Origin of the sequence: Acidovorax sp. CCYZU-2555, from assembly GCF_018413525.1 — a bacterium.
Lineage (GTDB): Bacteria > Pseudomonadota > Gammaproteobacteria > Burkholderiales > Burkholderiaceae_C > Comamonas.
In genome coordinates this window covers 1-57,671 of the sequence record NZ_JAHCDD010000025.1, presented here as the reverse complement: position 1 = coordinate 57,671, position 57,671 = coordinate 1, and the positions used below count along the sequence as shown (strand labels likewise).

General features: G+C 65.2%; 49 protein-coding genes and 1 pseudogene (1 of these 50 running past the window's edge). 25 read left to right on the top strand and 25 right to left on the bottom strand.

Going from position 1 to position 57,671, the window contains the following annotated elements; translation table 11 throughout:
- Nucleotides 1-390, top strand: the 3' portion of a protein-coding gene (locus tag KHY18_RS11005) for an RDD family protein (protein WP_213299329.1). Its footprint begins 78 nt before the window's first position; 390 of the gene's 468 nt are visible here — the last part of the coding sequence; its start codon lies beyond the left edge, outside the window; it ends in the stop codon at nt 388-390.
- A gap of 337 nt (nt 391-727) precedes the next feature.
- Here KHY18_RS11005 and KHY18_RS11000 read toward each other — a convergent pair whose 3' ends face one another.
- Complete coding sequence (locus tag KHY18_RS11000) at nt 728-1,441, bottom strand: pyridoxamine 5'-phosphate oxidase family protein (RefSeq protein ID WP_213299326.1); 714 nt, start codon at nt 1,439-1,441, stop codon at nt 728-730.
- Between the two features lie 61 nt (nt 1,442-1,502).
- On the opposite strand from KHY18_RS11000, the gene pdxR reads away from it, so the two are divergent.
- Nucleotides 1,503-3,014: a MocR-like pyridoxine biosynthesis transcription factor PdxR gene (gene pdxR, locus KHY18_RS10995; protein ID WP_213299323.1), complete on the top strand. Its 1,512-nt coding sequence runs from the start codon at nt 1,503-1,505 to the stop codon at nt 3,012-3,014.
- Between the two features lie 10 nt (nt 3,015-3,024).
- On the opposite strand, the gene KHY18_RS10990 is transcribed toward pdxR, so the two are convergent.
- Nucleotides 3,025-3,462 carry a cupin domain-containing protein gene (locus KHY18_RS10990; protein ID WP_213299320.1) on the bottom strand — a complete coding sequence of 146 codons (438 nt, stop codon included), beginning with the start codon at nt 3,460-3,462 and terminating at the stop codon, nt 3,025-3,027.
- A 216-nt stretch (nt 3,463-3,678) separates the two neighbouring features.
- A complete protein-coding gene (locus KHY18_RS10985) occupies nt 3,679-4,662 on the bottom strand; it encodes a Bug family tripartite tricarboxylate transporter substrate binding protein (protein ID WP_213299317.1) in 984 nt (327 codons plus the stop codon).
- 255 nt (nt 4,663-4,917) lie between these two features.
- Between KHY18_RS10985 and KHY18_RS10980 the strand changes: the two genes are divergently transcribed.
- A complete protein-coding gene (locus KHY18_RS10980) occupies nt 4,918-5,556 on the top strand; it encodes a Rossmann-fold NAD(P)-binding domain-containing protein (protein ID WP_213299314.1) in 639 nt (212 codons plus the stop codon).
- 1,258 nt (nt 5,557-6,814) lie between these two features.
- Here the strand turns inward: KHY18_RS10980 and KHY18_RS10975 are convergent.
- Nucleotides 6,815-7,303 carry a hypothetical protein gene (locus KHY18_RS10975; RefSeq protein WP_349630276.1) on the bottom strand — a complete coding sequence of 163 codons (489 nt, stop codon included), beginning with the start codon at nt 7,301-7,303 and terminating at the stop codon, nt 6,815-6,817.
- A 135-nt stretch (nt 7,304-7,438) separates the two neighbouring features.
- On the opposite strand from KHY18_RS10975, the gene KHY18_RS10970 reads away from it, so the two are divergent.
- Entirely contained in the window at nt 7,439-7,657 is a 219-nt protein-coding gene (locus KHY18_RS10970; protein WP_213299311.1) for a hypothetical protein, read from the top strand.
- A 420-nt stretch (nt 7,658-8,077) separates the two neighbouring features.
- Here KHY18_RS10970 and KHY18_RS10965 read toward each other — a convergent pair whose 3' ends face one another.
- The 3 genes from KHY18_RS10965 to KHY18_RS10955 form a co-directional block, all read right to left on the bottom strand.
- Nucleotides 8,078-8,896: a hypothetical protein gene (locus KHY18_RS10965; protein WP_213299308.1), complete on the bottom strand. Its 819-nt coding sequence runs from the start codon at nt 8,894-8,896 to the stop codon at nt 8,078-8,080.
- 211 nt (nt 8,897-9,107) lie between these two features.
- Complete coding sequence (locus KHY18_RS27075; protein ID WP_349630275.1) at nt 9,108-9,362, bottom strand: DUF1799 domain-containing protein; 255 nt, start codon at nt 9,360-9,362, stop codon at nt 9,108-9,110.
- Nucleotides 9,344-9,574, bottom strand: a complete 231-nt coding sequence (locus tag KHY18_RS10955; protein WP_213299304.1) for a phage tail assembly chaperone — start codon at nt 9,572-9,574, stop codon at nt 9,344-9,346. The genes KHY18_RS27075 and KHY18_RS10955 overlap by 19 nt, the downstream gene beginning before the upstream one ends.
- 254 nt (nt 9,575-9,828) lie before the next feature.
- Here KHY18_RS10955 and KHY18_RS10950 point away from each other — a divergent pair, with 254 nt between their 5' ends.
- From KHY18_RS10950 to KHY18_RS10935, 4 genes are all read left to right on the top strand, one after another.
- Nucleotides 9,829-10,107 (top strand): hypothetical protein, encoded by a 279-nt coding sequence (locus KHY18_RS10950; protein WP_213299301.1) that lies wholly within the window; start codon nt 9,829-9,831, stop codon nt 10,105-10,107.
- 343 nt (nt 10,108-10,450) lie between these two features.
- Nucleotides 10,451-11,263, top strand: a complete 813-nt coding sequence (locus KHY18_RS10945; protein ID WP_213299298.1) for a KilA-N domain-containing protein — start codon at nt 10,451-10,453, stop codon at nt 11,261-11,263.
- Between the two features lie 8 nt (nt 11,264-11,271).
- Nucleotides 11,272-11,601 carry a DCL family protein gene (locus KHY18_RS10940; protein ID WP_213299295.1) on the top strand — a complete coding sequence of 110 codons (330 nt, stop codon included), beginning with the start codon at nt 11,272-11,274 and terminating at the stop codon, nt 11,599-11,601.
- A 74-nt stretch (nt 11,602-11,675) separates the two neighbouring features.
- The gene (locus KHY18_RS10935; protein ID WP_213299292.1) at nt 11,676-11,876 is read left to right on the top strand and encodes a hypothetical protein; all 201 of its coding nucleotides are present in this window, start codon (nt 11,676-11,678) and stop codon (nt 11,874-11,876) included.
- 126 nt (nt 11,877-12,002) lie between these two features.
- Here KHY18_RS10935 and KHY18_RS10930 read toward each other — a convergent pair whose 3' ends face one another.
- Nucleotides 12,003-12,278, bottom strand: coding sequence for a hypothetical protein (locus KHY18_RS10930; protein ID WP_213299289.1), 276 nt, complete (start codon nt 12,276-12,278; stop codon nt 12,003-12,005).
- A gap of 282 nt (nt 12,279-12,560) precedes the next feature.
- Between KHY18_RS10930 and KHY18_RS10925 the strand changes: the two genes are divergently transcribed.
- Together KHY18_RS10925 and KHY18_RS10920 are read left to right on the top strand one after the other, a co-directional pair.
- On the top strand, nt 12,561-12,884 hold the full coding sequence (locus KHY18_RS10925) for a hypothetical protein (protein ID WP_213299286.1): 324 nt from the start codon (nt 12,561-12,563) through the stop codon (nt 12,882-12,884).
- A gap of 235 nt (nt 12,885-13,119) precedes the next feature.
- A complete protein-coding gene (locus tag KHY18_RS10920) occupies nt 13,120-13,905 on the top strand; it encodes an enoyl-CoA hydratase/isomerase family protein (protein ID WP_213299283.1) in 786 nt (261 codons plus the stop codon).
- A 33-nt stretch (nt 13,906-13,938) separates the two neighbouring features.
- Here KHY18_RS10920 and KHY18_RS10915 read toward each other — a convergent pair whose 3' ends face one another.
- The 7 genes from KHY18_RS10915 to KHY18_RS10885 form a co-directional block, all read right to left on the bottom strand.
- Nucleotides 13,939-14,757 carry an amidohydrolase family protein gene (locus KHY18_RS10915; RefSeq protein WP_213299280.1) on the bottom strand — a complete coding sequence of 273 codons (819 nt, stop codon included), beginning with the start codon at nt 14,755-14,757 and terminating at the stop codon, nt 13,939-13,941.
- Entirely contained in the window at nt 14,754-15,329 is a 576-nt protein-coding gene (locus tag KHY18_RS10910) for a carboxymuconolactone decarboxylase family protein (protein ID WP_213299276.1), read from the bottom strand. Before KHY18_RS10910 ends, KHY18_RS10915 begins: the two co-directional genes overlap by 4 nt.
- 77 nt (nt 15,330-15,406) lie before the next feature.
- Nucleotides 15,407-16,375 (bottom strand): LysR family transcriptional regulator, encoded by a 969-nt coding sequence (locus tag KHY18_RS10905; protein ID WP_213299273.1) that lies wholly within the window; start codon nt 16,373-16,375, stop codon nt 15,407-15,409.
- Between the two features lie 98 nt (nt 16,376-16,473).
- Nucleotides 16,474-17,283 carry an alpha/beta fold hydrolase gene (locus KHY18_RS10900; protein ID WP_213299270.1) on the bottom strand — a complete coding sequence of 270 codons (810 nt, stop codon included), beginning with the start codon at nt 17,281-17,283 and terminating at the stop codon, nt 16,474-16,476.
- 10 nt (nt 17,284-17,293) lie between these two features.
- A complete protein-coding gene (locus KHY18_RS10895) occupies nt 17,294-18,328 on the bottom strand; it encodes a Bug family tripartite tricarboxylate transporter substrate binding protein (RefSeq protein WP_213299267.1) in 1,035 nt (344 codons plus the stop codon).
- 56 nt (nt 18,329-18,384) lie between these two features.
- Entirely contained in the window at nt 18,385-19,452 is a 1,068-nt protein-coding gene (locus tag KHY18_RS10890) for a mandelate racemase/muconate lactonizing enzyme family protein (protein WP_213299264.1), read from the bottom strand.
- A 19-nt stretch (nt 19,453-19,471) separates the two neighbouring features.
- Nucleotides 19,472-20,440 carry a Bug family tripartite tricarboxylate transporter substrate binding protein gene (locus KHY18_RS10885; protein ID WP_213299261.1) on the bottom strand — a complete coding sequence of 323 codons (969 nt, stop codon included), beginning with the start codon at nt 20,438-20,440 and terminating at the stop codon, nt 19,472-19,474.
- A gap of 175 nt (nt 20,441-20,615) precedes the next feature.
- Here KHY18_RS10885 and KHY18_RS10880 point away from each other — a divergent pair, with 175 nt between their 5' ends.
- The 4 genes and pseudogenes from KHY18_RS10880 to KHY18_RS27435 all read left to right on the top strand — a co-directional run.
- Entirely contained in the window at nt 20,616-21,854 is a 1,239-nt protein-coding gene (locus tag KHY18_RS10880) for a CaiB/BaiF CoA transferase family protein (RefSeq protein WP_213299258.1), read from the top strand.
- Between the two features lie 49 nt (nt 21,855-21,903).
- Entirely contained in the window at nt 21,904-22,509 is a 606-nt protein-coding gene (locus tag KHY18_RS10875; protein ID WP_213299255.1) for a glutathione S-transferase family protein, read from the top strand.
- A gap of 703 nt (nt 22,510-23,212) precedes the next feature.
- Nucleotides 23,213-29,734 carry a putative Ig domain-containing protein gene (locus KHY18_RS10870; RefSeq protein ID WP_213299252.1) on the top strand — a complete coding sequence of 2,174 codons (6,522 nt, stop codon included), beginning with the start codon at nt 23,213-23,215 and terminating at the stop codon, nt 29,732-29,734.
- Between the two features lie 355 nt (nt 29,735-30,089).
- Nucleotides 30,090-30,509, top strand: a pseudogene (locus tag KHY18_RS27435) (DUF4347 domain-containing protein); the annotation flags it as partial.
- 774 nt (nt 30,510-31,283) lie between these two features.
- Here KHY18_RS27435 and KHY18_RS27060 read toward each other — a convergent pair.
- Nucleotides 31,284-32,204, bottom strand: a complete 921-nt coding sequence (locus KHY18_RS27060) for a hypothetical protein (RefSeq protein WP_249729045.1) — start codon at nt 32,202-32,204, stop codon at nt 31,284-31,286.
- On the opposite strand from KHY18_RS27060, the gene KHY18_RS10865 reads away from it, so the two are divergent.
- Nucleotides 32,184-37,004, top strand: coding sequence for a putative Ig domain-containing protein (locus tag KHY18_RS10865; RefSeq protein WP_349630274.1), 4,821 nt, complete (start codon nt 32,184-32,186; stop codon nt 37,002-37,004). The genes KHY18_RS27060 and KHY18_RS10865 overlap by 21 nt on opposite strands.
- Before the next feature lie 95 nt (nt 37,005-37,099).
- Here KHY18_RS10865 and KHY18_RS10860 read toward each other — a convergent pair whose 3' ends face one another.
- The 8 genes from KHY18_RS10860 to KHY18_RS10825 are packed head-to-tail and all read right to left on the bottom strand — an operon-like array spanning nt 37,100 to nt 44,460.
- On the bottom strand, nt 37,100-37,885 hold the full coding sequence (locus KHY18_RS10860) for an SDR family NAD(P)-dependent oxidoreductase (RefSeq protein ID WP_249729044.1): 786 nt from the start codon (nt 37,883-37,885) through the stop codon (nt 37,100-37,102).
- Nucleotides 37,878-38,870, bottom strand: a complete 993-nt coding sequence (locus KHY18_RS10855) for a Bug family tripartite tricarboxylate transporter substrate binding protein (RefSeq protein WP_249729043.1) — start codon at nt 38,868-38,870, stop codon at nt 37,878-37,880. The genes KHY18_RS10860 and KHY18_RS10855 overlap by 8 nt, the downstream gene beginning before the upstream one ends.
- A gap of 44 nt (nt 38,871-38,914) precedes the next feature.
- On the bottom strand, nt 38,915-39,856 hold the full coding sequence (locus tag KHY18_RS10850) for an NAD-dependent epimerase/dehydratase family protein (RefSeq protein WP_213299246.1): 942 nt from the start codon (nt 39,854-39,856) through the stop codon (nt 38,915-38,917).
- Nucleotides 39,853-40,848: a fumarylacetoacetate hydrolase family protein gene (locus KHY18_RS10845; RefSeq protein ID WP_213299243.1), complete on the bottom strand. Its 996-nt coding sequence runs from the start codon at nt 40,846-40,848 to the stop codon at nt 39,853-39,855. Before KHY18_RS10845 ends, KHY18_RS10850 begins: the two co-directional genes overlap by 4 nt.
- Complete coding sequence (locus KHY18_RS10840; protein ID WP_213299240.1) at nt 40,845-41,426, bottom strand: cupin domain-containing protein; 582 nt, start codon at nt 41,424-41,426, stop codon at nt 40,845-40,847. The genes KHY18_RS10845 and KHY18_RS10840 overlap by 4 nt, the downstream gene beginning before the upstream one ends.
- The gene (locus tag KHY18_RS10835) at nt 41,423-42,229 is read right to left on the bottom strand and encodes a cyclase family protein (protein ID WP_213299237.1); all 807 of its coding nucleotides are present in this window, start codon (nt 42,227-42,229) and stop codon (nt 41,423-41,425) included. Before KHY18_RS10835 ends, KHY18_RS10840 begins: the two co-directional genes overlap by 4 nt.
- Nucleotides 42,230-42,239: 10 nt before the next feature.
- Entirely contained in the window at nt 42,240-43,247 is a 1,008-nt protein-coding gene (locus KHY18_RS10830; RefSeq protein ID WP_213299235.1) for a tripartite tricarboxylate transporter substrate binding protein, read from the bottom strand.
- A 31-nt stretch (nt 43,248-43,278) separates the two neighbouring features.
- Entirely contained in the window at nt 43,279-44,460 is a 1,182-nt protein-coding gene (locus KHY18_RS10825) for a porin (protein WP_213299233.1), read from the bottom strand.
- Between the two features lie 195 nt (nt 44,461-44,655).
- On the opposite strand from KHY18_RS10825, the gene KHY18_RS10820 reads away from it, so the two are divergent.
- Nucleotides 44,656-45,564, top strand: a complete 909-nt coding sequence (locus tag KHY18_RS10820) for a LysR family transcriptional regulator (protein ID WP_213299231.1) — start codon at nt 44,656-44,658, stop codon at nt 45,562-45,564.
- A 7-nt stretch (nt 45,565-45,571) separates the two neighbouring features.
- Here the strand turns inward: KHY18_RS10820 and KHY18_RS10815 are convergent, their stop codons facing one another.
- Nucleotides 45,572-46,507: a LysR family transcriptional regulator gene (locus tag KHY18_RS10815; protein ID WP_213299229.1), complete on the bottom strand. Its 936-nt coding sequence runs from the start codon at nt 46,505-46,507 to the stop codon at nt 45,572-45,574.
- Nucleotides 46,508-46,730: 223 nt separating this feature from the next.
- Between KHY18_RS10815 and KHY18_RS10810 the strand changes: the two genes are divergently transcribed.
- The 9 genes from KHY18_RS10810 to KHY18_RS10770 form a co-directional block, all read left to right on the top strand.
- Nucleotides 46,731-48,404 (top strand): DUF1302 domain-containing protein, encoded by a 1,674-nt coding sequence (locus KHY18_RS10810; RefSeq protein WP_213299227.1) that lies wholly within the window; start codon nt 46,731-46,733, stop codon nt 48,402-48,404.
- A 19-nt stretch (nt 48,405-48,423) separates the two neighbouring features.
- Nucleotides 48,424-49,761, top strand: a complete 1,338-nt coding sequence (locus KHY18_RS10805; protein ID WP_213299224.1) for a DUF1329 domain-containing protein — start codon at nt 48,424-48,426, stop codon at nt 49,759-49,761.
- Between the two features lie 4 nt (nt 49,762-49,765).
- The gene (locus tag KHY18_RS10800; RefSeq protein ID WP_213299221.1) at nt 49,766-50,821 is read left to right on the top strand and encodes a YCF48-related protein; all 1,056 of its coding nucleotides are present in this window, start codon (nt 49,766-49,768) and stop codon (nt 50,819-50,821) included.
- Nucleotides 50,818-53,235, top strand: a complete 2,418-nt coding sequence (locus tag KHY18_RS10795) for an efflux RND transporter permease subunit (protein ID WP_213299218.1) — start codon at nt 50,818-50,820, stop codon at nt 53,233-53,235. The genes KHY18_RS10800 and KHY18_RS10795 overlap by 4 nt, the downstream gene beginning before the upstream one ends.
- A 2-nt stretch (nt 53,236-53,237) precedes the next feature.
- Complete coding sequence (locus KHY18_RS10790; RefSeq protein WP_213299215.1) at nt 53,238-54,398, top strand: alpha/beta hydrolase family protein; 1,161 nt, start codon at nt 53,238-53,240, stop codon at nt 54,396-54,398.
- An 18-nt stretch (nt 54,399-54,416) separates the two neighbouring features.
- Complete coding sequence (locus KHY18_RS10785; RefSeq protein ID WP_213299212.1) at nt 54,417-55,352, top strand: VOC family protein; 936 nt, start codon at nt 54,417-54,419, stop codon at nt 55,350-55,352.
- Nucleotide 55,353: 1 nt separating this feature from the next.
- Complete coding sequence (locus KHY18_RS10780; protein WP_213299209.1) at nt 55,354-55,689, top strand: Rieske (2Fe-2S) protein; 336 nt, start codon at nt 55,354-55,356, stop codon at nt 55,687-55,689.
- 22 nt (nt 55,690-55,711) lie between these two features.
- Nucleotides 55,712-56,839, top strand: a complete 1,128-nt coding sequence (locus KHY18_RS10775) for an FAD-dependent oxidoreductase (RefSeq protein ID WP_213299206.1) — start codon at nt 55,712-55,714, stop codon at nt 56,837-56,839.
- A gap of 7 nt (nt 56,840-56,846) precedes the next feature.
- Nucleotides 56,847-57,671 (top strand): MFS transporter (locus tag KHY18_RS10770; RefSeq protein ID WP_249729042.1); only part of this gene is annotated, 825 nt, incomplete at its 3' end.

The window sequence follows — 57,671 nt, the reverse complement described above, 5'->3', positions numbered from 1 at the left end:
ATCGTCATCTGGCCGCTGTTGACCGCGTTCTACGGCGATGCTTATTGGGACGGAGAAGGTATAGTCAAAGGCCCAATGGATGTGTTGCTTTCTTGGGTCTTCCCAATGGTTGCGGTCATTGTTTTTTGGGTAGCTAAACAAGCCACGCCGGGGAAAATGGCCGTATCGGCCCGAATTGTTGACGCCAAGACGGGGGCGGCTCCATCCACTGGACAGTTCATCGGCCGCTATCTGGGTTATTTCCTCGCAGGATTGCCTTTGGGTCTGGGAATTTTCTGGGTCGCTTTTGATGGCCGCAAGCAAGGCTGGCATGACAAGCTCGCTGGCACTGTGGTGGTTCGTCAAAGAAACAGGAAACCGCGGCCAGTCACATTCAATGAGAGTCGCTAACGCCACTGCCTCGCAATCGCCCTCAGAGCAGTGGTGCCGGCGGCCCATGGAACGCCGGTCGGTAACCAATGAACTGTGGCGACGGCTACAGCCACCGGCCTTTGTGCCTTCTCCAAGGGCGGTGCGCGCAAGCTCCTAGTGAGCAATGAAGCCACCCCCCAACGCCATCCTGTTCGTGCTGCTGACCGGCGTTCCATCGGAATACCTTCTCCAACCCTTTGGGCACGGCAGCGATCAATACCCACCGGTGACAGTTTGGCCTAGAGAACTCGCAAGACAGCATGTGTCGGGCCAGCCTTAGGTTGACTCGCCAGCCACAAGCTGAAATCTCGCCAGGCTAGCTATACGCCAACCGATGCGCCGCAGCCAGCGCCACATCCAGCCGTTCCCCCGCCTGATACGGCGCAAGCGTTGCCGGCCGCACCACCTCCGGCGAAAGCCGCGCGCAAGGCTCGGGCTGGCCCAGCACGGTCATGACCGGGATGCGTTCGGCGTAGATGGGCAGATCCTGGTCCTCGGGGTCGTCGGCCAGGCCCTTGCTGCGGGTCTTTGCGGACGCGCGCTCTATGTCCATCACCATCACCGCCGTGGCCTTGAACTCCTGGCGTGAGGTGGGCCGCAGGGTGGCGGTGCGCTGCGGGTAGAAGCGGTCGACCATCATCGTCAAGGCGCGCTCCTTTTCTTCGAGGTCGGTGACCTGATGGGCATGGCCGAAAGCCATGACCGCGCGGTAGTCCACCGAGTGATTGAAGCCGCAGCGTGCCAGCACCAGGCTGTCGAGGTGTGACACCGTCACGCACACCGGCACTCCGCCCGCCTGGTGCCTCAGCATGCGGCTGGCGCTCGATCCGTGCCAATACAGGCGCGTGCCTTCACGCCAGAACAGTGTGGGGGTGCAGTAGGGCTGGCCGTCGAGCACATAGGAGGTATGCGCCAATGCGGCGGCGTCCAGGATCGCATGGACGGTTGCATGGTCGTAGGCGCCGCGCTCGTGCAGGCGCTTGACGCGGTTGACCGGGTCGATGGGATAGGTGGCGGTTTCGTGGGACATCGTTGTATCGAATGGAAGGAGGGCAAGTGCGCTATCCTCGCCTCGACCAATGGTTGATTCAATGACCAATTCCAACGCATTTTCTTCAACCAATTGGGCCGATGTGCCGGCCACGTTCCTGCATCTGGAGCGCCAGTTATCGGCCTACCGCGGAAGCCAGACCGCGCGCGTGTATGCGGCCTTGCGCGATGCCATTCTCGAAGGCGCGCTGGTCTCGGGCACGCAGCTGCCGCCCACCCGCACCTTGGCAGAGTGGTTGCGCGTGGCCCGCCATGCGGTCGTCGGCGCCTATGAGTCATTGCAAGGGGACGGCCTGGTGGTGGCGCGCGTGGGCGCGGGCAGCTTTGTCGCCCCCGGACTGCGCCAAAGTCAGGCCGCGACGCCTTCTGCGCCGCAGGTGCTGCCCGGCTCCCTGGCGAATCCCCTCAGGGCCTTTGCCTTGGGAATGCCCATGGTGGACAAGGCATTTCAGCAGCGCCTGGCCGCGGCGGTGCGCCGGCATATGCTGGGCGATGACCTTGCGGTGCTGGGCTATGGCGATCCACGCGGCAGTGCGAGCCTGCGCGCCATGATTGCGCATGAGCTCAAGCAGTCGCGCGGCGTGCATTGCGCGCCCGAGCAAATCGTCATCACCACCGGCACGCAGCAAGCCCTGCGGCTGTGCGCGCAGGCCCTCATGCAACCGGGGCAGTTGGCGTGGGTGGAAGATCCCGGCTATGGCGCTGCGCAGCGCACCCTGAGTGCGGCCGGACTGAGAACGCAGCCCGCCGCAGTCGATGCCCAGGGCATTGCCGCACTCGCGAGCCCCCAAGGGCTGGGCGCAGCCCAAGCGATTTATGTCACGCCTTCGCACCAGTTCCCCACGGGCAGCGTCATGTCGCTGCCCAGGCGTCTGGCGCTGCTCGAGTGGGCGCATCGCCACGGCGCCTGGATTCTGGAGGATGACTACGACAGCGAGTTTCGCTACCGGGGCCCGCCCTTGACCGCGCTGGCCGGGCTGGACCGTAGCCAGCGCGTGATCTATATCGGCGGCTTTTCGAAAAGCGCCTACCCGGCCTTGCGGCTGGCCTATGCGGTGTTCCCGCTGCCCGCACTGGAGGCGGTGCTGGCCGCGCGCAGCACTTTCGACCGGTTCGTTCCGACGATGCTGGAGCTTGCGATGGCCGACCTGATGGCGGACGGCAGCCTGGCCCAGCATTTGCGCCGCGTGCGCGGGGAATGCCGGCGCGGCCGAGACCTGCTGGTGCGCGTGTTGACGCAGTCCAGCCAAGGATTGCTCACGGCCACGGCGCCCGACCAAGGCACGCACCTGCTGGCGTGGCTGCCCCAGGGCACGACCGCCGACGCAGCGCGCCGCATCCGCGACGCTTCGGGCCTGGCGCTGGTGCTGCTGTCAGAAACCAGGCAGGTGCACAGCGCCGATGACCGCGAGGCGTTCGTGCTGGGTTTTGCCGGCTTTGCGCTCAAGGACATCGAGGAGGCCGCCGGTCTGCTGGGCAGGACCACGGCCGACCAGCTGGGCCAGAGCCTCAGCGACACGCCGCCCAGACCGGAGCGCAAGCGCAAGACATGATTGCCGGGCCCTAGGCTCCCGGCGGCCAGGCGGCCGGCGTGGGCACGGCGCACGGGGCGTCGGTTTCCACGGTGCCGAACAAGGCAGGGCTGACGATCTCCAGATATTCCATGTCTGGCGAATAGTCGAACAGGTAGTGGCGTATGCCGGGACGCTGGTGCACGCAGTCGCCGGCTTCCACCAGCGTCTCCTGGTCTTCGTACATGAACTTCGCCCAGCCCTTGGTCATGAGCACGATCTGGAAATCGGCAATGTGGCGGTGCCAGCCCGTGCCCTCTTCCGGCGGCTTGTTGGCCTTGACCAGATGCGCGATCACGCGGCCGTGGGTGGCGTCGGCGACACCCAGGTCCCGGTAGAGGAAAAAATCCCGCAATCCATCGGAACGCCACGGCGTCTGGCCCTCCTTGACGTGGGAAAAAAGCGTCGCTTCTTCGCTGGGAGCAGTCATGTCGGTGGCCTTTGAGAGTCAAAGTGGGTTGAAATCTCGAACAGCCCAAGGCCTGGTCACGCGCGGAAGATACGGGCGCGTTGCACGCCCTGCTGGCTTTGTCTGGTGTTCCACCGCGTCCAACCTGCCTTGACCTGATTCCAATATGTCGCTGAAGCGACGCTGGGTCAAGAAACGGCAATGGTTGAACATTTCATTAGGGTTTTCCAGAAGGAGTCAATTGGCTTGCACGTTGGCCGACTTCACCACCGCCTGCCATTTCTTGCGGTCCTGGTCTATGACCTTGGCGAACTCCTGCGGACTGCTGTGCAAAGGCTGTATGCCGTAGGGCTTGAGCGAAGCCTCCATGGCCGGCTCGCGCATCACCTTGACCAGCTGGCGGTTGAGGTAGGCGACGATGTCCGGGGAGGTGCCGGCCGGCGCCAGCACGCCCAGCCACAGCGAGACGTCGTAGTCAGAGAAGCCCGGGGTTTCCGCCATGGCCGGCACTTCGGGCATGGCCGACAAACGCATGCGCGAAGTCACGGCCAGGGCCCGCAGCTTGCCGCTGCGCGTGTACTCGACGAAGTTCGAGGCCGTATCGAATGTCATGTCGATGCGCCCGGCGATCAGGTCGGGCAGGCCGGCCGCGCTGCCTTTGTAGGGCACATGCTGCATGTCGACGCCGGCAATGGATTGGAACAGTTCGCCCGAAAGGTGGCTGCTGGTGCCGTTGCCGGCCGAGCTGAAGCTCAGCCCGCCGGGTTTCTTGCGCGCCAGCGCCACCAGCTCGGCCACCGATTTCGCCGGCAGCTGCGGGTTCACGACCAGCAGATTGGAAGTGACGTGGGTCAGGCCCACGGGCGCAAAACTCGCTGCGGGGTCGTATTTGAGGTTGCTGTAGAGGCTGGGATTGATGGTCAGCACGCCCATGGTGGAGTACAGCAGCGTGTAGCCGTCTTTCGGCGCATTGGCGACGGCCTCGGCGCCTATGCTGCCGCCCGCGCCCGCACGGTTGTCGACGACCACGGGCTGGCCCAGGGAATCGGCCAGTTTCTGCGCCATGCTGCGCGCCATCAGGTCGGTGGCGCCGCCCGCGAGGAACGGCACGACGAGGCGCACGGGCTTGTGGGGGTAGCCGCCCGGGCCGTCGCCCGCGTGCGCTGCCGTCAGGGCCGCCGAAGCCAGCACGAGTGCGGCGATGAATTGCATGCGTTGCATGGAATATGTCTCCATTGTTGTAATGCGCCGGCGATAGCGCTGAGGCAAGGCCCGAAGTGTAGGCAGCGTATGCCGCCCGTCCAAGGCGATGGGCGGCAAAGCTGGCATGTGTCGCCGGGCATAGCTGCGCGGCCATAGCAGCTTTGCCGGCATGCGCCTCGCCTTGGCGGCCAGGCCCCGTTAGAGTGGCTGGCTGCTGCCGCGCCGCCTCGCGGCTTCCCATCGCCCCTGTCTCTACGGACGCCTGAAAGAACCATGCTCAAAATTCTGCTGCTTGACGACTACCAGGGCCGCGCGCGCGAGTGGGCCGTTTGGTCGGTGCTGCCCGACACCCAGGTGGACGTGCTGGAACACGCCCTGCCCGACTTGGCGGCGCGCGCCGCGCGTTTTGCCGGCTACCAGGTGATCGTGGCGATGCGCGAGCGCACGCTGTTTTCCCAGGAGCTGATCGCGGCCCTGCCCGATCTCCAGCTGCTGGTGACCACCGGCATGCGCAATGCGGCCATCGACATGGCGGCCTGCGCGCAGCGCGGCATCACGGTGTGCGGCGCGCCCGGCAGCCAAACAAGCGCTGGTGCCACGGCCGAGCTGGCCTGGGCGCTGATGCTGGCCTTGGCAAAGCGCCTGCCGCGCAGCCGCCAGGCCTTGCTCGAAGGCCATTGGCAGCCCGAAGTCACGCAATCGCTGGCGGGCCGCACGCTGGGCCTGGCCGGGCTGGGCTGGGCTGGGCTGGACAAGCTGGGCCAGGCAATGGGCATGCAGCCCAATCCGCAGGGGAATTCGGGGGGTCGGTGGGGGTGGGCTCCCTTTGAGGCGCCCCCGCTGACTCCCCTGCGCTCCCCTGTTTTATCCCCAATTTATCCCCGTCCCTGCTGCCCTATCAGCGCGTCATAATTTCCCTCGCAGCCTGCCCCGGCGATGCGGGCAACGTCGACAAAGTAAGCGCGCTCGCCGTTCTCCAGGGCGGTGGCCAGCCTCGCCTCATAGCTCTCGCGTCTGTCGATCTCGGCAAGAGATACGCCCCGCACGCTGTCGTGTGTATCTACTATAGCCAGGGTCCAGTGGAGGTCGCGCCATCGCCCGCCCTGTTCTAGCCTAAGCTGCTCATGGGCCCCGCATGGAGGGATTCGAACGCCCGATGAGGGTAGTTCAGGCGTGTTCCAGCGTAGTCTTCGCTCTGATCGACTACGTTCCACTACGCTGAAATTCGCTCGTTTAGGTTCGCTTTTAGGTTCAGGGACGGCCACTTTTCGGCGAACCGTGGCTGATCGCTTCACCCTCGCACCAACGTCACCCACCGACCAGGCGAACCCGACCACATAGATCCAGACCCAGGGGCTCTGCTGAGGAGGGGTTTAAGGCCAGGGGACAAGCGAGACTTAATCCGAGGGCCATTGCGCAGCTTCGACTGAGCGGCGAGACTTAGCAAGGTATCAACCGACCTTTTCAATCTCTTCCGGGCTTGCTGCTCTCTCTTTTGTTGAAGATGACGCAGCTTTTTTACACGCTCTTTTTCGGCTGCCTTTGCCGCCTTACGCGCAGTCTTCGATGACTTGCGATGTTTTGGGGCCGGCTCTAGAAACGACGAACTCTTGCTGCGAAGTTCTTTTGCACCGCAAACGGCATTAGGCTCACATTTCCCCGGGAGCTTCCTTGGTGTCTCGCAGACTGACGGGTTGATGCCCTCCCTGTTGGTGAAATATGAGCGACCACCCTGATCCCCATCTTTTCCAGTCGTCTGGGTTGAAGGCGGAAGAAGCGCAGGTCTCGACAAATCAGCGATGAAATCCCCATCAAGGGGGCTCGGTGAAGTCCTCTTTCGGGGATTGGTCCGCACTTTTGTAGGCTTGTTTTGGTTGGCGCCTTCGCCATGCACATAAAAAGTATGGGTTTTCAAGAATGAACTGAGCACGATATCTCCGCATTCACCGCATTTACTCGTCTCCACACTCATTCGAAGCACTCCTAAAAGTTCGCGAGCCACCCGCGCTCGTTACCACGCAAAACGCAAGTCTGATGCTGACTGAGTTTTGCGTCAATTCGCAAGCGGTAATAAGCGCCACCCCGGTTCGGGAGAAGGGCAGTTGGTGCTCCACTTTGCTGCCGCGGAATGACAAGGCCTTCATCCGGATCGGCCTGCGCTATGGCCCCATCAGCGCGTCGTAGTCTCGCTCACACCCTGCCCCGGCAAAGCGGGCGGCGTCGGCGAAATAACCGGGCGCTTGCAGTTTTCCAGCGCGGGGACCAACTTCACCTCGTAGCCCCCGCGCTGGTCGATCTCGGCCAGGGCCGCGCGCAGCAGGTCAAACGGGTCCGCGTTTTCGGCAAGGGCCTCAGTCGGCATGCTCGGCCGATCTGGGGTTGCCTCACGGCATGCCACGGGCATCTTGACGGCCTGGATCTCCACGCGCGGCGAGGTTGCGCAGCCGGCCAAAGCCAGCGCGGCCAGCAGCAGCGAACCTTGCAAAATCCGCGATTTGTCAATCGACCGATCTTGCATTTTTCGGGATATGTCAACCAAGGCGGCGCGCGTCATGACTTGGCCCGCCCCTTCAACCAGCACGAGAAAAAGCGATTCTTCGATCAGCTTCGCGAACTGCCTGCCGAGGGCACCAAACATCTCGTAATGAAGCTGGTCCACCTCGGACTTGAAAAAGGCCCCCAAATCATCGACACGATTGGTAGATTCCTATCCAGTATCTCTGTGCCCGAGTGAGCTCGATGTAGCTGGCACCGCCCAGAGACCCAAACCACCATCCTAGACCAGAGGACGCCCATGCCCATCCAAATCTCCCACATCTACGTACACGACAAGGAAGGCAAGTTCCACAAAATCGAGTGCAGAACGACCAGACCTGAGTCACCGCGGCCTGGCCTTGCAATCATCAATGGGGAAGATAGATTCTTCCTCAACGACATTGAGTTGAAAGACCTTGGCGAAGGGCGCTACATGACGCCTGATGGACAGGTCCTTGTTGATCCCGGTGACGCCTGACCTAACGAAAAAGCCCTCTTTCGAGGGCTTTGCATGTGTCCAGAGCTCTAAATCATCGAAGCATCTCTCGCTCAAGGGCTTGTTGAAAGCAAACCAAGTCGCTCGATCTGCTGTTTCTTTCGTATGCCGATTGGTAGTGGTCAGCAGACCGCGGGCAATCGAACTGCTTCGGATTTAGCATTTCCCGCTCAAGCGCCTTTTGGAAGCAAACCAGGTCGCTGGCACGACTGCTTCTCTCATAGCGCGTCTGGTAAGTTTCAGACCGCTCTTGACATGACCCGTACGGCGTTTTTTGCGCAAAAACCATCGGCGCGGAGGAAAGCGTCGCCACGGCAAGACATACTGCACTCACAAAAAGTTTCCCCATATCCCCTCCTGTAGTTGGCAGGATGGTAGCAAACCACGCGAGGCGGACAGCCTCTAAGCCTCAGCCACAGATTCTTGTTCGTCTTCTTCAGGCATGAATCGATCATGCAGTTCGATGACTTTGTAGACCACGACCTTGCCGTTGATCGTTTCTGCAACCACATCAACAATAAACGCCTCATTGAAAGGATTCTTATCCGAGAGGACCATGCGGGACTTCAAAGATTCCGTTGCGCAAATCGTCTTCACTGCTTTTGAGGATATCGACTCGATCTTTGCCCGATCTCCGGACCTACTGTCTTTGTCTGCTCGCGCTTGAAACCAGTGCAGAACCACTTTTTCGTGCTTTCCGCTCGTCTTGGCCTTACGCTCACCGGCAATCCTACGTGCCTGATTCTGAATAACGTTGGCTTCCTTGCTGGGAACCTGGAGATAGACATTTCCGGTGACGTTCAGAGTTCCAATATTGAGTTGCGATCCGCCATCCTTGGCGATCGGCTCCACAATTTGCGACACGTTGCTCAGCGTTGAAGGCAGTAGCTCCTCAACCCCAGCGCTATTGACATCATCGCCGGAGAGTCGGCTAACAACATGCTTCAAGAAGCCGGTGAAATCCACCACCGTGTTGACGTAGCTTATGCCATCCAGCAGCAGAGGCGACATTGCGCAGAGCGTTGCGATAACGCTTCCAGATTTGACCTCATTGACATACAACCGCACCTCCGATGCAGTGGCATCAGGATGCTCCCGGCTGATGAAATCCTGGTACTCATTACCAAGTGCGCGCAGACTCTCCGTCAAGTCATTCAGCTCGACCGGGCGAACATTCTTGATCTCAAATTTGAGTTGCGGGTCCACGACTTCTGTTCTCATTGGCTCCTCCGATGGAGCCGATATTACAAGATGCTACAAATGAGGATTTGTTAGCAATACTGTTTAAATATACAGCAAATCGTAGGCCCGTTTGTTTTGAGGTGCTTTCTTACCCTTCGCTCACTTATCGGACTTCGGCGCAAACTCCCGCATCACATCCGTCGCCTCCATGACTGTCAGGTCGTCATACAGGGCGGTCCAAGCATCGACATCAAGCGTCATACCGGTCCATCAGCGGATAGATGCACTCCCACTGCAGGCCCAGAGGCGTGCCGCCCATGGCGGGGGGCTTCCACTTAGTGCCCACACGCCGAAACAGTTCAAGGGCTGGCTCGTTATTGGTCCAAACTTCGAAAATGTCCGAGGTGTAGTCCTCCAGTTCGAACCCTTCCGACCTGGCCTCAGCTTCGGTGATGGCAGGTTCGAACAGCGCGCGGGCGATGGCCTTTAGTTTCCCAGGCGGCACTGGAACAGCGCAATGTCGATCTTGGTGAGGATTGCCTGGATCGGGCCCGGCACCAAGTCTTCGAGCTCCACGATGTTGTCGGCGGTGAGCGGGTCCTCCAGATCCCAGCCGGCAGCAGCCTTGACGATCAGGTCGGCGAGTTCCTTCACGCCCGAACCCACCTGCACAGCGAAGCTGAATTCGGCATCCACGGCCTTACCTTCGGCGCGCACTGCAGCCGAGTATTCATCACGATGGGCGGCCCATGAGGACTACGACCCCTTCCGCCCCATGCCGGACCACTCAGTTCCACAAACGAACATTCGAGCGGGAAACCGTTGACTTCGCATCGTCTAGTGGCAAAGCAGGGCTAAATCTCGCGTGCCGCTAATGCTGGCCTGGAAGGCGGGCTCAATGTGCGCGGACTCGATGGTGTTCTGGGCATCCAAGGCATCAAAACATAACGACAAGATGAGAGGAGAGAGGGATGAAGAAGGCAATGCTTATCGCGGCCGTGCGCGCGGCAATCACAGGATGCGCGACCAGTTCCACGGGCGTGGCACCGATGGGTGATGGCTGGTACATTCTGCACGGATCTGACTTGACTGGCTGGGGCACGCCAAACGAAGTCAAGGCAGCGCTTCTGAAGGAAGCCGGGCAGTACTGCTCCAAACAAGGCAATGAACTGACCCAGGTACATCACAGCGGCACGGAAGCCGGATGGATCAGCTCATCAACGGCTGACGTCCGCTTTCGCTGCAAGTAGCGGCGCAAGTCCCACTGGGCGCGGATTCGATTGTGTTTTGAGGTGCCGTTTTTCGTGACGAGCACTTGTCCGACAAAAGATACAACCTATTACCACTAGCACTCTTGATAAGCGAGTGCTATCGGCAGGCAGCCTCTGTTACACTTCGATCTGCCCAAAAGAAAACCGGCACCCTATCTCTAGGGCGCCGGTGACTTTAAGCAATTTGTCGCAGTCGCGTGTGTCCGTGGAAAGATCCGCTTCTGCTTTCTTGTGCAGCCCTCGATTCTACACTCATGTATACGCTGTTATACATAAAAAGTGTAAATCCAGGCTGCATGGCTACCTGCGCCCAAAGGACGCCATGCCAAACCATCAATACTCCCTAGCCCTTATCACCCATCAGGTGCAAAACTCGACAGTCGAGCAACGTGCCGAAGATGGCTACATCAATGCCACGGCCATGTGCAAAGCTGCTGGCAAGTTGTTTGGACACTACCAAGAGAACGCTTCCACGAAGGCCTACCTAGAAGCGCTTGAAGCGGATATCGGAATTCCGATATCCAAGCTAATTCAAGTACTTAGAGGTGCCAACGTCGCTCAAGGAACATGGATTCATCCCCAGGTGGCCATCCACTTGGCGCAATGGCTTTCGCCCCAGTTTGCGGTTCAAGTGTCAAAATGGGTCTTTGACTGGATGTCGGGCAAAGGGAGTCCCGCAAAACTCCCCTACCACCTTGAGCGCCATCTGTTGAACCAGAACAGGATCCCTCTGGGCTACTTTTCTGTGCTGCAAGAAATGACGAACTTTCTTGTTGGACCGATGGAGGCCAACGGCTACCGCCTGCCGGAAAAATGCATGCCAGACATCTCTCATGCAAAGCTGCTGTGCAAGCATCTTCGGGATGACCATGGCGTCGATACCACGGCGCTCGCGAAATACTCCCATGAATTTCCTGACGGCCGTGTCGTACAGGCCAACCTGTACCCCGTAGAGTATCTCGGTGCATTTCGGCAGTTGATGGCGGAGGTCTGGATGCCCCAGCATGCCGCCGCCTACTTTAAGACTCGCGACCCTGCTGCACTTCCGGCTCTAGACAAGATACTTCTTCTGAGCCAAGCGCAACCTCCGAAAAAGGTTTCGGCAAACAAGTCCAATTTCCAGCGGAAAGCTTGAGGATTACCATGGCCAAGTCAGTAACCCTGGAGAAGTGCGAACGTCACTGGAACACCCAGTCTCTCGCCAGAGACCATTTCGTGCAAATGCTCCATCGCTACGCGCGCGGGCAGACGGTCGCTCATGGCAGCGATCACAACGAGTTACTTGCACTTCTTGAAATCTACGATACGGATAGGACAAAGCGTGGATGCGGTGTTGCATCATTTTTTCTGGACGCGGATCGCGATCACCCCGGCAACACCAACTGCTTTTACATCCTGCGAACTGACGGCAGTAGCGAAGACTTCAGTGTTCACAAAGCGGTGAAGCACGTGTCCCAGTTGCAGAATCCTTGACTCGCCAGAGCCCTTTACTGCGTTCACACCAAGCCACCCTCGGGTGGCTTTCTCTTTTGTGCCACCATATCGCCATGACCTACGCCCCCGCCCTCCAGTTCACCAGCGTCCGCACCCGCGTCGTGGATGGAAAGACGCTCATCGGCCTGAAACACACGGCCAAGGATTCGGATGGCGCGCGGGCTTCGACAGGCTGGGTTGAGATGCCGCCTGAGGATGTGGAGGGCCTGGCCAAAACGCTTCAGGACACGATGGCCGAGGTTGGGCACAAGTAGCGCGTGCCGATCCCAACGCAACCACCTTAGGGTGGTTTTCTTGCGCCCGCAAATACAGCGGCGCTACACGACACTCTCAAAAATATTTAGCAAAGCTATTTACCGAATGATTTAGCACCGCTGCAGTTAATCCATCGCAGCAACAAACGCGTTACGCAGAAGTTGTTCGGTGGGTGGCACGGCATCGAACGGCTTCCCTGGCTCCTTAAAAAGATGCTGGATGAACAGGCGCACTAGTAGAAAGCGCCCCGCCTCTGTGATCTGCCGGCGGAAGCAAACGACAGGGAGCGCACGAACCAATACCTGCGCCCAGAGCCACTGCTGGGCTAGATCAAAAAAGCACTCGCGATCCGGCGCGGTTATCCGGAGCAACGCCAGCAGCAACGCGTTGCGAAGGAGCACCCATGCGAAACACATAGGCCGGCAGACCCGGCCGCCACCTCGCCGCACAGTCTTGCGGAATGTTGCCGACAGGCGAGTTACCCGCGCAAAGGAAGCGCATCAAGCGCACGGGGTACTTAGGGCGTGGCGAGCCCGTAACGCATCAATCCAACCTCAGCACACGAGCCGAGAACGGGGACTTCCGGGCAGGTCCGGGGCCAGTCCGGAGCGCTTTCGCCGAGAGCGCTGCGGGGTGCAAGGCCCGGAATCACTGCGGATAGGCGCGTAGCCTGGCACGGGGAAATGCCGGGATATATCCAGGGCGAAGCTGAAACCCACGGCGAACAGCACACGGACGCAGATTTTGATCTGCAAGCCCCAGCCAGCAGGGGCACCCAATTCAACACCGGCCAGCTTTCGAGCTGGCTTTTTCGTTCCTGGAGTTCTATGAACTCTCGACACCCGCTGTGGTATATCACTGCCGACCCGGTTGTCGGCGCCACCGACTTCGATGACGACCGTGAGGCCGAGCAAGAAGCTCACGAGGCGATGCTGGCCGAGGCTGAGCAGCAGGCGCCGCTGATCGTGCTGGCCCAACTGCAGAGGCTAGAGCAGCCGGGCGGCTAGCTCCGGCCCGGCATCAGCGCCGGGGCACTGTCGTCGCCAGACGAGATTTTCTGCGATGCCAGCCGCGACGCCTACGCCGAGCTCATGACCAACCCTGCGGCGCAGCGCCTGCGTCAGGCCATGGGCGAGGTGCCTGCTTGCTCGGATCCGCATAGCAGAAGTGATGCTGCGGATCTGGCTTGCATGCGGGGCCCTTGGGTAGACTGGTTTTTTGCCACCACCCAAGGGAAGAGACATGAGCGACTGGAAAGAATTGACGCAATTGCGAGTGGAAGTCAGCGATTACATCGCCGTGATGACGCTCGACAGCCCGCCGGTGAATGCCTTGACGCGCACGCTCAATGACGAACTCACCTGGGCCTTGGACCGCGTGTCGGAGATGGACGAAGTGCGCGTCGTGGTGCTCACGGGCGCGGGCAAGGTGTTCTGCGCGGGCGCCGATCTCAAGGGCCGGGCCGAGACCATCAAGGGCCCGGGTGACCTGATGGCCCACTCGCGCCGCACGCGCGAATGCTTTCACGCAATCCGCGAATGCGCCAAGCCCGTGATCTGCGCGCTCAATGGCGTGGCGCTGGGCTCGGGGCTGGCGATGGCCGCGTCGTCCGACATCCTGCTGTGTTCCGACAAGGCCTCGCTGGGCCTGCCCGAAGTCGATGTGGGCCTGCTGGGCGGCGGCCGCCATGCGATGCGGCTGTTCAACCATACGCAGCTGCGCCACATGATGCTCACCGGCTACCGCATGCCGGGCGCCGAGCTGTACCGTCTGGGCATCGTGCTGGAATGCACCACACCCGAAGACCTGATGCCCCGGGCCCTGGCGCTGGCGGCGACGATTGCCTCCAAGAGCCCGGTGTCTACGCGCATGGGCAAGCACACCTTGAATGTGATCGAAGACATGAGCCTGCGCGACGGCTATCGCTACGAGCAGGACATGACGGCGCAGATTGCCAAGACCGACGACGCCAAGGAGGCCCAATTGGCGTTCAAGGAAAAGCGCGCTCCGGTCTTCACCGGGCGCTGAGCCCAGGCGGCGCGCAGCGCGCGCCGTCACCGGTCAGCCGTACAGCCGCGCCGGATTGTCTTGCAGCACCTGGCGAACGCATGCGGCGTCGCCGGCCCAGCGTTTGAAGGTGTCCAGCAGCTCCTGGGCATCGGGCACGGGCGTGACGCGCAGATGCGGCCAGTCGCTGCCCCAGACCAGTTGCTCGGGGTTGGCCTGGAGCATCAGATCATGGAACGGCCGGGCGCGCTCCAGATCGGCATCGCCCAGCACATTGCGGTAGGCGCACAGCTTGACCCAGACCGTGCCGGCTTCGAGCAGGGACAGCAGCGTCTTGAAGCCTGGCGCGTCCACGCCCGCCGCCACGTCCAGGCCGCCCATGTGGTCGATGACGATGGGCAGCGCCAGCTTGCGCAGGCGCGGCGCGATCTCGGGCAGCGTCTGGCAATCGGTCCAGAGTTCGGCATGCAGGCCTTCATTGGCCAGCGCCGGCGCCATGTCTTCGAGGTCTTGCAGCGAGGCGCTGCCCGCGAAGTTGCCGCCCGCGCCACTGCGCTGGCTGAAACGCGCGGCGCGCACGCCGCGCGCGCGCAGCCCGTGCAGGCGGCCCACGGCGTCGGCGCGCAGCACCGCCACGCCGCGCAATTGCGGCAAGGCGGCGAGCGTGTCCAGCAGCAGGCCGTGGTCTTCGCCATAGGCGCTGGGCTGGACCAGCACTCCATGCGACAGGCCCAGGCCCTGCAGCAAGGCCAGATAGTCGGCCTGCAGGGCTTCGGGCGGCGTATAGCTGCGCTGCGCGCCCAGCGGGTACTGCGCGTAGGGCCCGAACAGGTGGGCGTGGCAGTCCCAGCCTGCCGTGATGGCGCCGCTCATGGCGCCCGGCCCTGGTGCTGGGGCAAGGGGAAGGCCGGTTTCTGGCCTTCGGGCAGCGGAATCTCGTGGGCGTTCAAGGTCATCGCGACCATGGTGTAGTAGCCCACCAGCGCCGTGAGCTCGACCACCGCGCGCTCACCGAAAAACTCCAGCGTGGCGGCGTAGGTGGCGTCCGAGACCGAACGCTGCTGATTGAGTTCCAGGGCAAACTGGTAAATCAGCCGTTCTTCCGGCGCGCGAAACGGCGGCGTCGTCTGCGCCAGCAGGGCTTCGAGAATGTCGGTCTCGATGCCGATTTTTTCCGATTCGCGGCGGTGCGCATACCACTCGAACGGCGACTGGCAGGCGCGGCCCGTGACCAGAATGGCGATTTCCGACTGGCGCGGCGTCAGGCTGGTGCGATAGCGCAGCAGCGCGCCCAGCGCCTGCCAGCAGTCGGCCAGCTCGGCGTTGTGCAGGGCGGCGCGCAGCGGGCCTTCGATCTTGCCGCGCGGGCCGGAAACGACTTTGTCGTAGACCTGTCGCTGCGCAGGCGACATCGCCTCGGGGGCGGGTAGTGAAATGCGGGGCATGGGGTCTCCTTGGCTGGTGCAGCCCTGGATTTCACCATGCATGCCGCACGCCTTGTCCCTCAAAGCCGGCAAAGCTGCTATGTCTGCAGCGTGGAACGCCACATTCCCGCGCGCGCCTGCTCGTCGACGATCTGCGCGATCTGCCGCGCGACCGCGGCGGCGGCGCGGCCCGGCCCCTTGTTCTTGGCAAAGGCCATGGACACGATGCGCTGCAGCGGCGGATTGATGATGCGCGCGGCGCTGAGCGTGCCGTCCTGCACTTCGCTCCAGACCGCGTGAATGGGCAGCACGGTATACAGCCGCTCCTGCGCCACCAGCGAGCGCATCAGCGGCAGCGAATCGGCTTCGATCACCGGCACCAGATTCATATGCTCCTGGCGCGCGAGTGCATCCAGCGTGGTGCGCAGGCCGTTGGGCGCGCCCGGCAGGATGAAAGGCAGATCGTGCAAGGCGGAGAACGGCACTTCGGCCGCGGCCGTCAGCGCATCGCCCGCGGGCCCGATCAGATAGCTCTCCACGCTGGCCAGCGCCTGTTCCTGGTCAGACAGCGCATGGCTGTAGCGGTACAGGATGGCGATGTCGACGCGCGCGTCGGCCAGCCACTCCTCGACCTGGCCGCTCGAGCCTTCGAGAATCTTCAGGTGAATGCCCGGGTGCTGGGCGCGGATCTGCTGGAACAGCCGCCCGACGATGGGGCCCGAAATCGATGGCAGCGAGCCCAGCGTGACCCGGCCCGCGGGCTCGCGCGCTTCGCCGCGAATTTCGACTTCGAGCTGCTCGGCATCGGCCAGCAGGTTCTTCACATGCGGAAAAATGCGTTCGCCCACATCGGACAGCGTCATGCCGCGCCCCGTGCGATTGAACAGCCGCGCGCCGCAGTCGCGCTCGAGCGCATTGAGCTGGCGGCTCAGCAGCGACTGGTTGCTGTCGAGAAACAGCGCGGCGCGCGTCAGGCTGCCCAGCTCGGCAATGGCCAGGAAGGTGCGCCATTTCTGCAGATTGGAGGCGATGTCGAGCTGAAGGGTGGTGGCTTTGGCGCTTTGCATTGAGGAAAAGATGACGCATCGGGACGATGCCTGATTAAACCCCAGGCTCGGCCCTGCAGTCAGCGCTATGAACCCGAAGAAGCGTGCCCCCGGCCCTGTCAGTCCGGCAGGCCCGCGACCCAGCGCGCAATCGCGCCGGCCACGGCCACAGGCTGCTCCACCACCAGCGCATGGCTGGCCTGGTCAATCACCTGCACCGTCACGCGCTCGGCGCCCAGCAGCGCCTGCAGCTCGGCGCGGCTGGCCGGCGGGCGCCAGGGGTCGTTCGCGCCCTGCAGGTCCAGCAGCGGCGCATGGGCCACGGTCCACCAGCGGTCCTTGGCGGGCACGGCGCCGGCCGCGCGGTAGAGCGCGCGCAGTTCGGGATGCCAGCCTTCGAGCCAGACCGAGGGATCATTGCCCGGCGCAAAAAACGCACGCCGCAGATGCGCGCAGCGCAGGTCATCGGGATGGCGCGCATCGGAGGCGATGTCAAGCGACTCGGCCATGCCTGGCGGAAAAATGCGCGCCGCCGCGCCCGCGACCACCACGCCGCGCACGCACTGCGGGTGGTCCAGATCGGCGACGCGGGCGATGAAATGGCCGAACGCATGGCCCACCAGCACCGCGCGGCCGCCGCCCAGCGTATTCACGGTGGCGATCACGTCCTGCGCCAAGACGTGCAGCGTGAGATGGTCGAGCGCCAGCGTGGTGCGCCCCATGCCGCGCGGCTGCGGCCGCAGCACGCGGTGGCCGGCCAGCGCCAGCGCGTGGGCCACGGCATCGAAATCGAGCGAATCGCGCTGAGACGACGGCAGCAGCACCAGGCATGGGCCCCTGTCGCTGCCGGGCGCGTCGATCACCACATCGATCTCGCCGCCTTCCACGGCAATCAATTGACGGCTGCGCCGCACTTCAGCGTGTGTCATCGCCGGCCCATCAATCCAGCGTCGCACCGGACTGCTTGACGATGGTGCGCCACTTGGGAATCTCGGCGCGCACCAGCTGGGCAAACTCTTCTGGGCTGCTGGACGCGGGCTCTATGCCCAGATGAATCAGCTGCTTGCGCAACTCGGGCGTGGCCATGGCGCGCACCAGCGCCGCGTTCAAGGTGTCGATGACGGCCTTGGGCGTGTTGGCCGGCGCCATCACGCCCAGCCAGTTGGAGACGTCATAGCCGGCCAGGCCAGCTTCGGCCAGCGTGGGGATGTCGGGCAGCGAGCTGAGCCGGGTGCGCGAAGTCACGGCCAGCGCGCGTGCGCGCCCGCTGCGAATCTGCTCTTCGTAGACGGTATAGGAGTCGAACGTCATGTCGACCCGGCCCGCGAGCACGTCGGTCAGCAGCGGAGCGCTGCCCTTGTAGGGCACGTGCATCATGTTGACACCGGCCAGGGCCTCGAACAGCGCACCCGACAGATGGCTGGAGCTGCCGTTGCCGGCCGAGCCGTAGCTCAGCACGCCGGGCTTTTGTTTGGCCAGGGCCACCAATTCCTTGACGTTGCGCGCCGTCACCGTGGGCCCCACCACCAGCACGCGCGGCGTGGTGTGGGTCAGCGCCACGGGCGCGAAGTCTTTCACCGGGTCGTAGCGCAGCTTGGCGTACAGCGCCGGGTTGATCGCATGCGTGCCCATGGTGGTGAAGAACAGCGTATAGCCGTCGGCGGGCGCACGCGCAACGACTTCCGCCGCCGTGGTGCCGCCCGCGCCGCCGCGGTTTTCGATCACCACCTGCTGGCCCAGCTGCGTGCCCAGGCGCAGGGCCATGCCGCGCGCCATCATGTCGGCCGCGCCGCCCGCGGGAAAGGGCACGACCAGGCGCAGCGGCTTGTCGGGAAAGCCCTGGGCCCAGGCCAGGGCCGGCGCCAGGCCGCAGCCCGCGGCGGCCGCCAGCGCCAGCGTCAACTGCCGCCGGCGCGGATTGGCCAAGGGCGCAGCGCGAAAAATGCCTGCGCGCAGGCGTTGGGAAAATGTCATGGCGCTTGTCTCCTTATTATTGAAATCTGTTGCGGCGCACCCCGCGCCGCAGGTGGTCAGCCCTGATAGCCCACGCCGCAGCCCGGCCCGTCTGGCAAGGACAGGCGCCCGGCCTGCACCGGCAAGGGCGTGAACGGGTCGTCCTGCAGGTGCAGATGTTCGGAAAGCTCGCAGGCATAGGGCAGCGTCTTGGGAATGCAGGCGGCCTGCAGGCTCATGGCCTGCATCAGCGCCGGACCGAACGCCGCCCCGAGCCGGCAGGCGACCTGGCCCGCCTCGCAGATGCGCACGGCTTCCATGAAATGGCGCAGCCCGCCGAGGTTCGTCACCTTGAGGTTGATCACATCGACCACGCGTTCGGACACCAGCCGGAACACATCGCGCACGCTTTGCGCGCTTTCGTCGGCCTCGATGGCCACGGGCAGCGTGCGTGTCAGCAACGCCAGGCCCGCGATATCGGCCGCGGGCACGGGCTGCTCGATCAGCGCGATGTCGTAGCGCTCCATCTTCGAGAAGGCGCCTATCAGTTGCTTGGCGTGGTACGACTGGTTGGGATCGAGCGTCAGCACCACGTCGGGGCCGACAGCGGCGCGCACCGCGGCAATGCGCTCAATGTCGGTGGCGGTATCGCCCGCGAGCTTGAGCTTGAGCTGGCGATAGCCTTCGCCCGCCAGCCGCGCCGCCAGCAGCGCCATGTCGTCGGGGGCTTTGATGGGCAAAATGCGCGACAGCAGCACGCCATCGCGCAGCTTGCCGCCCAGCAGCACATGCACGGGCACGCCCAGGCGGCGCGCGAGCAGGTCGTGCAGCGCCATGTCGATGCCGGCCTTCACGGTGGGGTTGAAGGCCAGCGTCGCGTCGATCTCCTCCATCACCGCGGCAATGTCGTCGGCGCGCCGCCCTATCAGCCGCGGCGCGAGGAACTCCAGCGCCGCCAGCGCGCCCGCGCCATGCGTGGAGATCGCGGGAATCGCGTGCACATAGCCCAGGCCGGTGTGACCGTCCTCGTCTTGCAGCTCCAATACCGCGCCTTCGAGGCGCGGCACCTGGGCGCGCGCGAACTTCCATTGTGGATCGGCCAGCCCCTGGATGCAGGGCTTGACCGTGGCGTGGGTGATCTTCATGGGCAGTCCTTGGCGGGCATCAGTCGAGCTTGATCTTGGCGCTGGCGATCACGCCGCGCCACTTGTCCGACTCGGCCTGCATCAGGCTGCGGTACTCGGCGCTGGTCGACGTGGCGGCGATCGCGCCTTGCTTGAGAAACTGCGCCTTCATCTCGGGCGCATTGATCGCGGCCAGGGCCGCATCGCGCAACTTGGTCTGCACCGCGGCGGGAATGCCCTTCGGCGCGAGCAGCCCGTAGGTGGTCTCCATCTGCACATTCGGCAGGCCCCGCTCCAGCGTGGTCGGCACATCGGGCAGCTGCGGCGCGCGCGTCTTGCCGGCGACGGCCAGCACCAGCAGATCGCCGTTGGCGGCAAACGGCAATACGGGCAGCAGGTCGACCATGGTCATCTGCACTTCGCCCGACAGCACGGCGCTGATCGCCGGCGCCGCGCCTTTGTACGGCACATGCATGATGGCCGTGCCGGTTTCGCGCTTGAACAGCTCGAAACCGATGTGCGGCGTGGTGCCCGCGCCCGCCGAGCTGTAGTTCAGCGTGTCGGGCGCGGCCTTGGCCTTGGCGATCAGCTGCTCCAGCGATGTGATGCCCGATTTGCGGTTGACCACGATCACGCTGGGAATGCGCGCCGCGAGCGTGAGGAACTCGAGCTGGTCCAGCGCATACGGCACCTTGGTGAGATTGGGCATGCCGGCCAGCGGGCCGGGCGCGACCAGCGCGAAGTGGTAGCCGTCGGCCGGCGATTTGGCCGTGGCGTCGACACCAATGGTGCCGCCCGCGCCCGCACGGTTGTCGACCACGACCGCCTGGCCCAGCGAGGCCGCCATCTTGGTGCCAATCATTCGGGCAATGGCATCGGTAGGGCCGCCCGCGGCATACGGCACGATGAGTTTGAGGGGTTTGCTGGGCCAGTTGTCGGCCAGGGCCGCCCCGCTCGCGACAAGGGGGCCTACCGCGGCGATGAGTGCGGCAAAAGTACGTCGTTGCATGGTCTCTGTCTCCTTTTTCGCAAGTCTAGACAGAGCAACCCGCCGCAGTAAGGCCTGCGATTCACAAGCCTGCTATGCGCATAGAAGCATCTCAGAATTGCCGCCCGCACGGCTAGGCGCTGCGCGGGCCCCCACCTAAAGTCCAGGCATTGCATAGCTGACTGGAGTCTTTCTCATGACCAATGCCAAAGTGGCTTCTGGCCCGTTGTCGCACCTGCGGGTGCTCGATCTGAGCCGCATTCTTGCCGCGCCCTGGGCCGGGCAGATCCTGGCCGATCTCGGCGCCACGGTCACCAAGGTGGAGCGCCCGGGCGCCGGCGACGACACGCGCTCCTGGGGCCCCCCCTTCCTCAAGGATGCCGAAGGCAACGAGACCAAGGAAGCCGGTTACTACCTCGCGGTCAACCGCGGCAAGCGCTCGATCACCGTGAGCCTGGACACGCCCGAAGGCCAGCAGATCGTGCGCGATCTGGCGCTGCAGTCGGACATCGTGCTGGAGAACTACAAGGCCGGCACGCTGGCGCGCTACGGCCTGGACGAAGCCAGCCTGCGCAAGCTCAACCCACGGCTGATCTATTGCTCGGTCACCGGCTTCGGCCAGACCGGCCCGCGCCGCGACCAGCCTGCCTATGACTTCCTGATCCAGGCCATGGGCGGCCTGATGAGCGTCACCGGCGAGCGCGACGGCCAGCCCGGCGGCGGCCCGCAGAAAGTCGGCGTGCCCATCGTCGATCTGATGACCGGCATGTACACCGCCGTGGCGGTGCTCGCGGCCGTGGCCAGGCGCGACCAGAGCGGCGTCGGCGACTCCATCGACATCGCCATGCTCGACGTGCAGGTGGCCACGCTGGCCAATCAGGCGATGAACTACCTGGTGTCGGGCAAGGTGCCGCAGCGCAATGGCAATGCCCACCCGAACATCCAGCCGCAGGACGTCTACGCCTGCGCCGATGGCGACGCCATTCTGGTGGTCGGCAACGACGGCCAGTTTGCCAAGCTGTGCGCGGTGCTGGGCCATGCCGAGTGGGCCGAGGACGAGCGCTTTGCGACCAACGCCCAGCGCGTGCGCAATATCCAGATCCTGTCGGCCATGCTGCGCCACGAGTTCGCCCAGCGCCCGCGCGCCGATCTGATCGCCGCGCTCGACGGCGCGGGCGTGCCCTGCGGCGCGATCAACTCGGTGCCCGAAGTGTTCGAGGACCCGCAGGTCAAGGCCCGCGGCATGCTCAAATATGTGCCGCATCCCTGCGGCGTGCAGGTGCCGCAGGTCTCCAGCCCCATGCGTTTCGCGCATACCCCGTTGCAGGACCTGGCCGCCCCGCCCTTGCTGGGCCAGCATTCGCGCCAGGTGCTCGAAGAGCTGGGCTACTCGGCCGAGCGCATAGACCAGCTGCAGGCCGCGGGCGTGCTGTAGCACGCCACGCATCCAGGCCCTTTTTCCGTTTTTACCTTTCTATTTTTCTATGCAACTGCACTGGTCTCCCAAATCGCCTTATGTGCGAAAAGTCATGATCTGCGCCCATGAGCTGGAGCTGGTCGGCGAGCTGCAGCTGGTGCGCTCCGTCGCCGCCATGCTCAAGCCCAATGCCGCGCTGATGCAGGTCAATCCGCTGTCGAAGATTCCCGCGCTGGTGCTGGACGACGGCCGTACGCTGTTTGATTCGGTGGTCATCTGCGAATACCTCGACAGCCTGGCGGGCGGCGCGCTGTTCCCTCAAGACGGCGCGCCGCGCTGGGCGGCGCTGCGCTGGCATGCGCTGGGCGACGGCCTGCTCGACGCCTTGATTCTGTGGCGCAATGAACGCGAACGCGACGTGCCGCTCACGGCGCTGCTGGCGGCCTTCGAGCTCAAGACGACGGCCAGCCTGCAGCTGCTGGAAAGCGAAGTCGAGGCCCTGGTCGCCAGCCCCTTCGGCATAGGCCATCTGACGCTGGTCTGCGCGCTCGGCTACCTCGACTACCGCTTTGACAGCTTCGGCTGGCGCGAACAGGCGCCTGAGCTGGCCGTCTGGTTTGCGCAAATGCAGCAGCGCCCGTCGGTGGTGGCGACCGAGCCGGTGGAAGGCTGAGGGCGGGGCACTCGCGCCCTGCACCGGGCGTGCGCCCGCGCTGCGCGTGGCATGGGTCCGCAGCGACGCGACCCATTCGCGTGGCGTGAACGCGCAGAAAAGATGGAAAATGCGCGCGCCGGCGACATTCTGACGATTTACCCAATCTTTGGAAAAAGATAATCCACAGCATCTGCGCTGCTTGTAATTAATGGCTAGCCCATTTTTTGTGACGACATGTAGTTGCCACAGGCCTTGCCGTACAATGGCGAACGCGTGCAAAGCCGTTGAACAGCGACGGAAAAAACCAAAAGCGATAGCAAGCTCGCGCACCTGGATGCGGTTTTTCAGCCATATTGCCGCGCAACGCCGGCCATGGGCGGGCTGAATGCGCATCGAAACATAGACCACTTCAGCGTCACCAGTCTTATCACTGAAAACTTGTAGTAAGTTTTGTTGGCTGTTAGAAATCGTTTCACAGCCGGAATTCAAAAAAGTGTTACCCAAATCATTGGGTGGCACCCTCGTACGTGCCGGCTGTAAATATGACCCGGGATCCCGCGCTAATCAACGTCTGCTCTTTTGCTGTTGGAAATTGCGCGCGCTTTGCTCTGCTTTGGCGCCCCGATGAAGGGGTCTTGGTGGGCGGCTCCCAGGATTTTTGAACCCACGGGGACATGCCGCCCGGTGCAGCATCTCCAGCATCCTGCGAAGAAGCCTGCAAGTGAACCAACTCTCCATGGAGCCCAACGCGCGCGGCATTTCTGCCCCGCCCCAAGCAATATTCTTTGTCTTCGACAACCTGCCCGATTGGCAGACCCTGGCAGCCGCCGTGCCGGATGGCGCTGAACTGGTGGTGCTGGATGGCAGCCAGGATGGGCTGGACCAGATCGCCGCGCACCTGCAGGGGCGCAGCGACATCAGCGCCCTGCATATCCTGAGCCACGGCGAAGCCGGCCGCGTGCAGCTGGGAAGCAGTTCATTGGGCGTGCAGGAGGCGCAGGCGCGCGCCGATTTGCTCGAGCGCATCGGCAGTTCGCTGACCGCCGATGGCGACATCCTGCTGTACGGATGCGACGTGGCCAGTGGCGCGGCCGGCCAGCAGTTCATCGAGCAACTGGCGCGGCTGACGCAGGCCGATGTGGCCGCATCGGTGGATGCCACCGGCTCTGCCCTGCGCGGCGGCAACTGGCAACTGGAGGCCCAGGCCGGAGAGGTGGCGCTCGCCCATGCGCTGGGCGCGCAGGACACGCTGCAGGACTATGCGCAGCTGCTGGCGGTGAGCTACTCCACTGCGAACAATCCGCTCTCCGCCGTTTCCACCCAGGGGCAGTCCACCATCGTCGGTGACTTCGATTCGGACGGCGATGTGGATGTACTGACGTACAACGCCCCAGGCAATACCTCCTTGCTGTTTTACCGCAACGACGGTTCCGGAATATTCACCGCAGTCGATTCCGCCGACGCCAGCAGCCCCTTTCGCAACCTGGCGCTGGCCGACCATTTCTACAATTCGGAAACCACCTATGTGGCTGATTTCGACAACGACGGCGATCTCGACATCTGGGACTACGGCGGCGATGACCATCTGCTGAATGCCAGCCCCAGTGTCAACGGCCCGGGCTTCTACCTGCGCAATGATGGCGGCATCTACTTGCGCCTGGCGCTCGATGACAACCCGCTGAAGGACGTGGACTCCTTCAAGGATTTCGCCATCGACGGCGACTTCGACAGCGATGGTGACGAGGACGTGCTGGCCGTCAAGGAAGGCGGCCTGGAGATGGAATATTTCCAGAACAGCGGCTCGGGCATTTTTACGCAGCTGGCGTACGCCCTCAGCCCGTTCAGTGGCGTGGCCATCGCCGACCAGTTCTACAGCGCGTCCAACACCCATGTGGCCGACTTCGATGGCGATGGCGACCTGGATATCTGGGATGCGACCGGTGATTTTGCCCATGGCGGCACGCCGGTCTACCTGCAGAACAACGGCGGAACCTATGCGCGCCTGAGCGCTGCGGCCAGTCCGCTGAAGAACGTCGCGCTGACCGACAACCTGGCCTACGCCATCGTGGGCGATTTCGACACCGATGGCGATGTCGATGTGCTGGCTTTCAAATCTGACGGCCTTACGCCGGAATTCCTCAGGAACAACGGCAGCGGCGAGTTCACCACGGTCGCGCTCGCGGACAGTCCGTTTGCCGGCATCAACCAGCCTTACTGGAATCTGCCTGAAACCTATGTCGCGGACTTCGACAACGACGGCGATGTCGACATCTGGGACTACCGCGGCCAAACCGCCGGCATCTATACCGAGCAGCTCGGCGCGCCCCCCAACCTGTCTTCCGCCACGCCGGTGGACAACAGCATCGACGTACATCCCGGTGCGGCCCTGGTGCTGCAGTTCGACGAAGTCATTGCAACGGTGGGCTTGGGCTCCATTCATATTTACCGCAGCAGCGACGACGCGCTGATCCGCAGCATTAAGGCCAACAGCCTCAACGTGACGGGCACTGGCAGCACCACTCTCACCATCACGCAGCCCGCGCTGTTGGCGGACCTGACCGACTACTACCTGCTGATCGACAACAATGCCTTCGGCGACGTGGAAGGCAGGATGTTCCCCGGCATCTCGAGCAAGACCCAGCTCAATTTCACAACGGGCGTCGCCAATGTCGCCCCCACGGCGACCAACCTGAGCCAAACGGTCGCCTACACCGAGGACCCCGGGGCCAGCGTGGCGCTGGGCGACATCGTCATCACCGAGCCCGACAGCGGCGACACCCTCACCGCCACCTTGACGCTGAGCAATGCCGCAGCGGGCGCGCTGACCACCGGAACGTTTGGCGCCGCCACCTCCTCCTATGCCGCTGGAGTCTGGACCGTCAGCGGCACGCTCGCCGACGTCAATGCGGCGCTGGCCTCCGTGGCTTTCACGCCCGCGGCCCATTGGGACCAGAACATCACCATCACCACCCGCGTGCGCGATGCCGCCAACGCCGGTCCTGCCGACGGCAGCATCGCGTTGAATGTGACCGCCGTCAATGACAACCCGACCCTGGCCAACCCGGTTCAAAACCAGAACGCGACAGAGGATTTGGCGTTCAACTTCCAGTTTGCGGCCAACACATTTGCCGATGTGGACACGGGCGACACGCTGGTCTACAGCGCCCAACTGGTGGGCGGCGCAGCCCTGCCCACCTGGCTGAACTTCAACGCGGCCACGCGCAGCTTCACCGGCACGCCCGCCAACGGCGACGTAGGCACGCTCAGCATTGAGGTCATGGCCAAAGACGCCAGCAACGCCACCGTGACCGACAGCTTCGACATCGTGGTGGCCAACACCAACGATGCGCCCACCGTGGCCAATCCCATCGCTGACCGCAACGCCACGGAAGACGCCGCCTTCAGCTTCCAGTTCGCGGTCAACACGTTTATCGATGTCGACGTGGGCGATACGCTCAGCTACAGCGCACAGTTGGCAGGCGGTGGAGGGCTGCCGGCATGGCTGGCCTTCGATGCCGTCACCCGCACTTTCAGCGGCACGCCCGCCAATGGCGATGTAGGCACCGTCGGCATAGACGTGATCGCCGCTGACGGCAACGGCACCAGCGTGACCGAGACTTTCAACATCGTGGTGGCCAACACCAATGACGCTCCCACGGTCGCCAACATCATCCCCGACCAGAACGCCACGGAAGACACGGCCTTCAGCTTCGCGTTCGGCATCAACACTTTTGAAGATGTGGACGTAGGCGACACGCTCAGCTACAGCGCGCAATTGGCCAGCGGTGGCGCGCTGCCGACATGGCTGGCCTTCGATGCCGTCACGTGCACCTTCAGCGGCACGCCTGCCAATGGCGACGTAGGCACGCTCAGCATCGAGGTGAGCGCCAAAGACGCCAGCAACGTCACGGCGACCGATACCTTTGTCATCACGGTGGCCAACACCAACGACGCTCCCACGGTCGCCAACGTCATACCTGACCAGAACGCCACGCAAGACGCTGCCTTCTCGTTTGCATTCGACGTCAACACCTTTGCCGATGTGGATGTGGGCGACACGCTCAGCTACAGCGCGCAATTGGCAGGTGGCGCAGGGCTGCCGACATGGCTGGTCTTCGATGCCGTCACGCGCACTTTCAGCGGAACGCCCGCCAACGGCGACGTCGGCACGCTCAGCATTGAGGTGAGCGCCAAAGACGCCAGCAACGTCACGGTGACCGACACTTTCGACATCGTGGTGGCCAACACCAATGACGCGCCCACCGTGGCCAACCCCATCGCCGACCAGAACGCCACGGAAGACACCGCCTTCAGCTTCGCCTTCGACGTCAGCACTTTTGAAGATGTGGACGTGGGCGACACGCTCAGCTACAGCGCGCAATCGGCGGGCGGTGCAGGACTGCCGACATGGCTGCTCTTCGATGCCGTCACGCGCACCTTCAGCGGCACGCCCACCAATGGCGATGTAGGCACGCTCAGCATCGAGGTGATCGCCCAAGACGCCAGCGGCGACACCGTGACCGAAGCCTTCGCTATCACCGTGGCCAACACCAATGACGCCCCCACGGTCGCCAATCCCATCGCCGACAAGACCGCCACCGAGGACACCGCCTTCGTCTTTCAGTTCGCAGCCAATGCTTTTGCCGATGTCGACGTGGGCGACACGCTCAGCTACAGCGCGCAATTGGCAGGCGGTGGCGCACTGCCGACATGGCTGGCATTCGATGCCGGCAGCCGCACCTTCAGCGGCACGCCCGCCAACGGCGATGTGGGTACGCTCAGCATCGAGGTGAGCGCCAAAGACGCCAGCAACGTCACGGTGACCGACACTTTCGACATCGTGGTGGCCAACACCAACGATGCGCCCACCGTGGCCAACCCCATCGCCGACCAGAACGCCACGGAAGACACCGCCTTCAGCTTCGCCTTCGACGTCAGCACTTTTGAAGATGTGGACGCAGGCGACACGCTCAGCTACAGCGCGCAGTTGGCAGGCGGTGCATGGCTGCCGACCTGGCTCGCTTTCGACCCCATCACCCGCACCTTCAGCGGCACGCCTGACAACGCCGCTGTAGGCACGCTCAGTATTGATGTCATCGCCAATGACGGCAACGGCGGCCTCGTGACCGAGACTTTCGACATCGTGGTGGCCAACACCAACGACGCGCCCACCCTGGCCGTTCCCATTCCCGACAGCAGCACCACGGCGGGCCGCGCGTTCAACTTCCAGATCGCCGCCAACGCCTTCCTCGACGTAGACGTGGGAGATATCCTGGCCTACACCACCGCGCTGACCGGCGGCGGCGCCCTGCCCGCCTGGCTGAGTTTCAATGCGGCCACGCGCACCTTCAGCGGCACGCCCGGGCCCGCAGACGTGGGCACCCTCAGCATCGACGTCAGCGCCGGTGACGGCCATGGCGGCACCGTGACCGATACGTTCAGCCTGCTGGTGATGACGGCGCCGCCACCGCCCGTCACGCCGCCGAATCCGCCGGCACCCGCGCCCGTGGATGGCGTTCCGGTCACCTCTGCCCCCGGCGACGGCGGCACCACCATCATCACCGTTCCGGTGGTCGCGCCCACGCGCCCGGACAGCCCGGACTCGCCCAACGCCGGACTGGCCGACATTCCCCTGGTCAAAGGCAGCGACGGCCACACCATCCTGCAGGTCAGCGTCCCGGTGGGCGTGGCGCTGCAAGCCCAGGGCCTCACCGCCCCCGTGACCGGCAATGCCGCGGCAGTCGAGCTGGACCTGCGCATTGAGCGCGCTGCCGGTGGCGACGCCGAACTGATCAACAGCGCGCAGGTCTTCCTGGCCGCGCTGAACCCCTCGGTGCCCCTGAACATCCAGACCATCACCGCCACCGTGGGCGCCAACTTCAACCAGAGTACGCCGTTTGTCATCAGCGGCAGCGCCGTCGCTGGCGACGGCGCGCAGGCCGTCATTCTCGATGCGCGCGCCCTGCCCAGCGGCACCACCATCCAGGTCGACAACATCGACTTCATTGCCGTGGTCGGCAATGTACGGCTGGTGGGCGGCGCCGGCCAAAATGTGGCCAACGGGGACGGTGGTGCCCAGTACATCGTGCTCGGCCCCGATGACGACATCATCCACGGCGGTGGCGGCAACGACACCGTGGGCAGCAAGGGTGGAGACGACCAGGTCTACGGGGATGCGGGCAACGACACCGTGTTCGGCGGCGCGGGCAATGACCTGCTTTCGGGCGGCAGCGGCAGCGACAAGCTCAACGGCGGCACGGGCTTCGATGTAGCGCTGCAGGAAGGCAAGCGCAGCGATTACTCGATCACGCTCGACGGCACGGGCATCAAGCTCACGCATATCGCCACCAGCGTCGCCGACTGGCTGGTCGATGTGGAGCAGGTGCGCTTCGAGACCGGGCCCATCCTCACCGTGGCCCACAGCGCGGCCGAGGAAGCCGCGGCTTTTCTGTTCCAGCAATGGATGGGACGCGATCTCACGCAGGCCGAAGGCGCGGTGATACAGACGCTGGACGGCTTGAGCGCCTTGCAGGTGGCAGACCTGTTCGCCCAGGTGTTCCCGCAGCAAGCCGGCGGCAAGACCGCGCAGCAACTGCTCGAAGGCATGGAAACCGCGGGCGCGATCCGCGTGGATGCAGCGCGCGAGACCGCGTATGTGGGCGATGCGGGCAACAACACGTTCACGCCCCCCATGGGCCTGGCCTGGACGGTGGATGGCGGCGCGGGCATAGACACCATCGTCATCCCTGCGACCTTGGCGCAGATGCATGTCGAGGCGAGCGCGGCCGGCCACACGCTGCAGCGCATGACCGATGGCGCGATGCTGGAGCTGGTCAATGTGGAGCGCGTGACGCTCAGCGACACCCAGCTGGCCCTGGACCTCGACGGCCATGCGGGCGAAGCCGCAAGGCTGATAGGCGCCGTGGGCGGCCCAGCCTTGCTCGACAACAAGCCGCTGGTGGGCGAAGTGATTCGTGCACTGGACGCGGGCATCAGCGCGCAAAGCCTGGCGCAACTGGGCCTGCAATTGCTGGGCGCAAACACGTCCGGTCAGGTGACGCAGCTGCTGTGGACCAACGTGGTGGGCAGCGCCCCCACGCCCGCGCAGCTGCAACCGTTCATCGACATGATGGCCCAGGGCGTCACGGGCGGTGAACTGGCGGTGCTGGCCGGCAATCTGGACCTGAACGCCGTGCGCATCGACCTGGTGGGCCTGGCGGACACGGGCATCGAGTTCGCCTGAGCCGTTGAAGCACCGGGCAGGCGTGGACCACGCTGGCCCGGTGTTGCGACCGAAGGCGTTCGGCAGCACCCGCATTTCAGCCATCGGCATGTTCTGAAACACGGAGCAAGCGCCGCACGGAAATCGCCATCCGCGACTGCGTCGGCACGTGTGGCGCCGTAACTTCAAACGACTGAAAGTTCCACAAAAAACGGGGAAATCCACAGAATTTTCTTGGGGTTTTGGCCATGGCTCCCTAAAATTGGTAACGCCTTGCAACACAAATGGTATTTTTCACACATGTTGTGAAGCTAGGCATTGCCCCCTTTGTGGGAAAAGACCATTGATCCTCGCCGGGTCACCACTTGAGCCGCCCATGACCTCAATCCAGCAAAATCAGCGCACTCTGGCCTTCGTTGTTGACGACATTCCCGATTTTGAATCTGTGTGCCATGCGCTTCGCAAGGAGCACGAAGTCGTGGTGCTGAGCGCCGCGGGCAACGCACTGCAGCAGATGGCGGCCCATGTGCAGGAACATCCCCGGCACAGCTGGTCAACGATACACATCCTGAGCCATGGCGCGGCGGGCGAGATCCGGCTGGGCAGCCTGTCGCTGTCTCTTTCCACGCTCGAGAAACAACTCCCAAGCCTTTGCCGCATTGGCGAGGCGTTGGTGGAGGATGGTGATCTCTATTTTTATGGCTGCGAGATCGCCAAAAATTCTGCAGGCAGAAAGCTGGTCGCGGCGATTGCCGAATGCACGGGCGCAAACGTCGCGGCCTCGGAAAATCTCACCGGCTGCGCGTTGATGGGCGCTGACTGGAAACTGGACTTTATCGTCGGCCAGCCCCATTCGGCCCCCATTGAGGTCGCCTGCTCTGGAATATTGGCTGTCGCCCAGGTCCTTGCATTTCCATCCACCAGCATCTGGGTCCGACCAGGCGAGGCGAGCTATACATGGACATGGGGCTTGGCAAATGGCTCCATCCCCATTTCCAAAATCACTTTTTATAATATCCCGGCTTTCAGTTGGAACCTAGATTACGGTCGATTCGAATACAGCAACAACGGCGGACAAAACTGGACAACATTCACCGTCAACACGGATGGGGAATATATGTCGGTTGCGGGCACGGTTTGGCGCTTCGTCAGCACTCGTGTTCCCGCAGGTTCCGAGCCCAGCAATCAGGCCGATACGGTGGGACATGGGTACCAACACGCTGGTGGCAATACCGGGACATCGTTCACCATCTTCGAAGATGGAGCCCCCACAGGCATTGACTCGTCCACAGGAATACTAGGGACCGACACGCCGGAAGACGGCCTTGTCGCGACTCTCACGCCTGTGGACACCGGCCGCACAAATCTGGGCAAATGGGTTCTTGAAAGCCAGAGCACACCCGGCCTGTTCGCTCTGGACTTCAATGCCTCGACGGACAACAAAGCCCAACTCACGCTGGCAGATCCCACAAAAATCTCGGCAGAGGGCTCCCAGCACAGCATAGTCGTCACTTACTATGATATTTATCAGCTGGACACAGCGGGACAACCTATAGCAGGCACAGGATATTCAAAAACCGTCACTTTTGATGTGGTTGGTGCGTCCACGGATTTGAATTTCTCTTCCGATATCGTCGTCAGCGCAGCCGCTGGCGACCAGATTTCTCCTACCATCGCTTCCTGGGCCAATGGCAATTATGTTGTGGCCTGGAGTACGTCCGGCGGCGCCATTTATGCACAGATATACAACAACCAAGGCGCAGCCCAAGGAAACCAGATAACGATTAACAGCGCCCCCACCAGCGCGGCTCCTGTCGTCACGACGCTGGAGAACGGGGGATTCGCGGTGGCCTATGCGGACTCCGCCAGCAAAAATATTTCCGTACGTATCGTGGCGGAGGGCGGCCTTGTCGGCCCGCAACAGGGAATAGCGACCAACGCCTGGGTTGAATACGGCACCATAGCCATCGCTGCAAACAGTTCTGGCGATCAGTTCGTTGTTTCCTGGGACGCGGTCGACTACACCACCATTCGCACCGCAACATTCAGCAGCAGTGGCGCGGCGGGCGGCACTGATGTCTTTGCAACCCTGGGCTATGCACAGGCAACAGCCATTTTGAACAATGGCGCGCAGGTGATCGCGGCAAGCGAGGGCATTTACATCAGCGGCCAAGGTGTGAAGACATCGCCTGCAGGGGATACCGGGTACGCGCCAGGTCTTGCTGCACTCTCCAACGGCGGATTCGTACTCGCCTGGGAAAAGCAGCAGCATGTTTATGCGCAAATCTTCAATAACAGCGGCGTTGCGACCTCCGCCATTTTCCAGGCGGATACCGCGCTGAGCGACGTAGGCAATGTGAAGGTGGCCGCGCTGTCGGATGGCAGCTTTGTGATCACCTGGGACTCCGAGAATACGGATGGCAACGGCTCCGCCATCAGTGGCCGCCGATTCGATGCCGCGGGAACCGCCGTGGACCAAGCCGAGTTTCAAATCAACGAGCAGCGTTACGGCGACCAGAGCGCTGGCGTGGTGGCAGCGCTCGATGCCGGAAAATTTGCCGCCGTCTGGGTGGACTCCGCGGCATCGGGCAAGACCACAGGCTCGGATATAGAGATGCGGGTTCTGCTGAACGCGGCCCCGAACGCAGCGCCCGTGGTCAATGAGGTGGACGCCATCACGGTAGTCGACACTGCCACACAGGACACGCTGCCGAATACCGCAGGCACGCTCAGCGCCACCGATCCCGATACCGATGCCATTGCAAGCTTTGGCATCCAATCGGGCACCGCAGGCGGCAGCACCAGTATCGATGGCGTGGTCTATGACGTGTCCAAGGCCGGGACCTATGGGACGCTTTATGTGGTCAGCACGGGCGTCAACCAAGGGAAGTATGTTTTTGTTCCCAACTCCGCAGCAGTCGATGCGTTGCTGAGTGGCAGCGCCACGGACACGTTCACGGTCACCGCGACCGACAGCAATGCGCGTGCGGCCACCGGCAGCACCACGCTGACCGTCAACGTCACCGGCGCCAACGACGCGCCAACCAACATCTTTCTGTCCGGCAACACCGTCGCAGAGAACTCGGGGTCGGGAGCGCTGCGAAGCGTTGGCACCCTCACCACCGCCGACGTGGATATGGGCGACTCCTTCACCTACAGCTTTGCCGGTGGGGCCGACGACAGCCTGTTCCAGATCGTGGGTAACGAGCTTCGCTTCCAGGACACCACCACGTTGGACTTCGAGGCAAAATCCAGCTATTCGATCACGCTCAAAACGACCGACGCGGATGGCCTGACGTTCGACAAGACGCTCAGCGTGCTGCTGACCAATGTCAACGAAGCCCCGGTGGTCGCCGTGCCATTGGCGGCGCAGTCAGCGGCCGCAGGCCTGTCGTACTCCTACACCGTGCCGGCCGGATCGTTCACCGACCCGGACAGCGGCCAGACGAACACGCTGGTCTATTCCGCCGCGCTGGCGGACAACGGTGCGCTGCCCTCGTGGCTACACTTCGATCCGGCGACCCGCACCTTCAGCGGTACGCCAACCTCTGAAGACGTCGGAACGCCGTCCGTGCGGGTCACGGCCACCGACGGCGATGGACTGTCGGCCTACAGCGATTTCACCCTCTCGGTGGTCAACGGCCCGTCGGTCAACAGCATCGTGCGCGCGGACTCGGCGACAGCACTGACCAATGCGTCTTCGCTCACGTTCACCATCACCTTCTCCGAAAGCGTGATCGGGGTGACCAACGACGATTTCATCATCACCGGCTCGGCCACGGGAGGCAGCGTCGGTACGCCTTCCAGCAGCGATGGCGGTGTGAAGTGGACAGTCCAGGTCACAGGCGCCGGCGACGGCACTGTGCGCCTGGACCTCAAGTCCAGCGGCACCGGCATCCAGAGCGCCAACAACAGCGCCGCCATCGTTTCCGGCTACACCGCTGGCGCGAGCTACTTGGTGGACCGCACTCCGCCTGCAACTCCGGTCATCAACACGGCGGCCCTGACCAACCAGGCCTTGCCCACGCTCAGCGGAACGGCCGAGACCAACGCCACCGTCACCGTCGTGGTCGGCGGCGCGACCTACACCACCACGGCCACGGGTGGCGCCTGGAGCATCAACCTGGCGTCGGCCAACCCGCACGCAGGCGTCTTGGCTCTCAACGCCAACGGCAGCAATTGGGTTTCGGTCATGGCCACCGACGCCGCCGGCAATCCGTCCACCTCGCCTGCCACGCAGATGCTGGTGATCGATACCACGCCACCTGCCGCGCCAGCGGTGACCTCGCCCGCACTGACAAGCCAGGGGTTCCCCACCCTTGCCGGCACCGCCGAGGTGGGTGCGACCATCACCGTGGTAGTGGGCACGGGCAGCGCCACCTACACGACCGTTGCCGATGGCAGCGGTGCCTGGAGCGTCGACCTCGACACGGCGATGCCGACTTCCGGCACGCTTGTACTCAATTCCGATGGTACCAACAGCGTCACAGTCATCGCCAAGGATGCGGCCAACAACCCGTCGCAGGGCACCCTGCATACGCTGACCATAGACACAACGCCTCCAGCACAGACTTTCAGCCCGCCGCAGTTCTCCAACGACAAGGGCAGCAGCGATACCGACTTCATCACCAACACCCCGGCCCAGGTCATCAGCGCCACGCTCAGCGCAGGGCTGGGCAACGGCGATATCGTCCAGGGCTCGCTGGACGACGGCGTCACCTGGACCGACATCACCACCAAGGTCAACGGCACGGAGTTGATCTGGGATGAAGTCACCCTCACCGGCAGCGGCACGCTCAAGATCAAGGTCACCGATGCCGCCGGCAATGACGGCACCGTGCTCTCGCAGGTGTATGTGCTCGATACCGTGGCGCCCGCCATCGAGGCCGGCACAGTTTCGCTCGATGGCGACAGCGGGTCCAGCGCCACCGATTTCATCACCAACAACGGCAGCAACCAGACCCTGCGCGGCACGCTGACAGGCAACCTGTCCGCGGACGAGATCGTCGAAGTGTCGCTGGACAACGGCAGCACCTGGACCACGGCAACGGCGCTGGTCGGCACCAGCGACTGGAGCTTGTCGGGCGTGACGTTCGCCGCCAACGGCACGCTGCAGGTGCGCGTCTCGGACACGGCCGGCAATTCCAGCACGGCGCTGAGCCAGGCCTATGCGGTCGATACCGCGGCGCCGGTCTTCGACCCGGCTACCAGCAGCCCTGGCGACGATGCCACTGGCGTCGGCATTTCGTCCGCCGTGGTGCTGCGCTTCGGCGAGCCGCTGGCCTCGGTGGATGCCGCCAAGGTCTACCTGCGCGATGTCGCAACGCAGACCCTGGTCGCTGCGGCCGTCACCCTCAACGCCGATGGCGCACTGGTGATCACGCCCAACGCGAAACTGGCGTCGCTGACAGACTACTACATCAGCTGGGATGCCGACGCGCTCAAGGACGTCGCCGGCAATGCCGTGGCGGTCGTGGACAACGCGACGACTTTCAATTTCAAGACCGAACTCATCACGCCACCCACGCCCGTGGACCCCGCGCCCCCCACGGGTCCGGTCGTCGTCGATGGCGTCGCGGTCACCACCGTGACGCAGGCCGATGGCTCGACACGCATCAGCATACCGATCGTCCAGAACGATCGCCAGGAGAGCGTAGGCGCGGGCTCGACGGCCGACATCACGCTGGTCAAGTCCGCCAATGGCCAGCCCATTCTCAGCGTCGGCGTACCGACGGGCGTGGGCATCACGGCCGAAGGCTTTGCCACACCGCAGTCCACCTCGGCGGCGCTGGCCGACCTCGGCCTGCGACTGGAGCAGGTGGACGGCGCCAGCAACCAGCTCATCAACGATGGCAACCGGTTCTTTGCGAGCCTGGACCCCACGGCCAAGCTGGTGGTGCAGCTGCTCACGCTGTCCATCCCCGGCACGGCGGCGCCCGGCGAGCCCATACGCGTGACCGGATCGACGGCGGCCAACGTGCTCGAAGCCGTGATCGTGGACGCGCGCGGACTGCCAGCTGGCACGGTGCTGCAAGTCGATGACATCGACTTCGTCGCCATCGTCGGCGCGGTGCGCGTGATCGGCGGTGCGGGACGCAATTCGGCCAGCGGCGATGGCGCGGCCCAGTACATCGTGCTAGGCGCCGATGACGACATCATCCATGGCGGCGGCGGCAACGACACCGTGGGCAGCAAGGGCGGAGACGACCAGATCTATGGCGACGCGGGCAACGACACCGTGTTCGGCGGCGCGGGCAATGACCTGCTTTCGGGCGGCAGCGGCAGCGACAAGCTCAACGGCGGCACGGGCTTCGATGTGGCGCTGCAGGAAGGCAAGCGCAGCGATTACTCGATCACACTCGACGGCACGGGCATCAAGCTAACGCATATCGCCACCAGCGTCGCCGACTGGCTGGTCGATGTGGAGCAGGTGCGCTTCGAGACCGGTCCCATCCTCACCGTGGCCCACAGCGCGGCCGAAGAAGCTGCGGCTTTCCTGTTCCAGCAATGGATGGGACGCGATCTGACGCAGTCCGAAGGTGCGGTGATACAGACGCTGGACGGCTTGAGCGCCTTGCAGGTGGCAGACCTGTTCGCCCAGGTGTTCCCGCAGCAAGCCGGCGGCAAGACCGCGCAGCAACTGCTCGAAGGCATGGAAACCGCAGGCGCGATCCGCGTGGACGTGGCGCGCGACACCACGTTCGTGGGCGATGCGGGCAACAACACGTTCACGCCCCCCATGGGCCTGGCTTGGACGGTGGACGGCGGCGCGGGCATAGACACCATCGTCATCCCTGCGACCTTGGCGCAGATGCATGTCGAGGCGAGCGCCACCGGCCACACGCTGCAGCGCATGACCGACGGCGCGATGCTGGAGCTGGTCAACGTGGAGCGCGTGACACTCAGCGACACCCAGTTGGCCCTGGACCTCGACGGCCATGCGGGCGAAGCCGCCAAGCTGATAGGCGCCGTGGGCGGTGTGGCCTTGCTCGACAACAAGCCGCTGGTGGGCGAAGTGATTCGCGCACTAGATGCGGGCGTCAGCGCGCAAAGCCTGGCGCAACTGGGCCTGCAATTGCTGGGCGCAAACACTCCCGGTCAGGTGACGCAGCTGCTGTGGACCAATGTCGTGGGCAGCGCCCCCACGCCCGCGCAGTTGCAACCGTTCATCGACATGATGGCCCAGGGCGTGACGGGCGGCGAGCTCGCGGTGCTGGCCAGCAATCTGGAGCTCAACGCCGTGCGCATCGATCTGGTGGGTCTGGCGGCCACGGGGATCGAGTTCGCCTGAGCCGTTGAAGCACCGGGCAGGCGGGAATCACGCCTGCCTGGTCTGGCGGCTTGCGCGCCCGGGCCAGGAAAATCGCGCAAGGCCTGGCTTGGCCTTCAGCCGCCGTCAGACACCAAGGTGCCTCCATCGACCACCAGATTCTGCCCGCTGATGAAGCCTCCCGCGGCCGACGCCAGCAGCACCGCGACGCCGGCCACCTCGTGCGGCTCGCCCACGCGGCGCAGCGGGGTCATGGCCAGGCGCCGCGCCATGAACGCCTGATCCTGCAAAAGCCCGGCCGCCAAGGGCGTGCGTATCAGTCCCGGCGCGATGGCGTTGGCGCGCACGCCCTGCGGCCCCCACTCCACCGCCAGGTTGCGTGCCATCTGGGCCAGCGCGGCCTTGCTCATGCCATACAGGCCTATGGCGCGGTTGCCGCGCAGCGCGGCGATGCTGGCCATCAGGATGACGCTGCCCCCACCCCGCGCGCCCATGGCCGGCACCAGGCCGGCGCACAGCGCGTGCGCGCTGGCCAGGTTGACCTGGAACACCTGCTGCCAGTCTTGCGGCTGCACCGCCAGCAGCGGACCGGCCGGGCCCTGCATGCCGGCGTTGCAGACCAGGGTGTCTATGCGCCCAGACACCGCCAATGCCTGGTCCGCCAAGGCCTGGGCCTGCCGCGCGTCGGCCAGGTCGGCGCTCAGCGCCGTGGCCTGTACTCCGAGGGCGCGGCAGCGCGCCGCCACGGCTTCGCTCGCCGCCCGATCGCGATCGGCCAGCACCAGATCGGCGCCCTGGCGCGCGAACGCCAGCGCGATCGCCTGGCCCAGGCCGCCCGCCGCGCCGGTGATCAGCGCGGTCTGGCCGCTCAGATCGAACAGGCTGCGCGGCGCGTCAATCAAGCTGCACTCCCACGGAGCGTATGACTTCACCCCAGCGTTTGGTCTCGGCCTGTATCAAATCCGCGAACTGCGCCCGCGAACTCGGCGCGATCACCAGGCCCAGTTCGGTATAGCGCTGCACCACGTCGGGCGACTGCAAGGCCTTGACCAGCTCGTCGTGCAACAGGTTCGCCACCGGCTCTGGCGTTCCGGCGCGCACCGCCACGCCCGTCCAGCCCGGCACATCGAGTTCGGCCATGCCCAGCTCGGTGATGGTCGGCACCTGCGGCAACTGCGCCAGGCGCCGGTCGCTGCCGACCACGGCCAGCGCGCGCACCTTGCCTTCGCGCACCAGCGGAATGCTGCTGGGCGCGACGTCCAGCAACAGGTCGATGTGGCCGGCGATCAGATCCTGCACTGCGGGCGCGCCGCCCTTGTAGGCGACATGGGTCATGCGGCCCTTCACGCTGCGGTTGAGCATTTCCATCCAGATATGCGGCTGGCTGCCCACGCCATAGGAGCCGTAGTTCAGGCCCTTGTCGCTTTGCGCGGCCTGCAGCACATCCTTCCAGGTCTGCAGTCGGCTGTTGACCGGCGCGATCAGCACCGTGGGCGACACCAGCAGGCGCGTGAGCGGCAGGAAGTCTTTCAAGGTGTTGTAGCCCAGCTTGGGGTACAGGCCCGCGTTCATCGAGAACGGGCCCAGATCGCCGTACAGCAGCGTGTAGCCATCGGCGGGTTGCTGCTTGGCGTAGGCCACGCCGATCTGGCCGCCGGCACCGGGCCGGTTGTCGACCACCACGGGCTGCTTGAGGCTGGCGGACAGCTTTTGCGCCAGCATGCGCGACAGCGCGTCGCCGAAACCGCCCGCAGGATATGGCACGACCCAGGTGATGGGGCGGCTGGGGAAGGCAGGCGCAGCCTGGGCCAGCGCGGCATGTGCCAAGGGGAGCGCGGCCGCGGCGCGCAATACGCCGCGGCGGGTGAGCAATGAAGAAGAGGTCATGGTGATGCAGCAGCAGCCGCTCAAAAATGGGAGGAAATTTGCAGTCAGCGCCCGAGCGATCGCCGTACCAGCGCCTCGGCGCTGCCGTCGTCGCGCAGGCCCAGCGCTCGCGCGGCCTGGTCGTCCAGCGGCGGGTAGCGGCCGTAGATGGCCTCGAGCTGCGGCTGGGGCGCATAGCGCACCAGGCTCTGGCCGTCGACGCCGTACACCTGCGACAGGGTCTGCACGATCTCGGCCATCGACAGGCGCAGCACGGGCAGCGGCCAGGCGCGCCGACTGTCGGTTCCCGGGTCCATGGCGGCTGCGTGCACCAGGTTTTCGGCGCAGCGGCGCGCCGACATCCACCAGGCCGTGGCATCGGGCGACACGGGACAGGTGAAAGGCTGGCCCGCGGCCAGTGCGTGCAGCAGATCGCTCATGAAGGCCGAGGCCAGGCCCGAGGGTGCGCGCGGGCGCGCGACTATGCCGGGCAGGCGCAGCGCGCGGCCGTCGAGCAGGCCGCGGCGCGTGTAGTCCGCGAGCAGGATTTCGCAGGCCAGCTTGTGCGCGCCGTAGATCAGCGGCGGGCGCAGCGGCATGCTGTCGGTCACGCGTTCGCGCAGATCGCTGCCGTAGACGGCGATGGTGCTGGCATAGACCATCACGGGCGGACGCGCGGAGTTCATTGCGCCCAGCAGGTCGAACAGGTCCAGCGTGGCGTCGAGGTTCACGCGCCGGCTCATGCCGGGATCGGCCTCGGACGCACCGCCGGGCACGGCCGCGAGGTGAAAGCACACCTCGGGCGCGAAGTCCGCGATGCGCGCGCGCACCTGGGCATCGCCCAGATCGCCTTCAATGCCCAGAACGCCTGGCATGGGGGCGGGAAACTGCCGGTCCACGGCCGCGATGGCGCTGACCGCATGGCCGCCAATGCCGCCGCCCTCGCCGAGCAGCTGCAGCAAGGTGGCGCCAATGAAGCCGCCGGCACCGGTGACAAGTACCCTCATGGCGCAGGAGGCGTGGCCTGCACCACGCGCTGCTCGATCACGCCAAATGGGCCGTCGCGCCCGTCGTCATACCGGGCCTGCATGCGCACCCGGTCGCCGAAACGCATGAAGGCGGTGCGGATGGCGCCCTGGTCGATCTTCTCGATCACGCACCGCTCGGCGATGCAGGCCGAGCCCGCAGCGCGCGACTGGTTGGAGACCGTGCCCGAACCCACAATGCTGCCGGCCGTGAGCCGGCGCGAGCGCGCCGCATGCGCGATGAGCTGGCCGAAGGAATAGTTCATCTCGCCGCCATGCGGCTCGCCAAAGCGCTCGCCGTTCCACTGCACATGCAGGCGCATCTGGACCCGGCCCGCGTGCCAGGCATCGCCCAGCTCATCGGGCGTCACGGCGATGGGCGCGAACGATGAGGAAGGCTTGGCCTGCAGAAAGCCGAAACCGGTCTGCATCTCGTGCGGCCCGAGCGCGCGCAGGCTCCAGTCGTTGATCTGCAGCACCAGCCGCACCGCGGCCTGGGCTTGCTCCGCCGTGGCGCCCATGGCCACGGGGCCGACGACCACGCCGAACTCGCCTTCGAAATCGATGCCATCGGCCTCGCTGGGCAGGGGCACGTCTTCGTGCGGGCCCAGGAAGTCGTCGCTCGCGCCCTGGTACATGACGGGAATGGTGTCGAAGTGCGGAATCGGCGGCGTGTTGAACGCCTCTTCCATCAGCCGGCCGTGGTTCAGAAACGCCGAGGCGTCCAGCCATTGCGGACTGCGCGGCAGCGGCGCGGCGCAGGCCTGCGGGTCGAAGGCGATCGCATCCCGGGCCTCACCGGCGTTGAGCGCCGTGTACAGCGCTTGCAGCGGTGCCTGCACCGTCTCCCAGCGCTGCACGGCATCGAGCAGGCTGGTGGCGATGCCGGGAACGGGCAGCGCCTGCCCGCCGTCGCGTGAGACCAGCGCCAGCGCGCCGTCGGGCGTTGCGTTTCTGAGGGTGGCGAATTTCATTGAGACTTCTCCAAGGCCGTCGCGATGTCGGGCGCATAGGCCCCATCGACCAGAATGAACAACATGCGGCAAGGCTTGCCCGAGCGGTTGGCCCAGGCGTGGTTGGTGCCGCGCTGCACGACCACGCTGCCGACTTGCAGCAGCTGCTCGGACGCGTCCAGCACCAGCGTCATCTCGCCCTCGATCACGATGCCATAGTCCACCGATTCGGTGCGGTGCATCAGCGGGTGCGGTGATTGCGCATGCACGGTCGAGGCCTGGGCATCGCCGATCTGCGAAAACGCCGCCTGCATGCGCGCCGCGCCATGGGCCAGAAACTCCTCGGTGTCGGGCGGAATGTCGACAAAGCGCAGGCGCGTGCCGCGCGCGGGCGGCGGCAGCACCAGCGGGCCCAGCGTAGGGTCGGCGGCGTTGGAAATCAGCGCCGGGGCCTCGGAGGTGCTCCAGACTTCGTGGAACACGGTGCCCGCAATCGCCGCGACTTCGACCACCGTGGGCAAGGGCCCGTTGCTGGTGATCACCGCCTGGCCGCGCGCGTCATGGCCGGTGACTACGCGATGGATGGATGGCAGGCTCATGCAGCGTCCTCGTCGAAAATCGCCACCGCCCGCGTCCAGCCGGCCGACGCGCCGCGAATCTTGTGCGGAAAGCAGCTGATGGTGAAGCCCGTCGCCGGCACGGCTTCGAGGTTGTGCAGCTTCTCCAGATGGCAGTAGCCGATGTCGCGGCCGGCCTTGTGGCCTTCCCAGATCAGCGCCTTGTTGCCGGTCGCGGCGACCTTGGCCGCGGTGTACGAGAACGGCGCGTCCCAGCTCCAGGCGTCCGTGCCCGTGAGGCGCACGCCGCGCTCGAGCAGGTACATGGTGGCTTCATAGCCCATGCCGCAGCCCGCGCCGAGGTAGTCGGCGTTGCCGTAGCGGCTGCCGGCGCGCGTGTTGACGACCACGATGTCCAGCGGCTGGAGTTCATAGCCTATGCGCTGCAGCTCGGCCTGCACATCGGCGGCCGTGGCGACATAGCCGTCGGGAAAGTGGCGAAAGTCGAGCTTCACGCCGGGCTGGAAGCACCATTCGAGCGGCACTTCGTCAATGGTGATCGACGGCCGCGCGCCGCCGAGCTTGGCATCCTGGGTCGAGTGGAAATGCCAGGGCGCGTCGAGGTGGGTGCCGTTGTGCGTGGTGAGCGTGACCCACTCGGCGGCGGCCGCTTCGCCGTCGGGATAGTCTTCGGCGGTCGTGCCCGGAATCATCGCCATGAATTCGGGCAGGGTGTCGGCGTGCTTTTGGTAGGTGATCCTGGGCGCCAGCGGCGGCGGGTCCGAGAGCACGTCGTTCTCGAGGTAGATCGACAGATCGACAAAGCGGTGGCGGGGTTTTTTCATGGCAATACCTTTATTCGGGCACCACGCCCACGGCGCGCGACAGCGCCTGGTGGGTCTGGATTTCGGCCTGGTAGAACTTGTCGAGCGCGTCCAGGCTCAGCGGAGTTTGCGGATCCGTGCCCTGGCTGCGCAGGAAAGCCTGGACATCGGCATCGCGCATCGCGGCGTCGAAGGCCGCATGCAGGCGCTGGGTCGCGGCATCGGGCACGCCGCGCGGCACCAGCAGCGCGCCCCAGGCGGTGTGCACGAAATTGCGCAGCGCGGCGTCCTGGTTCCTGAGCGGCACGACATGGGGCAGCAAGGCGGGCGACTGGTCGGCCGTGCTGCCGAAGGCGCGCAGCTTGCCGGTCTGTATCAGATCGAGCGCCAGGCCGCCCAGCGGCACGAACGACAGATCGATCTGCCGGCCCGCGAGGTCCTGCACCGCGGGCGGCACGCCGCGGTACGGAATATGCGACAGCTGCACGCCGCACAGCTGTGCCCACTGCGCGCCCATCAGGTGAATCATCGAACCCTGGCCGATATGGCCGAAGCTCAGCGGCTTGCCGTCCTTGTCGGCCTTGCGCGCCAGCGCCAGCAGCTCCGCATGGTTCTGCGCCGGCAGATCGGGGCGGCCGGCCAGCACATAGCTGGTGCGGCCCAGCAGTCCGATGGGGCGCATCTGGCCGGGCTTGTAGCGCACGCTGGCCAGTGTGGCGGGCGTGAGTATGGGCTCGGTCTGCGAGACCATCACCGCCGTCATGCCGTCGGCGGGCAAGTTGAGCATGCGCTGCACGCCTATCGCTCCGCCCGCGCCGGGCTGGTTCTCGACAATCACCGTCTGGCCCAGCGCGCGCTGCAGCAAGCCTTGCAGCTTGCGCGCGAAAACATCGCTGGGATTGCCCGCGGGCTGGGGCACGATGATGGTCACATGGCGTCCGTTCTGCGCCAGGGCCACGGGGCCGGCCGCGCCCGCGGCCAGCGCCACCAGGATGGAGCGCCGGTTCATGCCGAGGGGCGTCGTTTCTTTTTCAATCATTGCCTGTCTCCTTGTATTTCTTGTCGCCGCTTCAGAACCGGTGGCGCAGGCCCACGGCGATGGTCGTGCCCTGCGCCGCCAACACCTGCGCCGGCGCGCCCACCGTCTGGGTGCGCGTCTGGTCGCGCATCAGCACCAGATAGGCGTCGGTGCGCTTGGACAGCAGGTGGTCGTAGCCCACCGAAAACACCTTGCGCGCCAGATTGCCGCCGGCCGCCGTCGCCGGCACGGCCAGCACCGCATCGCCCGTGCGGCGCGAGGCGAAGCCGGCCAGCAGCCGGCCCGAGCCCATGGGCACGGCGGCGCTCAGCTCCCAGAGCCGGTAGGAAACATCCAGCGGCTGCGCCGCCGTGCCGCGATTCTGTATGCCGCCGAGATGGGCAAACAGCTTCACGGCGCTGAAATCGTAGGACGCCGCGAGCTGCCAGGTGCGCGTGTCATTGGGCGAGGTGCCGTCGGCAAAGGTCAGCGGGTTGCGCTTGACGTTTTGCACCACCACGGACGCCGCCATCGGGCCTTGCGCATAGGCCGCGCGCAGCGCGCTGTTGCCGCCGCCCTGCTTTTCCGAGAAACCATGCGCGGCCGCGAGGCTGAATCCGCGCCACACCGGGCTGTCGTAGACCACCGAGTTCGCCCAGCCCGTGCCGCCCGTCATCGGGCCGCCTATCATGGTCGTCACATTGAGCGGGCTCAGCACCGTGGAGTCGCCAAACGCGTTCGAGGTGACGCTGTTGGTGAACAGCAGCGAAGTCACATTGCCCAGGCGCACGCGGCCCCAGGCGGGATGGGCCAGGCCTATCCACGCGGCGCGCGAGAACATGGGATCGGCAGCGACATTGACCGGCGCGCCGATCGCATCGTTGCGCCCGAAAGCCCCGATATCGTTGCGCACGAAGGCCGACAAATCGAACGACGCGGACAACCCGCCGCCCAGGTCTTCGCTGCCGCGCACGCCCCAGTGGCTGGTCGACATGCTGCCGCTGTCGAGTTTGGTGGTCGCGACATCGCGCGCATTCACGCCGGCCGCCGCGCCTTCGAAGCGTCCGACGGAAGCATCGACCAGGCCATAGAGCTGCAGGCTGGTGCCGGGCGCGCCTTGCGCATGGACGTTGGAAAAGGCGGCGGCGGCCAGCGTGGCGGCCAGCGCCAGCGAAGTGGGCGCGCGGCGGCGCAGGGGCGTGTTCAGACCGTGCGGGTCGGCACTGTTTTGCATTTTTGTCTCCGTTGCTATTGTTTTTTCTGTCGCCCGGTGCGCCACCGGTGCGATGGAATGAGATTTTGGAGATTTCTCTTGTATTCCTGAAATGGATTCTTTAGATTGCAGGAATCCATGCGCTGAATATCAAGACAAACCCAGGGGAAGGCGCTTGAAAAACAACCCACAGACGGCTCTGCCCCACTCAAAGACATGCGCTTCAATAAACTCGATCTGAATCTGCTGGTGGCGCTGGACGCGCTGCTGGCCGAACGCAACATCAGCCGCGCGGGTGAGCGCCTGCACCTGAGCCAGCCGGCGATGAGCAATGCGCTGGCGCGCCTGCGCAATTTCTTTGGCGACGAACTGCTGGCCGCGCAGGGCCGGCAGATGGTGCTCACGCCGCGCGCGCTGGGGCTGATCGAGCCGGTGCGCGACGTGCTGATGCGCATCGACAGCACGATCACCACGCCGCCGCTGTTCGACCCCGCGCAATCCACGCGCACCTTTGTGCTGCTGCTCTCTGACTTCACCACCGCGGTGTTCATTCCGCCGCTGCTCGAAGCGCTCTACCAGCAGGCGCGCGGCATAGGCCTGGAGCTGCGCGCGCTCAACGACAAGCCGATAGAGCAGCTGGAGCAAGGCGACGCCGACCTGCTGATCATTCCCGCGCAGTTCTCCGCAGTCGACCACCCGAGCGCGCCGCTGTTCGAGGAGCAGTACCTGTGCGTGACCTGGACCGGCCACAGCCGCATTCGCGACGAACTGACGTTCAGCGACTATCTCGAATGCGGCCATGTCGTCGCGAACTACGCCACGGGCGAGCAGCGCGCGGCGTTCGACAGCTGGTTTCTCGACCGCTTCGGCATCCAGCGCAAGGTCGAGGTGTCGGCGCCCAGCATGGCGGCCCTGCCCCAGATGGTGGTCGGCACCGACCGCATTGCCACCGTGCACCAGCGCCTGGCGCTGCAGGCCGAAAAAGTGCTGCCCATCAAGCTCTGGGCGCCGCCGCTCGAAGTGCCCACGCTGGAGCAGACCCTGCAATGGCACCGCCACCGCGATGCCGACCCCGCGCTCCAATGGATGCGCGAACTCGCGCTGCGCGTGGGGCGCGCGATCTAGGGGGGCATCAGGAGCGCCGCAAGACCGAGTCGGCCGCATCCATGTCGCGCGCCGCATCGAGAAACACCCGGCGCAGCCATTCGATGCCCGGGTCGCGCGTGCGGTAGCGGTGCCACTGCATGACCTGGGACATTTCGGCAAACTCCACCGGCACATCGCGCACCACGATGGGCAGATGGCGCGCGGCCTGCTGCGCGAGCCGGCCGTGAACGGTCGCGATGCGCTCGGTGCCCACCACCAGCGCCGCAGACGAGGCGTAGCTGAAGCTGGTCACATCGATGCGGCGATGCAGTCCATGGCCCTTGAACCGCCAGTCTTCGAGCGAGGTCGCATTGGTCGCCGGCGGCAGGGTCACCACATGGCCGGCCGCCATGAAGCGCTGCGTGGTCAGCTCGCCCTGCGCGATCCGGCTGTCGCGCCATAGAACGCACTGAAAGCGCTCGGTGAACAGCACTTCGCTGGGGTGGTCCGACGTGCAGTAATCGCTGGGCATCACCACCAGGTCGACTTCGGCGCGGTCCAGCGAACGCGTGGGTTCGAGCACCTGGGGCAGCAGCGAAAAACGGATGTCGGGGCCTTGCGCGTGGGCGCGCGCCAGCACATGCGGAATCAGCGTGGCCAATGTGAAGTCCGACACAAAGATGCGGAACTCGCGATCGGATTTCGCCGGCACGAACTCGGGCTTGGCCGCCACCGAGCTGTCGATGCGCAGCAGCACGTCGCGCACCGTGTCCTTGAGCACTTCGGCGCGCGGCGTGAGCTCCATGCGCCGGCCTACCTGCACCAGCAGTTCGTCGTCGAAATAGTCTCGCAGCCGCGCCAGGGCATTGCTCATGGCCGACTGGCTCATGTGCAGCCGCTCGGCGGCGCGGCTGATGCTGGCTTCGATCAGCAGCACATCGAGTGCGACCAGCAAGTTGAGATCTAGTTTATTGAAGCGCATCGGGGGTCTCCTCGGGCGGCATCGTAATGGCTTGTCGCCAGGCGCGGGTTAACCCGAAAAGTATTTACGCCGTCGATGGCAGGGATGGATTCAAACCATTTTTCAGCATGAAGGCCGCTTCCTACACTCGCCGCACTACTAGAAAAAATGCGGTGCAGGCGCCTTGGCGGCGCGCGCCGATGCCCGGCCTGCAAGGCCCCATGCAACGGAGACAAAACCTTTCATGTCCACGATCCACTCCCCCCGACGCGCAGCGCCGGCGCGCACCTTGTTGGCCGCGGCCGCCGCGCTGCTGGCCAGCGGCGCGAGCAGCGCCTTCGAGTTCGATTCCGGCAATCCCGACGTCAAGATCCGCTGGGACAACACGCTCAAGTACAGCAACGCTTTCCGACTCAAGGACCGTTCGCCGGGGCTGTCGACCACGCAGTTCGGCCCGGCCGGCGTGGTCGGTGCGAACAACCAGAACCAGGACGACGGCAACAACAACTTCGGCAAGGGCCTGGTCTCCAACCGCGCCGATCTGCTGAGCGAGCTCGACATCACCGGCCCGAACTGGGGTGGGCGCATCAGCGCCGCGGCCTGGTATGACACGGTCTACAACCGCAGCACCGACAACCCCGGCATCAGCGCCAACCATTCGCCCGCGAGCGAGTTCACATCGGACACGCGCTCGCTGATGGGCCGCAAGGCCGAACTACTCGACGCCTTCGTGTTCGGCAAGTTCGATCTGGCCGACAAGCCCGCGACCGTGCGCCTGGGCCGGCACACGCTGCTGTGGGGCGAAAGCCTGTTCTTCGGCGTCAACGGCATTGCCGGCGGCCAGGCGCCGCTGGATCTGATCAAGCTGCTGTCGGTGCCCAACTCGCAGTTCAAGGAAACCGTGCGGCCCACGGGCAAGCTCTCGGGCCAGGTGCAGCTGTCGAGCGATGTCGCCGTCGGTGCCTACTGGACCTACGAGTGGGAAAAGACCCGGCTCGCGCCCGTGGGCAGCTATTTGTCGGCCAGCGATTCCATGGGACCGGGCGCCGAGCGCATCAATGCCGGCCCCACGGGCACGTTCACGCGCCAGGCCGATCTCGACGCGCGCGATGGCGGCCAGGGCGGTCTGCAACTGCGCTGGCGTGTCGACGCGATCGATACCGACCTGGGCTTTTACGCCACGCGCTACCACGCGACCACGCCCAGCAATATCTGGAACACGCTCAGCGGCGCACCGCCGGCGCTGCGCGCGAGCAGCTACCGCTGGGCCTACCACGAAGGCGTGAGCGCCTTTGGCGCGAGCTTTGCCAAGACCGTGGGCGAATGGGGCCTGGCCGGCGAAGTGTCGCTGCGCCGCAATGCGCCGCTGGCCAGCAGCGGTCAGTCGGTCATTCCCGCGATCGGCGTGGGCACGCGCTACGACAACCGGGACAACCCGGGCTATGCCGTGGGCGAGACCGGCCATGCGCAGTTCTCCTGGCTCGCGAGCCTGGGCCCGAGTTTCATCGCGCGCGAAGCCAGCTTTCTGGGCGAAATCGCCTGGAACCGCCGGCTCAAGGTCACGCAGAACGCACAGATGCTCAACCCCAACACCGACCGGGATGCGACCGCGCTGCGCATGGTGTTCGCGCCGTCTTACCGCCAGGTGATGCCCGGGCTGGACCTCACGCCCAGTGTCGGCATCGGCTACGCCTGGGGCCGGTCGTCGGCAGTGGGCCCGGGCTTTGGCGTCGACAAGGGCGGCGATTTCAACATCGGCCTGGCGGGTGTCTACCTGGGCAAATGGACGGGTTCGCTGAACTACGTGCACTACCTGGGCAAGGAAGGCCCGACGCTGGACAACAACAACAACGCCCAGTTCCGCCAGTCGCTCAAGGACCGCAACTTCCTGAGCTTTTCGCTGCGCACGACTTTCTAAGAACGATACGGAGACAGACATGAACCATTCCACGATTGCCGCCGTGCTGCTGCTGGCCGCGCTGGGCGCCCAGGCCGCGGCCACGCCCGAAGAAGCCGCCAAGCTCAAGACCGAACTCACGCCATTGGGCGCCGAACGCGCGGGCAACAAGGACGGCAGCATTCCGGCCTGGACCGGCGGCTACACCACGGCCCTGCCCGGCTTCAAGAACGGCGGCCGGCGCGGCGATCCGTTTGCCGGCGACAAGCCGCTGTATTCGATCAATGCCGCGAACATGGCGCAGTACGCGGACAAGCTCACCGACGGCACACAGGCCTTGCTCAAGAAGTACCCGAGCTTTCGCGTCGATGTCTACAAGACCCTGCGCACCGCGGCCGCGCCGCAATGGGTCTACGACAACACGTTCAAGAACGCGACCACGGCCAGGCTCGACGGCGAAATCCTGCGCGATGCGTTCGGCGGCATTCCGTTTCCCATTCCCAAGACCGCCAAGGAAGTGATCGCCAACCATGAAATGCATTGGCGCGGCGAGGCCTGGCAGACCGATTTCCGCGGCTATCTGGGCACGGCCAACGGCCAGAGCGTGCTGTCGGTAGAAGCCACGGGCGACTTTCAGATGCCGTATTACGCCCAGGGCCAGGAAGCCAAGTACAACGGCGAGTACTGGATGATACGCATGCTCAATTCGGGCCCAGCGGTGCGCGCCGGCGAAGCGCTGGTGGGCCGCCAGAACGTGGACCAGGACAAGACCGCGACCTGGGTCTATCTCACGGGCCAGCGCCGCGTGCGCAAGCTGCCCAACTCCTGCTGCGACACGCCTACGCCCGCCTCCAGCGGAGTCGCCAGCTTCGACGAAGTCGATGTGCTCACGGGCCGCACCGACCGCCACGACTGGAAGATCGTCGGCAAGCGCGAAATGCTGATTCCCTACAACAGCAACCGCATGCATACGCCCGAGAAGGACAGCGAGCTGCTGCTGGCCAACCACCTCAACCCCGACCACGTTCGCTGGGAGCTGCACCGCGTCTGGGTGCTCGAAGCCACGCTCAAGCCCGGCCAGCGACACCAGGCCGCGCGTTCGCGTTACTACTTCGACGAAGACACCCGGGTCGCGGTGCTCGCCGACCGCTGGGACGCCAAGGGCCAGCTGTGGAAGACGGTCTGGTCGCACCCCGTGGTGATGCCCGATCTGCCCGCCACCACGCCGCAGCAGCAATGGGGCTTCAACGACCTGATCAGCGGCGCCTGGTACGCGAGCGGCGTGGTCAACGAGCGCAAGCAGCACTACCGCATCGTGCCGCGCCGGCCGGATTCGCACTTCACCGCCGAAGCCATGGCCGGCGAAGGCGTGCGCTGAGGCCATGATGTTCACTTTCTTCTCCAGCGTGCCGGCCTGGCACGCCGGCGCAGCCCTGTGCGCAGCCCTGCTGGCCGGCGCGGCGCTGGCCGCCCCGGTAGGCGCCGCCGCCGAGCGCCCCGCGGTGATGGTGCAGCGCCCCGCAGCCGCCGTGTTGCTGGGCGCGGCCGCCGCGGGCCAGCGCACGGTCGCCGTGGGCGAACGCGGCGTGCTGATTGTTTCCGACGACGGCGGCGCGCACTGGCGCCAGGTGGCGCTGCCCACCAGCGTCACCTTGACGGCCGTGCGCTTTGCCGATGCGCGCCACGGCGTGGCCGTGGGCCATGGCGGCACGGTGCTGACCAGCGCCGACGGCGGCGATACCTGGACGCGCCGGCTCGACGGCCTGCGTTTGGCCCAGCTGGCACTGCAGGCGGCGCAACGCGGCGGCGATGCGGCAGGCATGCGCGACGCCGAGCGCCTGGTCGCCGAAGGCGCGGACAAACCGTTTCTCGACGTACTGGTCTGGGACGCAAAGCGCTTTCTGGCCGTGGGCGCCTTTGGCCTGGCCTTCGCCACCGAGGACGGCGGCCAGACCTGGACGCCCTGGATGGACCGCCTGCCCAACCCCAAGGGCATGCACTTCTATGTCGCGCGCCGCAGCGGCGACAGCGTGCTGCTCGCAGGCGAGCAGGGGCTGCTGCTGCGCTCCGGCGACAACGGCCGGAGCTTCCAGGCGATGAACAGTCCCTACCCGGGCAGCTGGTTCACGGGCGAAGTCACGGGCCAGGAAATGCTGCTCGCCGGCCTGCGCGGCAACGTGTGGCGCAGCACCGATGGCGGCGAACAATGGGCGCAGATCGCGAACCCGCGTTCGGCGTCGGTAACCGCCTCGCTGCCAGTGGGCAATACGGTGCTGCTCGCCACCCAGGCCGGCCAGGTGCTGCGCCTGCAAGGCGATGCATTGCGAGCTATGGACATCGCGCCGCAGGCCCCGTTGGCCGGCTTGGTCGCGGCGGGTGGGCAATTGCTGGGCCTGGGCGTGAACGGCATCCATGCTTTGAACGGAGGCGCGCAATGATGGCCTCGTCTACACCAATGCATGACGCGGCGCGCTTTGACCCGCGCTCGGGCTCGATCATCGAGCGCCTGCTGTTCAACCACCGGCTGCTGGTCGTCGTGCTGTGCGCGCTGGTCACGCTGGTGCTGGGCTGGCAGGCCACGCGCCTGCAGCTGCAGGCCAGCTTCGAGAAGTCGATTCCCACGGGCCACCCGTACATCGCCAACTACCTCCAGCACCAGAGCGAACTCAGCGGCCTGGGCAATGCGGTGCGCATCGCGGTGGAACGCGACGCAGGGCCCGAAGCCAGCATCTACGACGCCGCGTATCTCGACACGCTGCGCCGCCTCAACGACGCGGTCTTTGTGCTGCCGGGCGTGGACCGCGTGGGCATGAAGTCGCTGTGGACGCCGACCACGCGCTGGTTTGGCGTGACCGAAGACGGCCTCGAAGGCGGGCCGGTGATTCCCGACGGCTTCGACGGCGGCGCGGCCAGCCTGCAGCAGCTCGCGGCCAACGTTGCGCGCTCGGGCGAAATCGGCCAGCTGGTGGCGCGCGATGCGCGTTCCTCGGTGATCTTCGTGCCGCTGCTGGCCAAGGATGCCGACGGCAACGCCATCGACTACGCGAAGCTGTCGGAGCAGCTCGAAGCGCTGCGCAGCCAGTTCGAAGGCGAAGGCGTGCGCATCTACATCACGGGCTTTGCCAAGCTGGTGGGCGATCTGATCGACGGCGTGCGCGCGGTGCTGCTGTTCTTCGCGCTGGCCGTGGCCATCGCCACGGCGATGGTGTATTGGTATACGCGCTGCGTGCGCTCCACCCTGCTGGTGGTGCTGGCCTCGCTGATCGCCGTGGTCTGGCAGCTGGGCCTGCTGCCGCTGCTGGGCTTTGTGCTCGACCCGTATTCGATTCTTGTGCCCTTCCTGGTGTTTGCCATCGGCATGAGCCATGGCGCGCAGAAGATGAACGGCATCATGCAGGACATAGGCCGCGGCGCCGACAAGCTCGTGGCCGCGCGCTTCACGTTCCGTCGGCTGTTTCTCGCGGGCCTCACGGCGCTGGTCGCCGACGCCGTGGGCTTTGCGGTGCTGCTGGTGATCGACATCCAGGCGATACGCGAACTCGCGATCGCGGCGTCACTCGGCGTGGGCGTGCTGATCTTCACCAATCTGATCCTGCTGCCCATTTTGCTGAGCTATACCGGCGTCAGCGCCCAGGCCGCGGCGCGCAGCTTGCGCGCCGAGGAAGGCAATGCCTCGGGGGGCCGGCTGTGGCCGCTGCTCACGCGCTTTACCGAAAGGCGCTGGGCGACGGCGGCCGTGGCGGCCGGGCTGGTGTTGGGTGTAGCCGGCTTTGCGGCCAGCACCCAGCTCAAGATCGGCGATCTGGACCCGGGCGCGCCCGAAATGCGCGCCGACAGCCGCTACAACCGCGATGTCGCCTATCTCAATGCGGCCTACGGCGCGTCCAGCGACGTACTCGCGGTGATGGTGCGCACGCCGCCGGGCCAGTGCGCGAATTACGCGACGCTCAACAAGGTGGATGCGCTCGAATGGCAGCTGCGCCAGCTCGATGGCGTGGAGTCGACCAATACCCTGGCCCTGCTCAACCGGCGCGTGCTTTCTGGCCTCAACGAAGGCAATCCCAAGTGGTATGAGTTCGTTCCCAACCAGGACATGCTCAACACCGCCACGGCCAGCGCGCCGCGCGGGCTCTACAACGACGCCTGCTCGCTGCTCACGGTCTATGCGTACTTGCGCGACCACAAGGCCGACACCCTGGAACGCGTGGTCGCCCATGTCGAGGCCTTTGCCCAGGCGAACAACGGGCCGCAGTCGGAGTTCCTGCTGGCCGCCGGCTCGGCGGGCATCGAGGCCGCGACGAACATCGTGGTGCGCGACGCCTGGCGCCAGATGCTGCTGCTGGTCTACGGCGCCGTGGTCGTGCTGTGCCTGGTCACGTTCCGTTCCTGGCGCGCGGTGGTGGTCGCGGTACTGCCGCTGGTCATCACCTCGCTGCTCGCCGAAGCGCTGATGGTGGGCCTGGGAATGGGCGTCAAGGTCGCGACGCTGCCCGTGATCGCGCTGGGCGTGGGCATTGGCGTCGACTACGCGCTCTACATCCTGTCGGTGACGCTGGCCGAGCTGCGCCGCGGCCGCAGCCTGGCCCAGGCCTATCACCGCGCGCTGCTGTTCACCGGCAAGGTGGTGATGCTGACCGGCGTGACGCTGGCCGTGGGCGTGATCACCTGGGTCGCGAGCCCGATCAAGTTCCAGGCCGACATGGGCCTGCTGCTGGCGTTCATGTTCCTCTGGAACATGCTGGGCGCGCTGGTGCTGCTGCCCGCGCTCGCCCACTTTCTCCTCAAGCCGGCCGTACAGCCGGCGGCCCAGCCCGCAGCAATGCCGGCAACCACCCTCACCCCGAACTACTGAATATGTTCAAGTACTTTCCCACCAACTACGTCTGGAATCTGTCCGTCAATCTGGCGATCGAGATGGGCGCGCGCATAGGCGAGATCGAAGAGATGTGCGCACCGCTGCAAGACGCCGCCAAGGCGCCCGATGCCGCGGGCACGCAGGCCTTTCGTGCCACCTGGTCGGCCATGGCCGACAAGCTCTGCGGCCTGGCAGAAGAAGACGAGGCGCGCGGCCGCCTGCTGTCGGCAGGCGAGAAATACAACCGCGCCGCGACCTATTACCTCACCTGCGAGCGCCTGCAGGCGCATGGCGCGCCGGGCCGGCTGGAACTCTATGCACGCTTTCTCGCGGTGTTCGCCAAGGGCCTGCGCCTTGCAGGCGAGAACTGCGAGCGCGTGGAGATTCCATACGAAGGCAAGCTGCTGTCGGCGCTCTATGTGCGTGCCGAAGGAATGGAAGGCCGGGCGCCACTTCTGGTCCAGGTCAACGGCCTGGACTCCACCAAGGAAATGAAATACCGCGTGGGCCTGCCCGCCTGGCTGGCGCGCCGCGGCGTGTCGTCCCTGATCGTCGACCAGCCCGGCACGGGCGAAGCCTTGCGCCTGCACGGGCTCACGGCGCGCTACGACAGCGAACACTGGGCCAGCCGCGTGGTCGATTGGCTGGAGACACGTGACGATGTCGATCCCCAACGCATTGGCATGGAAGGCGTGTCGCTGGGCGGCTATTACTGCCCGCGCGCCGTCGCCATGGAGCCGCGCTTTGCCTGCGGCGTGGTCTGGGGCGCGAACCACGACTGGCGCGACGTGCAAAAGCGCCGGCTCGAAAAGGAAGGCAGCTTTCCCGTGCCGCACTACTGGAGCCATGTGCAATGGGTCTGGGGCGCCAAGGACATGGACGACTTCATGCGCATCGCCGAGAACGTGCACCTCGACGGCGTGGTCGAGAAGATCCGCGTGCCTTTCCTCGTCACGCATGGCGAAAAAGACTCGCAGATTCCGCTCAAGTGGGCGCAGCGCACCTACGAGCAGCTGGTCAACAGCCCCCAACGCGAACTCAAGGTCTTCACCGCGCGCGAAGGCGGCGTGCAGCACTCGAGCTTCGACAACAGCATCAACGCGGGCCAGTACATCGCCGACTGGGTCGCCGAAACCCTGCACGGCCGCACGGCCGTCTGAACCAAGAAAGACTCTCCCATGAATATCCTCGGACCCGATGCCCTGGTTTTTGGCGTCGACGACCTGCCCGGTTGCCGGCAATACCTGATCGACTACGGCCTGCGCGATGTGGGCAATGACTACTTCGAGGCGCTAGACGGCACGGGCATCGTGCTGCGCGCCAGGGACGACGCGGCGCTGCCGCCCGCCATGGGCACGGCCAGCCTGCTGCGCGAAACCGTCTACGGCGTCGCCGATGCGGCCACACTGGACGCCATCGAAGCCGAGCTGCGGCGCGACCGCGAAGTCACGCGCCGTGATGGCGTGGTGCGCAGCGTCGACGACATGGGCTTTGCACTGGCCTTCCAGGTCAGCGTGCGCCGGCCCATCGCCTTGGCCGCCGAAGCGATCAACGCGCCCGGCGCCGCGCCGCAGCGCGCGCCCAATGTCGCGGCCGTCGACGATACGCTGCCCGCGCTGCCGCGCTCGCTGTCGCACGTGGTGTACTTCGTGCCGGATTCGGCCAAGGCCGAAGCCTTCTACACGCGCCTGGGCTTTGTCTGCACCGACCGTTTCAACGGCGTGGGCCCGTTTCTGCGCCCCGGCGGCACGCAGGACCACCATACGCTGTTCATGATCCAAACGCCGCCGTTCATGAAAGGCTGCGAGCATTTCACGTTCCACCTCGGCGGGCCCACCGAAGTCATGCTGGCCGGCACGCGCTTTGTCGAGAAGGGCTACCAGAGCTTCTGGGGCCCGGGCCGCCACCGCTTCGGCAGCAACTGGTTCTGGTATTTCAACTCGCCCCTGGGCTGCCACGTGGAATACGACGCCGACATGGACTTGCACGACGACAGCTGGGCGGCGCGCGAAGCGCCCATGGGCGCCGATGCCTCGCAGCTGTTCCTGTTCCAGCACCGCGAGAAGTGGGCGCCCGGCGGCCCGCCACCGCCCGCCGCCAAGGCGGCGGCTTGAAATGACCACCACGCGGCTGTGCCACATGGATGACGTGCCTGACGGCGCGGCGCGCGGCTTCGACCCGCAGCGCACGGGCCAGGCCACGGTGTTTGTCGTGCGCCAGGGCACGCAGCTGCGCGCCTGGCGCGACGCCTGCCCGCACCACGACACGCCCTTGCCCTGGCGCCGCGACGCGTACCTCGACGCGTCCGGGCGCCACATCGTCTGCGCGGCCCATGGCGCGCTGTTCGACCCGCTGACCGGCGTCTGTACCCTGGGCCCCTGCCTGGGCGATGCCTTGACGCCGGTGGCGATCGACATGCATTCCGACGGCAGCCTGTACCTGGCGCCCTGAAAACAAGAACTGGAGACAAAAAATGACAAGCCAACGCATTCTCATCATCGGCGGCGGATTTTCCGGCATGTCGGCCGCGATCCAACTGCGCAAGCAAGGCCATGCGGTCGATCTGGTCGAACTCGACGCCGGCTGGCGCAACTACGGCGCGGGCATCAGCCTGGGCGGCGCGACGCTGCGCGCGTTCCGCCAGCTGGGCATTCTCGACGTCTTCCTGGCGCAAGGCCATGCGGCCGACGGCGTGCGTCTGTGCCTGCCGCACGGCCCGCAGGTGGCCGAACTGCCCACGCCGCGCCTCGCGGGCGCGGATGTGCCCGGCGGCGGCGCCATCCTGCGCCCGGTGCTGGCGCGGATTCTTGCCGACGCGACGCGTGCCAGCGGCGCCGACATCCGCCTGGGCTGCACCTTCACGCACTTCACCCAGGACGACCAAGGCGTGGACGTCGAATTCACCGACGGCCAGCGCCGCCGCTACGACCTGGTCATAGGCGCCGACGGCCTGTACTCCAAGGTGCGCGAGGCACTGCTGCCCCAGGCACCCAAGCCGGTCTACAGCGGCCAGGCGGTCTGGCGCGCGGTGCTGCCGCGGCTGCCCGAGATCGAGACCGCGACCATGTGGATGGGCCCGCAGGTCAAGCCCGGCGTGAACCCGGTGTCAAAAACCGAGATGTACCTGTTCGTCACCGAGCCGCGGCCGACCAACGACCATGTCGATCCCGCGAGCTTCGTCGACCGCCTGCGCGGCCTGCTCGAAGGCTTTGGCGCGCCCGCGCTGCAGGCGATACGCGCGCAGATCGACGCGCAGTCGCAGATCGTGTTCCGCCCGCTGGAAGGCCTGCTGGTGCCGCGGCCCTGGTCGCTGGGACGCATTGTGCTGATCGGCGACACCGTGCACGCGACCACGCCGCATCTGGCATCGGGCGCCTGCATCGGTATCGAAGACGCGCTGGTGCTCGCCGAGGAGCTGGAGCTAAGTACAGACGATGTGCCCGCGGCCCTGGCCGCGTTCGAGGGGCGCCGCTGGGAGCGCTGCCGCATGGTGGTCGAGAACTCGTCGCGCCTGGGCGAGATCGAGATCGCGGGCGGCGACAAGGAAGAGCACGCGCGCATCATGCGCAGTTCGCTGATGGCCCTGGCCGAACAGATCTGAGGCCGCCATGGTGATCACAACAGACTCCAAACGCGCGCGCGTGGCGCTGATGATCGGCCATTGCGCCGGCATGGTCGACCTGGTGGCCCTGCCCGTCTGGGTCGGCACGCTGGTCGCGCAATACCGTTTCGATGCGCAGCAGGCCGGCATGCTGGCCTCGCTGTTCCTCGTGGGCGCGGTGCTGGCCAGCGTGGCGCTGGCTTCGCGCTTCGACCGGCTCAACGTGCGCCTGGTGGCGACGCTGGGCTTCGGCCTGGCGGCGCTGGGCTTTGGCTACGCGTCCACGCTGCACGACTTCACGGCGCTGGCAGTGATGCACGCGCTGTGCGGCATGGCATCGGGCGCGGCGCTCAGCGCCACGCACGGCACCATTGCGCGCAGCGGCCATCCGCACCGGCTGTTCGCCATCGTGGGCCTGGCGCTGGCGGTGTTCGGCATCGTGTTCATGGGCGCGACGCCGGCGCTGGTGGGCCAGTTGGGCGGCGCGGTGCTGTTTCAGGTGTTCGCGGGCGTGATGCTGGTCGCGGCGCTGGCGGCCGCCTGGGCGTTTCCCGCGCCCGATGCCGTGCGCAGCCCGGCCCCGGCCGGCACGCGCGCGCCGCTGCCCGCCAGCGTCTGGTGCGGCATCGTCGGCATTGCCTGCATGGGTCTGGTGCAGGCCATGACCTTCAGCTTTCTCGAACGCGTAGGCAGCGACCGCGGCTTTGGCGCGGCCGCCGTGACCGGCGTGCTGATTGCACTGGGCATCGTCAATCTGGCGCCCCCCGCGCTCGCCGCCTGGCTGGAAAAACGCCTGGCCGCGCGCAGCGTGCTGCTGGGCGGCGCCGCGCTG

Coding starts and splice junctions, on each gene's coding strand:
- KHY18_RS11000 (WP_213299326.1), bottom strand. CDS start 1,441: ATGTCCCACGAAACCGCCACCTATCCCATCGACCCGGTCAACCGCGTC.
- pdxR (WP_213299323.1), top strand. CDS start 1,503: ATGACCAATTCCAACGCATTTTCTTCAACCAATTGGGCCGATGTGCCG.
- KHY18_RS10990 (WP_213299320.1), bottom strand. CDS start 3,462: ATGACTGCTCCCAGCGAAGAAGCGACGCTTTTTTCCCACGTCAAGGAG.
- KHY18_RS10985 (WP_213299317.1), bottom strand. CDS start 4,662: ATGCAACGCATGCAATTCATCGCCGCACTCGTGCTGGCTTCGGCGGCC.
- KHY18_RS10980 (WP_213299314.1), top strand. CDS start 4,918: ATGCTCAAAATTCTGCTGCTTGACGACTACCAGGGCCGCGCGCGCGAG.
- KHY18_RS10970 (WP_213299311.1), top strand. CDS start 7,439: ATGCCCATCCAAATCTCCCACATCTACGTACACGACAAGGAAGGCAAG.
- KHY18_RS10965 (WP_213299308.1), bottom strand. CDS start 8,896: ATGAGAACAGAAGTCGTGGACCCGCAACTCAAATTTGAGATCAAGAAT.
- KHY18_RS10950 (WP_213299301.1), top strand. CDS start 9,829: ATGAAGAAGGCAATGCTTATCGCGGCCGTGCGCGCGGCAATCACAGGA.
- KHY18_RS10945 (WP_213299298.1), top strand. CDS start 10,451: ATGCCAAACCATCAATACTCCCTAGCCCTTATCACCCATCAGGTGCAA.
- KHY18_RS10940 (WP_213299295.1), top strand. CDS start 11,272: ATGGCCAAGTCAGTAACCCTGGAGAAGTGCGAACGTCACTGGAACACC.
- KHY18_RS10935 (WP_213299292.1), top strand. CDS start 11,676: ATGACCTACGCCCCCGCCCTCCAGTTCACCAGCGTCCGCACCCGCGTC.
- KHY18_RS10925 (WP_213299286.1), top strand. CDS start 12,561: ATGCCGGGATATATCCAGGGCGAAGCTGAAACCCACGGCGAACAGCAC.
- KHY18_RS10920 (WP_213299283.1), top strand. CDS start 13,120: ATGAGCGACTGGAAAGAATTGACGCAATTGCGAGTGGAAGTCAGCGAT.
- KHY18_RS10915 (WP_213299280.1), bottom strand. CDS start 14,757: ATGAGCGGCGCCATCACGGCAGGCTGGGACTGCCACGCCCACCTGTTC.
- KHY18_RS10910 (WP_213299276.1), bottom strand. CDS start 15,329: ATGCCCCGCATTTCACTACCCGCCCCCGAGGCGATGTCGCCTGCGCAG.
- KHY18_RS10905 (WP_213299273.1), bottom strand. CDS start 16,375: ATGCAAAGCGCCAAAGCCACCACCCTTCAGCTCGACATCGCCTCCAAT.
- KHY18_RS10900 (WP_213299270.1), bottom strand. CDS start 17,283: ATGACACACGCTGAAGTGCGGCGCAGCCGTCAATTGATTGCCGTGGAA.
- KHY18_RS10895 (WP_213299267.1), bottom strand. CDS start 18,328: ATGACATTTTCCCAACGCCTGCGCGCAGGCATTTTTCGCGCTGCGCCC.
- KHY18_RS10890 (WP_213299264.1), bottom strand. CDS start 19,452: ATGAAGATCACCCACGCCACGGTCAAGCCCTGCATCCAGGGGCTGGCC.
- KHY18_RS10885 (WP_213299261.1), bottom strand. CDS start 20,440: ATGCAACGACGTACTTTTGCCGCACTCATCGCCGCGGTAGGCCCCCTT.
- KHY18_RS10880 (WP_213299258.1), top strand. CDS start 20,616: ATGACCAATGCCAAAGTGGCTTCTGGCCCGTTGTCGCACCTGCGGGTG.
- KHY18_RS10875 (WP_213299255.1), top strand. CDS start 21,904: ATGCAACTGCACTGGTCTCCCAAATCGCCTTATGTGCGAAAAGTCATG.
- KHY18_RS10855 (WP_249729043.1), bottom strand. CDS start 38,870: ATGACCTCTTCTTCATTGCTCACCCGCCGCGGCGTATTGCGCGCCGCG.
- KHY18_RS10850 (WP_213299246.1), bottom strand. CDS start 39,856: ATGAGGGTACTTGTCACCGGTGCCGGCGGCTTCATTGGCGCCACCTTG.
- KHY18_RS10845 (WP_213299243.1), bottom strand. CDS start 40,848: ATGAAATTCGCCACCCTCAGAAACGCAACGCCCGACGGCGCGCTGGCG.
- KHY18_RS10840 (WP_213299240.1), bottom strand. CDS start 41,426: ATGAGCCTGCCATCCATCCATCGCGTAGTCACCGGCCATGACGCGCGC.
- KHY18_RS10835 (WP_213299237.1), bottom strand. CDS start 42,229: ATGAAAAAACCCCGCCACCGCTTTGTCGATCTGTCGATCTACCTCGAG.
- KHY18_RS10830 (WP_213299235.1), bottom strand. CDS start 43,247: ATGATTGAAAAAGAAACGACGCCCCTCGGCATGAACCGGCGCTCCATC.
- KHY18_RS10825 (WP_213299233.1), bottom strand. CDS start 44,460: ATGCAAAACAGTGCCGACCCGCACGGTCTGAACACGCCCCTGCGCCGC.
- KHY18_RS10820 (WP_213299231.1), top strand. CDS start 44,656: ATGCGCTTCAATAAACTCGATCTGAATCTGCTGGTGGCGCTGGACGCG.
- KHY18_RS10815 (WP_213299229.1), bottom strand. CDS start 46,507: ATGCGCTTCAATAAACTAGATCTCAACTTGCTGGTCGCACTCGATGTG.
- KHY18_RS10810 (WP_213299227.1), top strand. CDS start 46,731: ATGTCCACGATCCACTCCCCCCGACGCGCAGCGCCGGCGCGCACCTTG.
- KHY18_RS10805 (WP_213299224.1), top strand. CDS start 48,424: ATGAACCATTCCACGATTGCCGCCGTGCTGCTGCTGGCCGCGCTGGGC.
- KHY18_RS10800 (WP_213299221.1), top strand. CDS start 49,766: ATGATGTTCACTTTCTTCTCCAGCGTGCCGGCCTGGCACGCCGGCGCA.
- KHY18_RS10795 (WP_213299218.1), top strand. CDS start 50,818: ATGATGGCCTCGTCTACACCAATGCATGACGCGGCGCGCTTTGACCCG.
- KHY18_RS10790 (WP_213299215.1), top strand. CDS start 53,238: ATGTTCAAGTACTTTCCCACCAACTACGTCTGGAATCTGTCCGTCAAT.
- KHY18_RS10785 (WP_213299212.1), top strand. CDS start 54,417: ATGAATATCCTCGGACCCGATGCCCTGGTTTTTGGCGTCGACGACCTG.
- KHY18_RS10780 (WP_213299209.1), top strand. CDS start 55,354: ATGACCACCACGCGGCTGTGCCACATGGATGACGTGCCTGACGGCGCG.
- KHY18_RS10775 (WP_213299206.1), top strand. CDS start 55,712: ATGACAAGCCAACGCATTCTCATCATCGGCGGCGGATTTTCCGGCATG.